48 protein-coding genes and 1 pseudogene (1 of these 49 running past the window's edge) are annotated in these 57,671 nt (G+C 74.3%); 29 read left to right on the top strand and 20 right to left on the bottom strand.

Annotation, left to right across the window (positions count from 1 at the left end):
• From ACFVVL_RS20850 to msrB, 4 genes are all read left to right on the top strand, one after another.
• On the top strand, window positions 1-7 hold the 3' end of the coding sequence (locus ACFVVL_RS20850; protein ID WP_380288577.1) for a pyrimidine reductase family protein. The gene continues 761 nt to the left of window position 1, outside the view; the window shows 7 of its 768 coding nt (coding positions 762-768); its start codon lies off the left edge, out of view; it ends in the stop codon at window positions 5-7.
• A gap of 142 nt (window positions 8-149) precedes the next feature.
• Window positions 150-611, top strand: a complete 462-nt coding sequence (locus ACFVVL_RS20845) for an indole-3-glycerol phosphate synthase (protein ID WP_380288579.1) — start codon at window positions 150-152, stop codon at window positions 609-611.
• 123 nt (window positions 612-734) lie between these two features.
• Window positions 735-2,117: a UDP-N-acetylmuramate--L-alanine ligase gene (gene murC / locus ACFVVL_RS20840; protein ID WP_387677533.1), complete on the top strand. Its 1,383-nt coding sequence runs from the start codon at window positions 735-737 to the stop codon at window positions 2,115-2,117.
• Between the two features lie 21 nt (window positions 2,118-2,138).
• Window positions 2,139-2,543, top strand: a complete 405-nt coding sequence (gene msrB, locus ACFVVL_RS20835; protein WP_380288581.1) for a peptide-methionine (R)-S-oxide reductase MsrB — start codon at window positions 2,139-2,141, stop codon at window positions 2,541-2,543.
• Window positions 2,544-2,596: 53 nt separating this feature from the next.
• On the opposite strand, the gene ACFVVL_RS20830 is transcribed toward msrB, so the two are convergent.
• The 8 genes from ACFVVL_RS20830 to ACFVVL_RS20795 form a co-directional block, all read right to left on the bottom strand.
• Window positions 2,597-3,835, bottom strand: coding sequence for a cytochrome P450 (locus tag ACFVVL_RS20830; RefSeq protein WP_387677277.1), 1,239 nt, complete (start codon window positions 3,833-3,835; stop codon window positions 2,597-2,599).
• Entirely contained in the window at window positions 3,832-4,467 is a 636-nt protein-coding gene (locus ACFVVL_RS20825) for an ATP/GTP-binding protein (RefSeq protein WP_380288585.1), read from the bottom strand. Before ACFVVL_RS20825 ends, ACFVVL_RS20830 begins: the two co-directional genes overlap by 4 nt.
• Window positions 4,445-4,807, bottom strand: a complete 363-nt coding sequence (locus ACFVVL_RS20820; RefSeq protein ID WP_380288587.1) for a DUF742 domain-containing protein — start codon at window positions 4,805-4,807, stop codon at window positions 4,445-4,447. The genes ACFVVL_RS20825 and ACFVVL_RS20820 overlap by 23 nt, the downstream gene beginning before the upstream one ends.
• Window positions 4,804-5,256, bottom strand: coding sequence for a roadblock/LC7 domain-containing protein (locus ACFVVL_RS20815; RefSeq protein ID WP_380288589.1), 453 nt, complete (start codon window positions 5,254-5,256; stop codon window positions 4,804-4,806). The genes ACFVVL_RS20820 and ACFVVL_RS20815 overlap by 4 nt, the downstream gene beginning before the upstream one ends.
• An 11-nt stretch (window positions 5,257-5,267) precedes the next feature.
• The gene (locus ACFVVL_RS20810; protein WP_387677272.1) at window positions 5,268-7,202 is read right to left on the bottom strand and encodes an ATP-binding protein; all 1,935 of its coding nucleotides are present in this window, start codon (window positions 7,200-7,202) and stop codon (window positions 5,268-5,270) included.
• Between the two features lie 74 nt (window positions 7,203-7,276).
• Window positions 7,277-8,284, bottom strand: a complete 1,008-nt coding sequence (locus ACFVVL_RS20805) for an MBL fold metallo-hydrolase (RefSeq protein WP_387677269.1) — start codon at window positions 8,282-8,284, stop codon at window positions 7,277-7,279.
• Between the two features lie 141 nt (window positions 8,285-8,425).
• Window positions 8,426-9,172, bottom strand: coding sequence for a hypothetical protein (locus ACFVVL_RS20800; protein ID WP_380296481.1), 747 nt, complete (start codon window positions 9,170-9,172; stop codon window positions 8,426-8,428).
• A gap of 153 nt (window positions 9,173-9,325) precedes the next feature.
• A complete protein-coding gene (locus tag ACFVVL_RS20795; protein WP_387677265.1) occupies window positions 9,326-10,267 on the bottom strand; it encodes a GNAT family N-acetyltransferase in 942 nt (313 codons plus the stop codon).
• A gap of 267 nt (window positions 10,268-10,534) precedes the next feature.
• Between ACFVVL_RS20795 and ACFVVL_RS20790 the strand changes: the two are divergent.
• The 3 genes and pseudogenes from ACFVVL_RS20790 (at window position 10,535) to ACFVVL_RS20780 (ending at window position 13,972) form a co-directional block, all read left to right on the top strand.
• Window positions 10,535-11,913, top strand: a pseudogene (locus ACFVVL_RS20790) (DUF692 domain-containing protein).
• A 116-nt stretch (window positions 11,914-12,029) separates the two neighbouring features.
• A complete protein-coding gene (locus ACFVVL_RS20785; RefSeq protein WP_387677263.1) occupies window positions 12,030-13,109 on the top strand; it encodes a TIGR04222 domain-containing membrane protein in 1,080 nt (359 codons plus the stop codon).
• Window positions 13,110-13,195: 86 nt separating this feature from the next.
• Entirely contained in the window at window positions 13,196-13,972 is a 777-nt protein-coding gene (locus ACFVVL_RS20780; RefSeq protein WP_380296486.1) for a TIGR04222 domain-containing membrane protein, read from the top strand.
• Window positions 13,973-14,045: 73 nt separating this feature from the next.
• Here the strand turns inward: ACFVVL_RS20780 and hemQ are convergent, their stop codons facing one another.
• From hemQ to ACFVVL_RS20765, 3 genes are read right to left on the bottom strand one after another with little or no spacing between them, the layout of a single operon-like run.
• A complete protein-coding gene (gene hemQ, locus ACFVVL_RS20775; protein WP_380296488.1) occupies window positions 14,046-14,771 on the bottom strand; it encodes a hydrogen peroxide-dependent heme synthase in 726 nt (241 codons plus the stop codon).
• A complete protein-coding gene (gene hemG / locus ACFVVL_RS20770) occupies window positions 14,768-16,204 on the bottom strand; it encodes a protoporphyrinogen oxidase (protein ID WP_387677259.1) in 1,437 nt (478 codons plus the stop codon). The genes hemQ and hemG overlap by 4 nt, the downstream gene beginning before the upstream one ends.
• A 34-nt stretch (window positions 16,205-16,238) precedes the next feature.
• Entirely contained in the window at window positions 16,239-16,391 is a 153-nt protein-coding gene (locus ACFVVL_RS20765; RefSeq protein WP_387677256.1) for a hypothetical protein, read from the bottom strand.
• Between the two features lie 116 nt (window positions 16,392-16,507).
• On the opposite strand from ACFVVL_RS20765, the gene ACFVVL_RS20760 reads away from it, so the two are divergent.
• Both ACFVVL_RS20760 and ACFVVL_RS20755 read left to right on the top strand, forming a co-directional pair.
• Complete coding sequence (locus ACFVVL_RS20760; RefSeq protein WP_380296494.1) at window positions 16,508-16,948, top strand: DUF523 domain-containing protein; 441 nt, start codon at window positions 16,508-16,510, stop codon at window positions 16,946-16,948.
• A gap of 136 nt (window positions 16,949-17,084) precedes the next feature.
• Complete coding sequence (locus ACFVVL_RS20755) at window positions 17,085-18,164, top strand: DUF4349 domain-containing protein (protein ID WP_387677253.1); 1,080 nt, start codon at window positions 17,085-17,087, stop codon at window positions 18,162-18,164.
• 70 nt (window positions 18,165-18,234) lie between these two features.
• Here the strand turns inward: ACFVVL_RS20755 and hemE are convergent, their stop codons facing one another.
• Entirely contained in the window at window positions 18,235-19,248 is a 1,014-nt protein-coding gene (gene hemE, locus ACFVVL_RS20750) for a uroporphyrinogen decarboxylase (RefSeq protein WP_380296500.1), read from the bottom strand.
• Window positions 19,249-19,507: 259 nt separating this feature from the next.
• On the opposite strand from hemE, the gene ACFVVL_RS20745 reads away from it, so the two are divergent.
• The 5 genes from ACFVVL_RS20745 (at window position 19,508) to ACFVVL_RS20725 (ending at window position 26,212) form a co-directional block, all read left to right on the top strand.
• On the top strand, window positions 19,508-20,170 hold the full coding sequence (locus ACFVVL_RS20745) for a DUF3000 domain-containing protein (RefSeq protein WP_380296497.1): 663 nt from the start codon (window positions 19,508-19,510) through the stop codon (window positions 20,168-20,170).
• A 317-nt stretch (window positions 20,171-20,487) separates the two neighbouring features.
• The gene (locus ACFVVL_RS20740; protein ID WP_387677250.1) at window positions 20,488-21,204 is read left to right on the top strand and encodes a LuxR C-terminal-related transcriptional regulator; all 717 of its coding nucleotides are present in this window, start codon (window positions 20,488-20,490) and stop codon (window positions 21,202-21,204) included.
• Between the two features lie 162 nt (window positions 21,205-21,366).
• Window positions 21,367-22,611: an HRDC domain-containing protein gene (locus ACFVVL_RS20735; protein ID WP_380296499.1), complete on the top strand. Its 1,245-nt coding sequence runs from the start codon at window positions 21,367-21,369 to the stop codon at window positions 22,609-22,611.
• 251 nt (window positions 22,612-22,862) lie between these two features.
• Window positions 22,863-24,080 (top strand): thiolase family protein, encoded by a 1,218-nt coding sequence (locus ACFVVL_RS20730; protein WP_380296852.1) that lies wholly within the window; start codon window positions 22,863-22,865, stop codon window positions 24,078-24,080.
• A gap of 2 nt (window positions 24,081-24,082) precedes the next feature.
• Entirely contained in the window at window positions 24,083-26,212 is a 2,130-nt protein-coding gene (locus ACFVVL_RS20725) for a 3-hydroxyacyl-CoA dehydrogenase NAD-binding domain-containing protein (protein WP_387677246.1), read from the top strand.
• Window positions 26,213-26,301: 89 nt separating this feature from the next.
• Here the strand turns inward: ACFVVL_RS20725 and ACFVVL_RS20720 are convergent, their stop codons facing one another.
• The 3 genes from ACFVVL_RS20720 to ACFVVL_RS20710 all read right to left on the bottom strand — a co-directional run bounded on the left by ACFVVL_RS20720 (window position 26,302) and on the right by ACFVVL_RS20710 (window position 31,269).
• Window positions 26,302-27,843, bottom strand: a complete 1,542-nt coding sequence (locus tag ACFVVL_RS20720) for an ArnT family glycosyltransferase (protein WP_380296848.1) — start codon at window positions 27,841-27,843, stop codon at window positions 26,302-26,304.
• A gap of 120 nt (window positions 27,844-27,963) precedes the next feature.
• Complete coding sequence (dxs, locus tag ACFVVL_RS20715; RefSeq protein ID WP_387677242.1) at window positions 27,964-29,868, bottom strand: 1-deoxy-D-xylulose-5-phosphate synthase; 1,905 nt, start codon at window positions 29,866-29,868, stop codon at window positions 27,964-27,966.
• A 216-nt stretch (window positions 29,869-30,084) separates the two neighbouring features.
• Window positions 30,085-31,269 (bottom strand): ROK family protein, encoded by a 1,185-nt coding sequence (locus tag ACFVVL_RS20710; RefSeq protein ID WP_380296844.1) that lies wholly within the window; start codon window positions 31,267-31,269, stop codon window positions 30,085-30,087.
• 410 nt (window positions 31,270-31,679) lie between these two features.
• On the opposite strand from ACFVVL_RS20710, the gene ACFVVL_RS20705 reads away from it, so the two are divergent.
• Together ACFVVL_RS20705 and pepN are read left to right on the top strand one after the other, a co-directional pair.
• On the top strand, window positions 31,680-33,479 hold the full coding sequence (locus ACFVVL_RS20705) for a PQQ-binding-like beta-propeller repeat protein (RefSeq protein WP_387677239.1): 1,800 nt from the start codon (window positions 31,680-31,682) through the stop codon (window positions 33,477-33,479).
• 136 nt (window positions 33,480-33,615) lie between these two features.
• Entirely contained in the window at window positions 33,616-36,195 is a 2,580-nt protein-coding gene (pepN, locus tag ACFVVL_RS20700) for an aminopeptidase N (protein ID WP_387677236.1), read from the top strand.
• Window positions 36,196-36,315: 120 nt separating this feature from the next.
• Here pepN and ACFVVL_RS20695 read toward each other — a convergent pair whose 3' ends face one another.
• Window positions 36,316-36,549: a hypothetical protein gene (locus ACFVVL_RS20695; RefSeq protein WP_350549418.1), complete on the bottom strand. Its 234-nt coding sequence runs from the start codon at window positions 36,547-36,549 to the stop codon at window positions 36,316-36,318.
• Window positions 36,550-36,569: 20 nt separating this feature from the next.
• Window positions 36,570-38,714, bottom strand: a complete 2,145-nt coding sequence (gene malQ, locus ACFVVL_RS20690) for a 4-alpha-glucanotransferase (protein ID WP_387677530.1) — start codon at window positions 38,712-38,714, stop codon at window positions 36,570-36,572.
• A gap of 313 nt (window positions 38,715-39,027) precedes the next feature.
• Here malQ and ACFVVL_RS20685 point away from each other — a divergent pair, with 313 nt between their 5' ends.
• Window positions 39,028-43,116: a beta-N-acetylglucosaminidase domain-containing protein gene (locus tag ACFVVL_RS20685; RefSeq protein WP_387677233.1), complete on the top strand. Its 4,089-nt coding sequence runs from the start codon at window positions 39,028-39,030 to the stop codon at window positions 43,114-43,116.
• Window positions 43,117-43,227: 111 nt separating this feature from the next.
• Here ACFVVL_RS20685 and ACFVVL_RS20680 read toward each other — a convergent pair whose 3' ends face one another.
• On the bottom strand, window positions 43,228-43,872 hold the full coding sequence (locus ACFVVL_RS20680; RefSeq protein WP_380297107.1) for an HNH endonuclease: 645 nt from the start codon (window positions 43,870-43,872) through the stop codon (window positions 43,228-43,230).
• 435 nt (window positions 43,873-44,307) lie between these two features.
• Between ACFVVL_RS20680 and ACFVVL_RS20675 the strand changes: the two genes are divergently transcribed.
• The 9 genes from ACFVVL_RS20675 to ACFVVL_RS20635 all read left to right on the top strand — a co-directional run bounded on the left by ACFVVL_RS20675 (window position 44,308) and on the right by ACFVVL_RS20635 (window position 54,039).
• A complete protein-coding gene (locus tag ACFVVL_RS20675) occupies window positions 44,308-45,525 on the top strand; it encodes a mechanosensitive ion channel family protein (protein WP_387677230.1) in 1,218 nt (405 codons plus the stop codon).
• A gap of 252 nt (window positions 45,526-45,777) precedes the next feature.
• Window positions 45,778-46,968 (top strand): ROK family protein, encoded by a 1,191-nt coding sequence (locus tag ACFVVL_RS20670; protein ID WP_387677227.1) that lies wholly within the window; start codon window positions 45,778-45,780, stop codon window positions 46,966-46,968.
• A gap of 148 nt (window positions 46,969-47,116) precedes the next feature.
• The gene (locus tag ACFVVL_RS20665) at window positions 47,117-48,427 is read left to right on the top strand and encodes an ABC transporter substrate-binding protein (RefSeq protein WP_380298140.1); all 1,311 of its coding nucleotides are present in this window, start codon (window positions 47,117-47,119) and stop codon (window positions 48,425-48,427) included.
• Window positions 48,428-48,468: 41 nt separating this feature from the next.
• Complete coding sequence (locus ACFVVL_RS20660; protein WP_380298139.1) at window positions 48,469-49,467, top strand: carbohydrate ABC transporter permease; 999 nt, start codon at window positions 48,469-48,471, stop codon at window positions 49,465-49,467.
• Window positions 49,468-49,488: 21 nt separating this feature from the next.
• The gene (locus ACFVVL_RS20655; protein ID WP_387677223.1) at window positions 49,489-50,400 is read left to right on the top strand and encodes a carbohydrate ABC transporter permease; all 912 of its coding nucleotides are present in this window, start codon (window positions 49,489-49,491) and stop codon (window positions 50,398-50,400) included.
• Window positions 50,400-51,695 (top strand): 6-phospho-beta-glucosidase, encoded by a 1,296-nt coding sequence (locus ACFVVL_RS20650; RefSeq protein WP_380422912.1) that lies wholly within the window; start codon window positions 50,400-50,402, stop codon window positions 51,693-51,695. The genes ACFVVL_RS20655 and ACFVVL_RS20650 overlap by 1 nt, the downstream gene beginning before the upstream one ends.
• A gap of 142 nt (window positions 51,696-51,837) precedes the next feature.
• Window positions 51,838-52,857, top strand: a complete 1,020-nt coding sequence (locus ACFVVL_RS20645) for an N-acetylglucosamine kinase (protein ID WP_380287558.1) — start codon at window positions 51,838-51,840, stop codon at window positions 52,855-52,857.
• Window positions 52,858-52,975: 118 nt separating this feature from the next.
• Window positions 52,976-53,512, top strand: coding sequence for a hypothetical protein (locus ACFVVL_RS20640; protein ID WP_387677219.1), 537 nt, complete (start codon window positions 52,976-52,978; stop codon window positions 53,510-53,512).
• Between the two features lie 92 nt (window positions 53,513-53,604).
• On the top strand, window positions 53,605-54,039 hold the full coding sequence (locus ACFVVL_RS20635; protein WP_380287560.1) for a YybH family protein: 435 nt from the start codon (window positions 53,605-53,607) through the stop codon (window positions 54,037-54,039).
• Window positions 54,040-54,128: 89 nt separating this feature from the next.
• Here the strand turns inward: ACFVVL_RS20635 and ACFVVL_RS20630 are convergent, their stop codons facing one another.
• Both ACFVVL_RS20630 and ACFVVL_RS20625 read right to left on the bottom strand, forming a co-directional pair.
• Window positions 54,129-54,536 carry a RidA family protein gene (locus ACFVVL_RS20630; RefSeq protein ID WP_387677216.1) on the bottom strand — a complete coding sequence of 136 codons (408 nt, stop codon included), beginning with the start codon at window positions 54,534-54,536 and terminating at the stop codon, window positions 54,129-54,131.
• A gap of 85 nt (window positions 54,537-54,621) precedes the next feature.
• Window positions 54,622-55,188 carry a DUF4291 domain-containing protein gene (locus tag ACFVVL_RS20625; protein ID WP_387677213.1) on the bottom strand — a complete coding sequence of 189 codons (567 nt, stop codon included), beginning with the start codon at window positions 55,186-55,188 and terminating at the stop codon, window positions 54,622-54,624.
• Between the two features lie 222 nt (window positions 55,189-55,410).
• Between ACFVVL_RS20625 and ACFVVL_RS20620 the strand changes: the two genes are divergently transcribed.
• From ACFVVL_RS20620 to ACFVVL_RS20610, 3 genes are read left to right on the top strand one after another with little or no spacing between them, the layout of a single operon-like run.
• On the top strand, window positions 55,411-55,854 hold the full coding sequence (locus tag ACFVVL_RS20620) for a hypothetical protein (protein ID WP_387677211.1): 444 nt from the start codon (window positions 55,411-55,413) through the stop codon (window positions 55,852-55,854).
• Between the two features lie 2 nt (window positions 55,855-55,856).
• A complete protein-coding gene (locus tag ACFVVL_RS20615; protein WP_387677208.1) occupies window positions 55,857-56,696 on the top strand; it encodes a hypothetical protein in 840 nt (279 codons plus the stop codon).
• 20 nt (window positions 56,697-56,716) lie between these two features.
• Window positions 56,717-57,628, top strand: a complete 912-nt coding sequence (locus ACFVVL_RS20610) for a transporter substrate-binding domain-containing protein (RefSeq protein ID WP_387677205.1) — start codon at window positions 56,717-56,719, stop codon at window positions 57,626-57,628.
• The last annotated feature ends 43 nt before the right edge of the window (window positions 57,629-57,671 follow it).

The raw sequence follows: 57,671 nt of genomic DNA, 5'->3' as shown, positions 1-57,671 counted from the left end.
CCCCTGACCTGCGGAACGTGATCCCGCTCCCACTCCGGGCGTCCCCCCGCGTGGCCCGTGTGCCGGGTGGGGAGCGTGCGGAAAGCTTCCGCCGGGCAGTATGGGAAGCGAAGCCGGAGCCCGGGGGCCGGCGACTGGAAGGGACTCACGTGTTCAAGACGGTACTGATGATCGAGAAGGCGCTCTCCGACGCGGACGTGGAGCTCGTCACCACGCTCCACAGTGAGGAGAAGGTGTCCTTCGTCGTCCTGATGCAGCCGCGCGGCAAGCAGGACGAGCTGCTGCGGGCGCTGGACGACGTCGCCCTCGGCCACCTGGACAAGGTGGTGCGCGAGCACGACGAGTCCGAGAGCGGGCCGACGCTCGCCACCGAGTCGCTGGAGCACAGCCTGCGCCACCTGCGGCAGGCCGGGGCCGAGGCGGTCGGCGAGCTGGTCGAGGAGAAGCCGCTGGACCGGCTGCGCGCCGTGGTCGAGGAGCACCAGGCCGACGAGGTGGTGGTGCTCACCTCCCCGCACTTCGTGGAGGAGTTCTTCCACCGCGACTGGGCCTCCCAGGCCCGCCACAAGGTGGGTGTCCCGGTGCTGCGGCTGTTCGCCAGCGACTCCTGAGGAGGGCCCGACGTGGTGCAGAATCGTCCTTGCGGTCCGGCCGCGAGGACGATGCGCACGTCGTCCGCCCTCCCCTGATCCCCGCCCGTACGGAGCCCCGCCTTGAACGACGCCGCGCACGACCTGCACGCCCCGCACTTCATCGGCATCGGCGGCGCCGGGATGTCCGGTCTGGCGAAGATCCTCGCGGTGCGCGGGGCCAGCGTCTCCGGCAGTGACGCCAAGGAGTCCGAGACCGTCCGCGCGCTGCGCGCCCTCGGGGCCAGCGTGCACATCGGGCACGCCGCCGAGCACGTGCCGGACGGCGCGAGCAGCATCGTCGTCTCCAGCGCCATCCGCGCCGACAACCCGGAGCTGGCCGCCGCCCGCGAGCGCGGCATCCCGGTGGTGCACCGCTCCGACGCGCTCGCCGCGCTGATGGGCAGGCGCCGGGCGCTGGCCGTGGCCGGCACCCACGGCAAGACCACCACCACCAGCATGCTCGCGGTCGCCCTCGGCGAGCTGGGCCTGGAGCCGTCCTACGCGATCGGCGGCGACCTCGACGCGCCGGGCTCCAACGCCCACCACGGCGCCGGCGAGATCTTCGTCGCCGAGGCCGACGAGAGCGACCGCAGCTTCCACAAGTACGCGCCCGAGGTGGCGATCGTGCTCAACGTGGAGCTGGACCACCACGCCAACTACGCCTCGATCGACGAGATCCACGAGTCCTTCGAGACCTTCGTCGGCCGGATCGTGCCCGGCGGCACCCTGGTCGTCTCCGCCGACCACGACGGCGCCCGCGAGCTGACCGCCCGGGTGGCTGGCCGCGACGGACTGAACGTGGTCACCGTCGGCGCCGCCGAGGACGCCGACCTGCGCGTCCTGTCGGTCGTCCCGCGCGGCATGACCAGCGAGGTCACCGTGCTGCTGGACGGCGAGGAGCTGACCTTCACCGTCTCGGTGCCCGGCCGGCACTACGCCCACAACGCGGTCGCCGCGCTGGCCGCCGGCGTGGCGCTGGGCGTCCCCGCCGCCGACCTGGCCAAGGCGCTCGGCGCCTACACCGGGGTGCGCCGCCGGCTCCAGCTCAAGGGCGAGGCGGGCGGCGTCCAGGTGATCGACTCCTACGCCCACCACCCGACCGAGATGACCGCCGACCTGGAGGCGATCCGGGAGGCCACCGGGGGGCGGGTCCTGGTCGTCTTCCAGCCGCACCTGTTCAGCCGCACCCAGCAGCTCGCCGAGGAGATGGGCGCCGCGCTGGCGCTGGCCGACGCCTCCGTGGTGCTCGACATCTACCCGGCCCGCGAGGACCCGATCCCCGGGGTGACCAGCGAGCTGATCATCGACGCGGCCCGCCGCGCCGGTGCCGAGGTCACCGCCGAGCACGACTTCGCCGCCGCCCCCGCGGTGCTGGCCGGCCTGGCCCGTCCGGGCGACCTGCTGCTCACCATGGGCGCCGGTGACGTCACCAACCTGGGCCCGGAAATCCTCGGGCACCTCGCGAACGTTGCCACCAACGTCTGAGTCCCCCGACCGGGAGCCGTCATGAGCTACGAGATCGAGAAGACCGACGCCGAGTGGCGCGCCCAGCTCACCCCGGAGGAGTACCACGTCCTCCGGGAGGCCGGGACCGAGCGCCCGTTCGTCGGCGAGTACACCGACACCAAGACCGTCGGCGTCTACGCCTGCCGGGCCTGCGGCACCGAACTGTTCAGCTCGGAGACCAAGTTCGACAGCCACTGCGGCTGGCCGTCCTACTACGCGCCGCTGGCCGGGGACCGCGTCCAGTACATCGAGGACACCTCGCTCGGCATGCGCCGGGTCGAGGTCCGCTGCGCCCGCTGCGGAGGCCACCTGGGCCACGTCTTCGAGGGCGAGGGCTACGGCACGCCGACCGACCAGCGCTACTGCATCAACTCGATCTCGCTCACGCTGAGGCCGGCGGAGTGACGAGGAGCGCGTGAGCGGCCCGGGCACCCGAGCAGGGGTGCCCGGGCCTTCGGCTATCCGGGGACCGGGGTGAAGCGGACCGGGAGGCGGACCAGGGCGCGGTGGAAGGGGCCGGGGCGCCAGTGCAGGGCGTCGGCGGGCTCGGCGAGGTCGAGGTCGCCGATCCGGCTGGTCAGCTGCTCGATCGCGGTGATCGCGATCAGCAGGGCCGGGTCCCGGGCCGGGCAGGCGTGCGGGCCGGCCGCCCAGGCCAGGTGGGCGGACTCGCCGCTGCGCACGCCGGCGGTGTCCGCGCCGTCGGCGGGCGGGGCGGCCTGGGAGTTGGCGGCCGCGTAGGAGACCAGGACCAGCGAGCCCGCCGGGATCGCGCGGCCGTGGAAGGTGACGTCGACCCGCGGGTAGTGGGCGGAGAGGTTGGCGAGCGGCGGCTCGTGCCAGAGCACCTCGTCGATCGCCTGATGCGCCGTCATCGCCCCGCCGAACAGCGAGCCGGCGTAGCGGGCGTCGGTGAGCAGGCGCAGCAGGGCGTTGCCGATGAGGTTGGTGGTCGGCTCGTTGCCGGCGATCATGGTCAGGGTGATCTGCCGGACCACCTCGTCGTTGTCCAGCCCCGCCGGGTGGGTGAGGAACCACGAGGTCAGGTCGTGCCGGGGGCGCTCGCGGCGCTCGGCGACCATGGCGGTGACCACCTCGACGAGGTCCGTGTACGCGGCCACTGCCTGCCGGGTGGACTCGATCGAGCCGACGATGCCGGCCACCAGGCGTTCCCGGTGCTCCTCGGGCACGCCGAAGCCGGTGGTGAGGACGTGGACGGGCAGCCGGCGGGCGTAGTCGGCGATGAGGTCGGCGGAGCCGCTCCGCGCGAAGGCGTCGATCAGCCGGTGGGCGACCTCGGCGACCCGGCGCTGCAGCTGGTGCGGCTCCAGCAGCGCCAGGCCGTCGGTGATCACCTGCCGGTAGCGGGCGTGCGTGGCGCCGTCGCTGAACAGGGCGGTCGGCCGGTAGCCGAGCACCGGCAGCAGCGGGGAGTCCGCCGGGACGGTCCGCTGCCAGGCGCGGGAGTCCTTGGAGAAGGTGTCGGTGTCGCGCAGCAGGTCGAGGGCGGCCTGGTAGTCGGTGACCAGCAGGGCCGCGACGCCGGGGGCGATCTCCACCTCGGCGACCGGGCCCTGGCGGCGCAGCCGCTCGTAGACGGCCTGCGGGTCGGCGGCGAAGGCGGGCCCGTGCAGGGCGGCCGGGGGGTGCGCGGTCGGGGGGTGTGCGGTCGAGGGGTGTGCGGGGGTGGTGGTCATGGCAGCTCCGGGGCGGAGGCGGGGAGGCCGTGCAGGACGTGCTCGGTGAGCGCGATCAGGGCGTCCAGGCTGGAGCCGCGCTCCCGGGCGTCGCAGAGCACCAGCGGGGTGCTCGGGTGCAGGTCGAGGTGGCTGCGCAGGACGGCGGCCGGGTGGACCGGCGAGTCGGGGAAGCGGTTGACCGCGACCGCGTAGGGCAGTCCCTGTTCCTCGACCATGTCCATGATCTCGAAGGAGTCGGCGAGCCGGCGGGTGTCCGCCAGTACGAGGGCGCCGATGGCGCCGCGCGCGATGTCCTGCCAGAGCGGGAAGAACCGCCGCTGGCCGGGGGTGCCGAACATGTAGAGCACCACCTCGCCGGGCAGGGTGAGCCGGCCGAAGTCGACGGCGACCGTGGTGGTGGTCTTGCCGGGCAGCCCGGCGACGTCGTCGACGGGCGCGCCGGTCTCGGTCATCGCCTCCTCGGTGTGCAGGGTCGGGATCTCCGAGAGGGTCCGGATGAAGGTGGTCTTGCCGACCCCGAACGGGCCGGCGACCACCAGCTTCATCAGGGTCTGTTCGGGGTCGGGCAGGTAGCCCACCCGGTCCGGCCGCCCCGGACCGGGCGGATTACCGGAGAGTGCGGAGTCCAACGAGGAGCCTCTCGACGAGGGAGCGGTCGGTCTGCTGGGCGCGGGGGATCGGCGCGCGGGCGCGCAGGCAGCCCGCCTCGACCAGATCGGCCGCGAGGAAGACCGTGGCGCTGACCGGCAGCCGCAGGTGCGCGGCGGCCTCCACCACGGTGAGCGCGCCGGGTCGTAAGAGGTCCCAGAGCCGGCGGTGCTCCGCCTCCAGCTCGGCGAGCGCGGACGGCTGCCCGTCACCGGTCACGAACAGCACGGTGAGCCGTTCGAAGCCGTCGCCGCCCGGGCGGGTCCGGCCGCCGGTGGCCAGGTAGGCGGGCACCATCCGCCTGCGGGGGGTGGCGGTCATGACCGGGCGGGGGCGTCCTGCCGCCTGGCCGGGCTCGCCAGTGCCCGGCCCAGCGCGGCGACCTGGACCTGCATCTGGTAGGCGACGTTGCCGAGCTGGGCGTCGGGGGTGGTGAACACCGCGAGCGAGGTGTTCTCGCCGGCCGGGACGACGACCGCGAAGCCCAGCTCGGACTCGACGACGGTCTGCGCCAGCCGGGGCTGCTCGGCGTCGGTGAAGGCGGTGGTGAACGCCCGGGCGGCGGCGTGCACGGTGGCGGTCATCGCGGCGACCCGCTCGGCCGAGGCGCGGGCGAGGCCGTCCGAGGCGGCCTCCACCAGGCCGTCGCCGGTGGCGACCACCGCGTGCACCACGCCCGGCAGTTCCAGGAGCGGGGTCAGCACCCAGGCGATCCCGTCGGTCTCGGACGGGCTGGGCGTGGTGCTGGTGGGGCTGGGCGTGCTGCTCACAGCGCGGCTCCTCAGGGGGTCTGGGTGGTGCGGCGGCCGGACGCGTCCGCGGGGCCGGCGCCGGTGCGGGCGGCGTCGGGGCGGGGCGGGGCCGCCCGGTCGGCGCCGGTGGGACCGGTCGCCGCGGGGGACGGGGGGCGGGGGCTGGGGGTGGTGCCGGCCTCGTGACCGGCCTCGTGACCGGCCGGCGTGCCGGCGGGGGCGCCGGGCTCGGTGCCGCCGTCGCCGCCGGTGCGGGCGCCGGTGGCCTCCGCGACGGCGACCCGGCCGGAGTCGGTGCCGTGCTGGAGCGCCTGCCAGCGGGCGGCGGCCTGCTCGGGCGTCCGCACCGGCCGGACGGCGGACGCGCCCGGGGCTCCGGCCGGGGTGGCCCGGGGTGACGCGGTCGGCGCCAGCGGCCGGCGACGGCGGCGGCTGGGCAGCCCGGTGCCGTCGTCCGGCGCTCCGGGGCCGTCGGGGACGGCGCGCACCGGCGGGACGGCGTGCACCGTCGGCTCCCCGGACGGGCCCGGGGTGCCCGGCGCGTCCGTCGGGTCCGGCGTGTCCGTCGGGTCCGGCGCGTCCGGCACCGGCGGTACGACCCGGATGGCCGGGGCGCCGTCGCGGCCGCGGCCACCCGCCGGGCCCGGGCCGGGCGCGGAGGCGGCGCGCAGCGGCAGCGGGGTGAGCACCGAGAGCGGCTGCTCCTCGTCCACCACGGTCAGCAGCCCGGCCGGGATGCGGACCAGCGCGCGCATGCCCCCGTACGGGGACGGCTCGACGTGACAGGAGAAGCCGTACTGCCGGGCCAGCTTGCCGACCACCGCGAACCCGGTCTTGGGCGGGTTGCCCAGCTCGGTGAGCAGGACCTCGGGCGGGCCGGCCAGCAGCCTCCGGGCCCGGCGCAGCTGGTCCTCCTCCATGCCGATGCCGCTGTCGTCGACGATCACCAGCGCGCCCCGGCCGCCCTGCTGGACGGTGACCGGGACGTCCGTCTCCGGGTGCGAGTACGCGGTGGCGTTGGCGAGCAGTTCGGCGACGGCGATGGCCACCGGTTCGGCGGCCCGGGCGACCACGGCGAGGCGGTCCTCGCGCAGGTGGTTGGCCACCTTGATGCGGGCGTAGCCGGGCACCCGGGAGAGCGCGCCGACCACCACCTCGGCGAGCGGCGAGTCGGTGCGCGCCAGGCCCGGCCAGGCCTCGCAGAGCACGGCGACGGTCTGGATGCGGCGCAGCGCGACCTCGTTGCGGAAGTCGACCTCCAGCAGCCGCGGGTCGTCGTTGTCGTGCTGGAGCTGCTGGACCAGGCTCTGGATCTGGTAGAGCAGGGTCTGGATCTTGGAGGTGGCGCCGCGCATCGCGGAGCGGGCGGCGGCGTCGACCCGCTCCCGTTCGTCGGTGACGGCGGCGGAGGCGGCGTCCAGGACGGCCTGCAGGGCCTGTACGGCGTCCGGGCCCGCGGCGGTGGCGTCCAGCGGTCCGGCGATCGGGGCGTTGGGGTGGCTCAGGCGCAGGGCGGCGGCGGCCACCCGTTCGGTGGCGAGGTGGCCGATCTCGGCCAGCAGGGCGGCGGTGCGCCGCTCGGCCCCGGCGGCGCGCCGCCCCTCCCCGGCCGCCCGTTCCGCCGCCTCGGCGGCCGCCCGCTCGGACTCGGCGGCCCGGCGGGCGTCCTCGGCGGCCTGCTCCTGCGCCCGGTGGGCGCGGTCCTCGGCGGCGAGCGCGCGGTCGGCCGAGCCGCGTTCCCGTCCGGCCGCGGCGTGCGCCTCGTCCTCGGCCTCGCGCGCCTGCTGCTCGGCCCGGCCGGCCCGGCCCTCGGCGGCCCGGGCGCGTTCGTCGGCCAGGGCGGCGGCGGCCTCGGCGGCGGTGGCCCGGGCGAGCGCGCCGGAGCGGGCCCGGGCCAGCCACCCGGCCGCGGCGAGCGCGGCCAGCGCGATCAGCGCCAGGGCCGGGACCAGCAGCTGCGTCATCGACGTCCTCGGAGTTTCCTTGTACGAAGAGCGGATCAGGGGGCGGTGCGGAAGAAGCGGCGGTACGGGTGGGCTCAGCCGGCGGACGGGCGGGACCCGGGTCGGTCGGCGTCCTCGTCCAGCTCCCGGGCGACCAAGGCCACCTGGCCCATCGCCTCCAGGACGTTCGGCACCTCGGAGCCGTCCAGGTGCCGGTACTCGGCGGCGACGGTGAGCACCAGCCGCTCGGGCAGGCCGAGTTCGGGGTAGCGCTGCTCGGCGATGATCCGGCGGGCCGCGTCCAGGGCGGGCAGGCCGGCCCGGTGCAGGGCGTGCGCGCGCTCGCGGACGTACCCGAGGTAGGCGATGTGCTCCCGGACGCCCGCCCGGTCGAGCACCGGGCCGTGGCCGGGCACGATGATCTCGGCGCCGGTGGCCAGGACGCTCTCGCAGGCGGCGATGACGTTCTCCAGCGGGCCGGCCCAGTGCGAGGGGTGGTCGCCGGGCTGGGCGGCGGTCGAGCCGAAGATCACGTCGCCGGTGAAGACCGTGCGCTGGTGCGGGAGGTGGACGATGAGGTCGCCGCCGGTGTGGGCCGAGGGCAGGCCGGTGATCTGCACCGGGTAGGCGCCCACCCGCAGCTCCAGCTCGCCGTGGAAGACGGTGTCCGGGTGGACCGGCTCGGTCCGCGACCAGTCGAACTGCCCGAAGTGGCGGCGGAGGTAGCCGCCGAGCGGGGAGTCCGGGTCGCTGCCGACGACCAGGCCGTGGGTCTGCTGGGGCGTCGGCTCCCAGTGGATGTGCTCCAGTGCCTCGCGGGTGGCGATCACCTCGGCGTCCGGCAGCACGCCGGCGCCCCAGAGGTGGTCGCCGTTGGCGTGGGTGACGACGATCCGGTCGACGGTGACGCCGTCGGCCAGCCGGGCGCGGCTCTCGGCGAGGAACTCGGCGGCCAGGGAGGGGTCGTAGGGCGTGTCGATCCACAGGGCCGTCCGCGGGCCGGCGAGCAGCCCGCAGTTGGCCAGGCCCCATCCCCGCTTCGGCGGGAGCCAGACGTACAGGTCCTCGGCAATCGCGCTCACGTTCGCGCGGTGGATCGTCATGGGCGCGATTATGCCGATGATGTGACAGTCATGGAGCAAAAGCGTTGCACTTCCGGCCACTTCCTGCCCGGGAGTCTCCCGGACTGTCCCGTTTGCTCCCTTCCTCGGGGGCCGGATCGTGCCCCCTCGCGCGCCGGCCTCCTAGGGTGACGGCAGGATGCGGCAGACCTCGACGGTCACGTCCACGGTGTCCAGGCCGATCACCCGGCCCTCGACCGCGACGAACCCCTTCTCCCCCGAGCGGAACAGCGCGGCCAGCGGGGACTGCCGTCCGGCGGCCGCCAGCGCCTCCACCGCCATCGCCGAGCCGAACGCGAACACCCCGCAGAGCACCACGCAGGGCGCCTGCCGGGAGGTGCGGGTGACGAACACGAAGCCGTGGTCGCGGACGAGTTCGTCGGCCGCGTTGTACTGCGCCTCGAAGGCCATGCCGCCCCAGCGGGCCCGGGCCGCCTGCGGGTGCTCCAGCCGGAAGTCCGGGAAACCGGCCGCCAGGACGCCCGCCGAGTAGGCGTTGACGCCCGGCCCGCCGATCGAGAAGGTCGGCATCCGCGGGTCCTGCGCTCCGGCGGTGACCAGTTCTATGGTCGCCTTGCGGTTGATCTTCCGCAGCAGGTCGGTGAGCTGGGCGATGGCCCGCGCCTCGGCCATCGGCATGAAGAGCACGTTGCGCGGCCCCCGGCTGGTGAGCCGGCAGCCGTCCTTGGCGTAGGCGAACTCGGCCACCTCGATGCTCGGGGTGACGATCTGCACCCGGCCGTACGGCCCGAGCAGCACCCGCAGGAAGCCGTAGCGCAGGAAGAGGCGGGTGCGGGCGAGCGAGCGGGCGGCGAGAAAGCCGATCACGGCCGGGACGAACCCGATCAGGATCTGGAGCAGGATCTCCACGGCGTCCCCCGTGCGAAGACTCGGGCACGAACAGTCTGCGCGAAGGTGATGCCCCGTGGGACGACGGGAACTCCCGTCCCCGCATCCCTTCCGGCGCGCACGCCCGTCAACGCTCCCGGTTCACCCGTCCGGCGGAGTGACTCCCCCGCTCCGTCACTGCGGCGGACGGGCCCGGCCGTCCAGGCGCTTGATGAACTTCCGCTCGCTCGCGCAGCGCTCGTACCCCAGCCAGGCGTTGATCGCGAGCATCGGCGCGTTCCCGGCGTCGTTGGAGGTGTAGGCGTGGCGCAGCCCGGCGGCCCGGGCGCGGCGCAGCGACTCCAGCTTGGCGAGCTTGGCCAGCCCCCGCCCGCGGTACTCCCGGCGGCAGGCGGTGAACGCCGACCAGTAGCGGTCCGCGCCGTCCGTGGTGGCGGAGCTGAACGCGGCCGGCACACCGTCCACCACCGCGACCACGGTCAGCTCGCGGTCGAGGTCCGGACGGTTCCACTCCCCCGCCAGCCACTCGTCGTACTCGGCGGCGTCCATCACGACCTCGCCCGGCTCGTCCCGGGCCGCGTCCGCGTCGATCTCGAAGAGCGGGTACGGGTCGGCCGCGAAGCCGCTCGCCGGGCGCAGCTCGACGCCGGCCGGCAGCGGCGGGGCCACGGGCAGCGGCACGGTGAGGTCGCGGCCCGCGAAGTGGGCGGTCCGCCCGGGGGTGAAGCCGCGGGCGGCGGCGAAGGCGAGCGAGCCGGGTTCGTCGTCCACCCAGCTGTGCAGTTCGGTGACGCCGTGCCCGGCCAGGTGCCGTTCGGCGGCGGCCAGCAGGGCGGTGAACGCCCCGCGCCGCCGGTGGCCGGGCAGCACGCTGCCGTTGGCGTGGCCGATGCCGACGGCGCTGGTGCCGACGACCACCCCGCAGCGCACCGCGCCGACCACCCGGCCGTCCAGCTCGGCGACGAGGACGCGGTAGTGGGCGCCCTTCGCCTGCCGGGCCGCGCGCCAGGCGAACATCTCCGGTGTCTGCACCAGGTGCTCGCGCCCGGCGCGGTGGGCCGCCGCGACGGCGTCGGCGTCCTCGGGGCGGAAGTCACGAATCGTCAAAGAGGTCATAGGGGCGTCACAGTAGCCCCACGGACGGCCCGCTCGCCCCCGGTTTTTCCCGCCGGACCGGGCCCCACCTGCGGTGATGCCGCAGGCGCCCGGTGCGGATCGCTCATTGACGCGACGCCAAGCTCAAGTAATGCTCTGAGATGACCGGTCCAGGCTTGGCAGCCGCGGCGCCCGGGGAGATGCTCACCAGCACAGCCCGGCGGCCCCGGCGACGAGGCCCGGCCGACCGACGGCCTTCCCACCCGGCCCTCCGAAGGGGGCGCACCGATGACTTCCCCCGCCCTGCACGACGCACCGCACGCACCCGCACCCGCACCGCACGCACCCGCACCGCACGCGCCCGCACCGACGACGGGCACCGCCCCCGGCACCGGGGCCGCGCGCCGGCTCGGCCTCGGTCTCGGCTGGCGCAGCGAGATCGACACCGTGGTCGAACGGCAGCCCGGCCTGGACTGGGTCGAGGTGGTCGCCGAGAACGTCTGCGCCGGCCACCTCCCGGAATCCCTGCGGATCCTGCTCGACCGCGGCCTCACCGTGGTCCCGCACGGCGTCGCCCTCGGCCTCGGCGGCGCCGACCGGCCCGACCCGGCCCGCCTCGCCCGGCTCGCCGGGACCGCCGCCGCGCTCGGCTCCCCGCTGGTCACCGAGCACCTGGCGTTCGTCCGGGCCGGCGGCCTGGAGGCCGGCCACCTGCTGCCGGTGCCGCGCTCGCGCGACGCCCTGCGGGTGATCGCCGAGAACGTCCGGATCGCCCAGGACCAGCTGCCGGTGCCGCTCGCCCTGGAGAACGTCGCCGCCCAGCTGGCCTGGCCGGACGACGAGCTGACCGAGGGGCAGTTCCTCGCCGAACTGGTCGAACGGACCGGTGTGCGGCTGCTGATCGACGTCGCCAACCTGCACACCAACCGGGTCAACCTCGGCCTCGACCCGGCCGCCGAACTGGACCGCCTGCCGCTGGAGGCGCTCGCCTACGTGCACGTCGCGGGCGGCACCATGGTCGACGGCGTCTGGCACGACACCCACGCCCACCCGGTCACCGAACCCGTGCTGGAGGTGCTGGCCGAGCTGTGCTCCCGGGTCGCCCCGCCCGGCGTGCTGCTGGAGCGCGACGCCGCGTTCCCGCCGCCCGCCGAACTGTCCGCCGAACTCGACGCCATCCGGCGGGTGCTGGACGGCGGCCGGGCACCCGACGGCGGTGCGCGATGACCGACGCCGCCGTCACCGCCCCGGACCGGGACACCGACGCCGCCCGCGCCCGGCTCGCCGCCCGGCAGACCGCGCTGCTCACCGCCCTGGTGGCCGGCGGCCCGGTGCCGCCCGGCTTCGACCCCGCGCAGGTGCGCGCGCAGGCCGCCGGCCTGGCCGCCAAGCGGCGCGACACCGCCGCCAAGGTCGCCCCGGACCTGCCCCGTCTGCTCGGCACCCGGTACGGCCCGCTGTTCCTCGCCTACGCCCGCAGCCACCCGCAGACCGGCGGCTACCACGCCGACGCCCGGGCCTTCGCCGCCTGGGCGCTCGCCGACGGCGAGGGCCTGGACGCCGCCGCCCGCCGGTCGCTGGCACGGTGGCTCGATCCGGCCCCGGAACGGCCGCCGGGCCCGCTCGCCCGGCTCGGGCGCGCCCTGCGGCCCGCCCGCGGGGCCTGAGGCCCCGCCCGCACCCGCGGGCCGGTCCGCCACCCGCACACCCGCACACCCCAGAACCGCCCGAACCGCGGCGCCGCACGCGCCGGAACCGCCTCTCACCACCGGGGGAACCGCCCATGTGGCACGACACCTACTACCTGATCCCCGGCGCCCTGCTGGCCGGCGCCGTCATCCAGGCGTCCCGGACCCGCCAGGACGCGCTGCGCGTCCCCAACCCCAAGGGGCTGCCCGGCCGCGGCATCCCGCTGCTCGACGCCGCCTTCCTCTCCGGAGGCCCCGGCCGGGTCTTCGACACCGCCCTGGTCCGGATGCACCGGGCCGGCCACGTCGTGGTCAGCCGCGCCCGCCTGGTCACCCTCACCACCGACAAGCCGCTCGACAAGGTGGAGCGCGAGATCGTCGACGCGATCGGCCCGACCCGCAACCGCGACCTCGGCTCGCTGCGCACCGCCGTGATGCGCTCGCCGGCCGTCCAGGCGATCGGCGACGAACTGGCCGGCCGGGGCCTGCTGCGCAACCCCGTCAAGCTGCGCCGGGCGCGCACCGCGCACCGGGCGATATGGCTCGCACTGCTGGTCTCGGCGGTCTTCACCGCCGCCGCCCACCTGCTCGCCTCCGACGAGCCGGGCCACGAGCGGCCCGCCCTGTGGATCCCGCTGGTGCTGCTCGGCGTCGGCCTGGCCTCCCTGCTCGCCACCCGGCCCCCCAAGGGCCGGATCACCCCGGCCGGACGCCGTCAGCTCGGGCTGGTGGACGACGGCAGGCCGTGGACGCCCCGCAACGGCGCCCGGAACGCCGACGCCGCCCTGCTCGGCGCGATCGCGCTCGGCGGGCTGGCCGCCGTCGGCGCCGCCGAGTTCGCCGACGAGGAGCTGCAGCAGGCGCTGCTCGCCTCGGCGGTCGCCGACCAGACCGGCCGGGTGACCGGCTACTCCGCGTCCTCCTCCGGCGCCGGCCAGACGGGCGGTTCCTCCGGCGGTTCCTGCAGCTCCGGTCCGACGGTCTGGTGCGGCTCCTCGGACTCCTCGGACTCCTCCGGTTCCTCGGGGTCCTCCGGCTCCGGCTGCGGCGGCAGCACCGGCTGCGGCGGCAGCTCCTCGGGCTCCGGGTCCAGCTGCTCCTCGGGGTCCTCCGGCTGCGGGTCGTCCTCGTCCTCCAGCTGCGGCTCCAGCTGCGGCGGAGGCTGCGGCTCCTGAGCAACGGGCCCACCGGACGTCACAGTTCGGTATCGCGCTCCGGGAAGACGTTCCGCGTGCGGCGCGGCCGGGACTACAACAACCCCATGTGGTTGCTCTTCCTGCTCCCGGCCTGCGTCGCCGCGGTGCTCTCCTGCATCCGGCTGGTCCGGATGACCGCCGCCGCCGACGCGTTCACCGGCCAGGAAGGCCACCGGCCGGCCGAGGCGGTCGGCATCGGGCTGTACGAGACGGCCTACCTGGCCGGCGGACCGGACCGGGTCGTCGAACTCGCCCTCGTCCTGATGGCCTCGCGGGGGCGGCTGCACCTCGCCCACACCGGCTGGACCACCGTCGTCGACCCGCGCGGGCGCAGCCGGCTGGAGCGCGCGGTGATCGCCACCGTCGGCCCGGAGGGCCAGTGCCGCACCGACGACCTGCGGGCGGCGATGGCCGCCCACCCCACCGTGCTGGAGATCGGCAGCCGGCTCTCGCTGGCCGGGCTGGCCACCCCGGCGGCCGTCCAGCGGCACACCGTGCTGGTGGTCCGCCAGGTCCGGCAGGCGCTGCTGCTCTCGCTGGTGCTGCTGGTCGTCGCGCTGGTCGTCGGCGGCCTGCTGGACGGTGACGTGCTGACCCCGCTGGCCTGGTTCTCGCTGCCGCTGGTGCTCACCTCGGGCACCCTGCTGATGGCCCGGATCGACGTCTACCCCTACACCCGCTGGGCCTCGCCGGTCGGCCAGGAGGTGCTGCGCGAGGTCCGCCCGCCGCGCCAGCACGGGCTGACCGACGACGAGGAGCGCGAGCTGCTCACCGCCGTCGCCATGAACGGCCCCGCCGCCCTCCCGGACGCCCGGCTGCGCGCGGCCCTGCGCCGCCACTGAACCGGGGAGGCGCCGAACCGGGCAGGGGCCCCGTCCGGTGTGGACGGGACCCCTGCGCGGGTGCGTCGTGCGCTCAGACCAGGCCGTTGAGCAGCTCGGCGACGGGCTTGCGGCGGCCGGTGAAGAACGGCACCTCCTCGCGGACGTGCAGCCGGGCGCGGGACGGGCGCAGGTCGCGCATCAGGTCCACGATCCGGTGCAGCTCGTCCGCCTCGAAGGCGAGCAGCCACTCGTAGTCGCCCAGCGCGAACGAGGCGACCGTGTTGGCCCGCACGTCCGGGTAGCCGCGCGCCATCTGGCCGTGCTCGGCGAGCATCGCGCGCCGCTCGGCGTCCGGCAGCAGGTACCACTCGTAGGAGCGGACGAACGGGTAGACGCAGACGTAGTCGCGCGGGCGCTCGTCGGCGAGGAACGCCGGGATGTGCGACTTGTTGAACTCCGCCGGGCGGTGCAGCGCCATGTTCGACCAGACCGGCTCCAGCAGCCGGCCCAGGCCGGTGCGGCGGAAGCGGTTGTACGCCTCCTGGAGGTCGTCGGAGTCCTCGGCGTGCCACCAGACCATGATGTCGGCGTCGGCGCGCAGGCCGGACACGTCGTAGGTGCCGCGCACCGTGACGTCCTTGGCGGCGAGCTGGGCGAACAGCTCGTCGACCTCCGCGGCCAGACCGGTGCGGTCCTCGGGCAGCGCGCCCTTGAGCTTGAACACCGACCACATGGTGTAGCGGATGACCTGGTTCAGGTCCCGCGCCTTCTTCTTCGCGGGCTGCTCGGCGGCCTGCTGCTCAACGGTCTCAGTCATGCGCCCATTGTCCTCTCCGTGACGTTCGCCCCGGTCAGCGGGGTCAGCACTCTGTCGAGCCCGGCGACGGCCGCCCGGGCGCTCGCGATGCACGCCGGGATGCCCACGCCGTCGTACGCCGCCCCGCACAGCGCCAGCGCGCCGGCCCGGTCCGCGGCCGCCCGGATCCGGGCGACCCGGTCCAGGTGGCCGACCGGGTACTGCGGCAGCCCGGCCCGCCAGCGGGTGACGGCGGTGTCGTAGGGGCGGGCGGTCAGTCCGATCGCCTCGCCGAGGTCGGCCAGCGACCGGGCGACGAGTTCCTCGTCCGCCAGCTCCAGCGGCTCGTCCTCGTGCAGCCGCCCCAGCGAGGTGCGCAGCACGAAGCTGTCCGGGGCCGAACGCTCCAGCCAGCCCCACTTGTTGGAGGAGAACGTCGAGGCCTTGATCCGGCGGCCGTCCACCGGCGGGACGAGGAAGCCGCTGCCGGCCGGGGGCTCGGGCAGGTCGGTGCGGCGGAAGGCCAGGGTGACCAGCGCCATCCCGGCGTACTGGACGCCGTCCAGCTCGGCGGCCGCGGCCGGCACGTCGGCGCGCAGCAGCCGGGCGGCGACGGGCGCGGGCACGGCGAGCACCACGGCGGCCGCGTGCAGCGTCCCGCCGTCGCCGGTGGTCACCCGCCAGCCGTCGGCGGTGCGGCGCAGCTCGCTCACCTCGGTGCGGGTGCGCAGTTCGACGCCCGCCCCGGCGCAGGCCTCGGCGACCGCCGTGGGCAGGGTGCCGAGGCCGCCGCGCAGGCCCTGGAAGACCGGGGTGCCGACGGTCTTCGGCCGGTTGGCCAGCTCGTGCACCCCGTCGATCAGCGAGCCGCCGCCCCGGGCCACCTCCAGCAGCGCGGGCACCGCGGCGCGCAGCGAGATCTCGTCGGCGTGCCCGGCGTAGACGCCGCCGAGCAGCGGTTCCACCAGGCGGTCCACCACCTCGCGGCCGAGCCGCTCGGCGACGAAGCGGCCGATCGCGACGTCGTCCCCGACCGCGTCCCCGGCCACCTCGTGCCGGGCCCGCTCCAGCCCCTCGGGGCTCAGCACCCCGGAGTCCGCCAGCGCGGCGAGGTCCCCGGGGACGCCCATGACCTGCCCGCGGGGCAGCGGACGCAGCCCGCCGCGGGTCCAGATCGCGGCCTTGGCGGTGGTCGGCGGCTCCAGTCGGTCCGCGAGCCCGACGGCCCGCGCCAGCTCGACCGCCTCCGGGCGCCGGGCCAGCATCGACTCGGCCCCGAGGTCCACCCGGACCCCGCCGACCTCCCCGCCCCGCAGCTTCCCGCCGAGCCGCTCCGACGCCTCCAGCAGCGTCACCCGCGCCCGGGCCGGCTCCCCCGCACCCCCGCCGAGCACGGCGGCAGCGGTCAGCCCCGCGATACCGCCCCCGATCACCACGACATGTGATTGCGCCATGCCTCGCAGTCTCGCAGGTCTTTACACCTTTGCCTCAATCCGCTGCACGCTTCGCCCCGGGGGCGGGGACGACGGCGCCGAGGCCGAGGCCGAGGCCGGGCGGGAACGGCACCGGCCGCTCCAGTCGGTTCCGGAAGATCCCGGCCGGGGCGCCGGCCGGCACGTCGGAGCACTGCGAGGACGTCATGAAGACCGACGCTGCGTCGAGCAGGCCGGGGGCCGCGGCGCCCGCGGCAGCCGATCGAGGTCATCGGCCACGGGAGCGACGCCGGCACGGGTGCGGGGCTCGCTAGGCTCGCCCCCATGGAGAAGGTGCTGGTGAGTGCGTGTCTGGCCGGGGTGCCGTGCCGGTACGACGGGCGGGCGAGGACGGCGCGGGCGGTCGAGGACCTGGTGGCCGAGGGGCGGGCGGTCGTGGTGTGTCCGGAGGGGGCGGGCGGGCTGCCGACGCCCCGGCCGGCGGCGGAGATCGTCGGCGGGGACGGGGCGGACGTGCTGGACGGCCGGGCCCGGGTGGTGGACGCGACCGGAACGGACTGCACGGAGGAGTTCACGGCCGGGGCCCGGGCGGCGCTGGCCGCGGCCGAGGCGTCGGGGGCGCGGCGGGCGCTGCTGACGGCCCGCAGTCCGTCGTGCGGATGCGGGCAGGTGTACGACGGGACCTTCGACGGCACGCTGCGGCCCGGCGACGGCGTGACGGCGGCGCTGCTGCGGCGCGCGGGGATCGTGGTCGACACCCTCTGACGCCTTGTCCGGTCCGCAGCCGAGCCGTGATCAAGCCGCGACGTCCCGGGCGGATCCGATCCGGGCCGCTTCCCGTCGAATGGTCTGAGCCTCCCGAACGGGAGCGCCGGACAGTCGACAAGGGGAGGGCCGGACGGTGGGACGAGCACGGCGAAGAGCAGGGGCGCTGGCGGCGGTGGCCGTGACGGCGGCACTGGTCGCGGGGTGCAGCGCCGACAGTGACCGCGGCAGTGCCAAGGACATGTCGGCGGCCGCCCCGGCCCGGGCCGCCGGCGGGGAGGCGGTCAAGGGGGACGCCGTGCCGGGCGCACCCCAGACGGCCGCGCTGGGCGCACCCCAGACGGCCGCCCCGGCGGCGGCCGGGCCCGCGACGGCCCCCACGGTGGACGCCCGGCAGATCGCGTACTCGGCGCAGCTGACGGTGCGGACGGCGGAGGTGGACGCGGCGCTGGCGCGGGCCCGCGCGCTGGCGACCGCCGCGGGCGGCTACGTGGCGAGCGAGACGGTGAGCGGCGGACCGGGCGACGGACCGGGCGCGGCCAAGTCCTCCGGTACCGGGCAGGGCGGGCAGATCACGGTGAAGGTGCCGTCGGCGGCGTTCCAGCAGACGCTGGACCAGCTGGCCGGGCTCGGTGAGGTGATCTCCCGGCGCAGCCAGGCGGACGACCTCACCCAGCAGGTCGCGGACGTCAACAGCCGGATGCAGAGCCAGCAGGCGAGCGTGGACCGGGTGCGGGCGCTGATGGCGCAGGCGAAGACGCTGGCCGAGATCGTCAGCCTGGAGAGCGAGCTGAGCCGCCGGGAGGCGGACCTGGAGTCGCTGCAGAAGCAGGTGAAGGAGCTGTCGGCGCGGACCTCGCTGTCCACCGTCACCCTGGACGTGCGGAAGAAGGAGGACACCCCGCCCGACGCCCCGGCCCCGGAGGAGGACGACGACGGCTTCTGGGCGTCGGTCGGCTCGGCGCTGGGCGGCGGCTGGCACGTGCTGTTCCTGATCACGCGCGGGCTCGTCGTGGCGGTGGCCGCGGTGCTGCCGTTCCTGCTGGTGGTGGCGGCGCTGGCGGCGCTCGCGTGGGCGGTGCGCCGGCGGTGGTCGCGGGCGGCGCGGTCCGCCGGGAAGCCGGCCGTCCCGGCGACGGGCGAGCAGGACGGGCCGGACGGGACGGACCGGTGGGACGAGCAGGACGGGCCGGACGAGGAGCAGCCCACGCCCTGACCGCCGGGAGGGACGACGGCGGCGGCGGGCCCCTCCGGTTCCCCGGACGGGCCGCCGCCGTCGCGGCGGATCAGCGGGCGCTGGTCTCGTGCACGAAGGCGACCAGGCGGGAGAGCGCGTCCGGGTCCATGCTGGGCAGCACGCCGTGGCCGAGGTTGAAGATGTGGCCGCTGGTGCCGAGCGCCTGGGCGGCGTGCAGCACCTCGCGGGCCTTGGTCTCGACGGCGTGGGTCGGTGCGAACAGCACCGCCGGGTCGAGGTTGCCCTGAAGGCCCTTGCCGGGGCCGACCCGCTCGGCGGCGACGTTCAGCGGCACCCGCCAGTCGACGCCGACCACGTCCGCGCCGGCCTGGCCCATCAGGCCGAGCAGCTCACCGGTGCCGACACCGAAGTGGATCCGCGGCACGCCGTAGTCGGCCACCGCGTCGAACACCTTGGTGCTGGCCGGCATGACCGAGCGGCGGTAGTCGTCCGGGGCCAGCGAGCCGACCCAGGAGTCGAACAGCTGGACCGCGGAGGCGCCGGCCTCGATCTGCACCTTCAGGAAGGCGGAGGTGATGTCGGCGAGCCGGTCGACCAGGGCGGCCCACAGCTCGGGGGCGCCGTACATCATGGCCTTGGTGTTCTCGTGGTTCTTGGACGGGCCGCCCTCGACCAGGTAGCTCGCCAGTGTGTAGGGGGCACCGGCGAAGCCGATCAGCGGGGTGCTGCCGAGCTCGTCGACGAGCAGGCCGACGGCCTCGGTGATGTAGGGGACGTCGTCCGGCTCCAGCGGGCGCAGCCGCTTGAGGTCCTCGGCGGTGCGGATCGGGTCGGCGATGACCGGGCCGATGCCGGGCTTGATGTCGACGTCGATGCCGATCGCCTTGAGCGGCACCACGATGTCGCTGAAGAAGATCGCCGCGTCCACCTTGTGCCGGCGCACCGGCTGGAGGGTGATCTCCTTGACCAGCTCGGGCCGCATGCAGGACTCCAGCATGGGGATGCCCTCGCGGACCTTCAGGTACTCGGGCAGCGAGCGGCCGGCCTGCCGCATGAACCACACCGGGGTGTGCGGTACCGGCTCGTGCCGGCAGGCGCGCAGGAACGCCGAGTCGTACGCGGCGCCGCGGCGCGCGTCGGGCTGCTGACCGGGGGTGGCACCGGTCGGGGGGACTGCCGGGGTGGCTGCCGTGGTGTCTGCCGTCGTCTCGCTCACGCTCCAAATCTTCGCACGCGGCCCGGACCCGTCCGTCCCGGTGGCCTCGTCGGTTCCTCCAAGATCTGGCCGGATTGCCGCCCCGGCGCGCCGCGCGGGAAGAAGTTGCGGCGATTACCCGCGTTTTCGACCTAGTCTTCGGGTCATGGCAGCGGTCGGAGGGCACCCCGCACAGGGTGGCGGAGCAGGTGGCGGAACGGGTCGGGAGGCGGCGCCGAGCGAGTTCCGGGCTGCCGTGGAGGCGCTCTCCGAGGCCCGGCTGCGTCCCGAGGTCGTCCTCTCCCCCGCCCCGGCGCCCCGCCGGCTGGCGCCGCACGCCTTCGCGCTGACCGCCGCCGTCGAGGTGGACGGGGAGGAGCTGGCCGACGGCCGGCTGGTGCTGCTGCACGACCCGGACGGGCAGGAGGCCTGGAACGGGGACTTCCGGGTGGTCACCATGACCCGGGCCGAGCTGGAGCCGGAGATGGCCGGCGACCCGATGCTGTCCGAGGTCGGCTGGGCCTGGCTGCTGGACGCGCTGCAGGCGCACGGCGCCGGGTACGCGGAGCCGTCCGGCACGGTGACGCTGTGCGCCTCGCAGTACTTCGGCGGGCTGGCGGACCGGGCGTCGAGCACCGAGATCGAGATCCGGGCGTCCTGGACGCCGGCCGACGGCCGCTTCGAGCGGCACCTCGCGGCCTGGGGGGACCTGCTCTGCATCAGCGCGGGCCTGCCGCCGGCCGCGCCGTCCCCGCACTCCCCGGCGGACGTCACGTCACTCGGTGGAGTGGTCCCGATGCCCGCGCGGCGACGCCCCCGTTCGCACTGAGGAGTGGCGCCCGCCGGATCGTCACCGGTGCGCGCCGTGCCACCCCCAAGGCTGACAGAGTGTGACTTCGGTGCGGCTCTCCGTCAATAATGCGCTCGGAACTGACCGGTTTGCGTCGAGTCTGATCGATTTTGTGCGATTTCCAGGCATGTCTCATCAGTCATCTGCGCGATTTGTCCGTATTGTGACTCACTAGATCGTGATCTTTCGCTAAAGCCGGGCACAGATGCTGCCGAAGCAGACTGTGACCCTTTCCGAACGCGGAACACTCCGACCGCCCCCTCGGGGTTCCGTCCGCCACTCCCGCAGGAGGCCTGGTGTCGGTCCTTCTTGAGCACCCCGCAAACGTGGTCGCCTACCGCCCGACCAAGCCCACCGCCATGGTGGTCATCGCCGATCCCCGCGTCCGAAACACCGTCACCCGTCACCTCTGGGCGCTCGGCGTCCGGGACGTGATCGAGGTGTCCTCGATCGCCGAGGCCCGTCCCCGGGTCTCCACCCCGCGCGACATCTGCGTCGCCGACGTCCACCTCCCCGACGGCTCCGGACTGACCATCCTCGCCGAGACCCGCGCCGCCGGCTGGCCCAACGGGCTGGCGCTCTCCGCCGCCGACGACATCGGCGCGGTGCGCAGCGCCCTCGCCGGCGGGGTGAAGGGCTACGTGGTCACCGGTACCCGCACCAATGTCGCCATGCCGGGCCGCCCCGGACTGCCGCTCGGCGCCGCCGGGCTGGCCGGACGGATGCGCCGGCCCGGGATGCCGGGCATGCCGGGCGCGCACGGGACGCCGGGCGCTCCCGGGGCGCACGGCGCGCCGGGTGCCCAGCAGGCCGCCTACCGCGAGCTGTCCGGGCGCGAGGTGGAGGTGCTGCGACTGGTGGCCGAGGGCCAGTCGAACAAGGCGATCGGCGTGGCGATGGGCCTGTCGGCGCTCACCGTGAAGAGCCACCTCGCCCGGATCGCCCGCAAGCTCGGCACCGGCGACCGCGCCGGGATGGTCGCCGTCGCGCTGCGCACCGGCATCATCCACTGACCCCTGCCGTCGCGGCGGCCCTGGAGGAACGTTTCCTCCGGGGCCGCCGTGACGTGCTGCCGTCAGGGCGCGCTCCACCCCGGAGCCGGCCGGCGCTCCCCTTCATCGGTCTGACCAGTCCGACAACACTCCCGGTCGCGGGGACCGTCGTACCCTTGGGGGGTGACCGACGCCGTAGCAGCCATCCCAGAAGAAGCAGCCCCGGTCCCGCTCCTCGAACCGAAGGAGGGGATCCCTCCGGTCGTGGCGGACGAGCAGGCGCTGGCCGCCACCATCGCCGCCTTCGCCGCGGGGACCGGACCGGTCGCCGTCGACGCCGAGCGGGCCTCCGGCTACCGCTACGGCCAGCGGGCGTACCTCATCCAGCTGCGCCGCGCGGGCGCCGGTACCGCGCTGATCGACCCGATCGCCTGCCCCGACCTCGGCGAGCTGGGCGCGGCCCTCGCGGACACCGAGTGGGTGGTGCACGCCGCCACCCAGGACCTGCCGTGTCTGGCCGAGGTGGGCATGAGACCCCAGCGCCTGTTCGACACCGAGCTGGCCGGCCGGATCGCCGGCTTCGCCCGGGTCGGCCTCGGACCGATGACCGAGAGCGTGCTCGGGCTGAGCCTGGCCAAGGAGCACTCCGCGGTCGACTGGTCCACCCGCCCGCTGCCCGAGCCGTGGCTGCGCTACGCCGCTCTGGACGTCGAGGTGCTGGTCGAGCTGCGCAACGCACTCGAACAGGAGCTGGACGCCCAGGGCAAGCTCGGCTGGGCCCTGGAGGAGTTCGCGGCGATCGCCGCGGCCCCCCGCCCGGCCCCGCGGACCGACCCGTGGCGCCGCACCTCGCAGCTGCACAAGGTCCGCCGGCGCCGCCAGCTGGCCGTGGTGCGCGAGCTGTGGCTGACCCGCGACCGGACGGCGCAGGAGCGGGACGTCTCGCCGGGCCGGGTGCTGTCGGACGCCGCGATCGTCAACGCCGCGCTGGCCATGCCGCTGAACATCGCCGCACTGCAGGCCGTCCAGGGCTTCGGGCCGCGGGTGCACCGGCGCCAGCTGGAGCAGTGGCTGGCCGCGGTCCAGCGCGGGCGGGAGGTGCCGGAGAACCAGCTGCCGCCGGCCGCCGCGCCGCACGACGGCCCGCCGCCGCCGCGCGCCTGGGCCGAGAAGGACCCGGTGGCGGCCGCCCGGCTGAGCGGGGCGCGTGCCGCGGTGAGCGAGCTGGCCGAGCGCCACCACCTGCCGGCCGAGAACCTGATCACCCCGGACCTGGTCCGCCGGGTCTCCTGGGAGCCGCCGGCCGACGCCTCCGCGGCCAACGTGGCCGCGGCGCTGCGCCGGCTGGGCGCCCGCCAGTGGCAGGTGGACCTGGTCGCCCCGGCGGTGGCCACTGCCTTCGCCGAGGCGGCGGTCCCGCAGGACTAGAACCCGGGAGCACAGTCGAGGGGATGCCGCCCGCAGGGGCGGCATCCCCTTTTCGTCGTGTTGCGCGCCGTGTTCGCCGCGCGGACGCCCGACGTGTCGGGGGACACACTGCCGGAAGCACCGAACGGGCCTGGGCAGGTTGGTTACCGACGGGTAGCATGGCCGACAAGCAGCGCCGCCCACGTTCCCTCGTGCGGTGGTGAGCGGCAGCCTGCCCACCTGAACCGTTGGTCCCTGGGAGGAGAGCCCCCGTGCCTCGTACCGCGAGGGACGTCGTCTTCGTCGATGGCGTCCGCACCCCGTTCGGCAAGGCCGGCCCGAAGGGCATCTACCACGAGACGCGCGCCGACGACCTGGTCGTCAAGTGCATCCGGGAGCTCGTGCGCCGCAACCCGAACCTGCCCGTCGAGCGCATCGACGAGGTCGCCATCGCGGCCACCACGCAGATCGGCGACCAGGGTCTGACCATCGGCCGCACCGCCGCGCTGCTGTCCGGCCTGCCGAAGTCCGTCCCCGGCTACGCGATCGACCGCATGTGCGCCGGCGCGCTGACCGCCGTGACCACCACCGCCGGCGGCATCGCCTTCGGCGCGTACGACGTGGTCGTGGCCGGCGGCGTCGAGCACATGGGCCGCCACCCGATGGGCGAGGGCGTCGACCCGAACCCGCGCTTCGTCTCCGAGAAGCTCGTCGACGAGTCCGCCCTGTTCATGGGCATGACCGCGGAGAACCTGCACGACCGGTTCCCGCACCTGACCAAGGAGCGCTGCGACGCCTACGCCGTGCGCTCGCAGGAGAAGGCCGCCAAGGCGTACGCCAACGGCGACATCCAGCCCGGCCTGGTGCCGGTCTCGGTCCGCAACACCAACCCCGAGGTCGGCGAGACCGGCTGGGGCCTGGCCACCGTGGACGAGCCGATGCGCCCGGGCACCACGATGGAGAACCTGGCGGGGCTCAAGACCCCGTTCCGCCCCCACGGCAACATCACCGCGGGCAACTCGGCCGGTCTCAACGACGGCGCCACCGCCTCGCTGCTGGCCGCCGAGGACGTGGCCGAGGAGCTCGGCCTGCCGGTCCGGATGCGCCTGGTCTCCTACGCCTTCGCGGGCGTCGAGCCCGAGGTGATGGGCATCGGCCCGGTGCCGGCCACCGAGAAGGCGCTGGCCAAGGCCGGCCTCACCATCGACGACATCGGCGCGTTCGAGGTCAACGAGGCCTTCGCCGTCCAGGTGCTGGCGTTCCTGGACCACTACGGCATCGCGGACGACGACGAGCGGGTCAACCCGTACGGCGGCGCGATCGCCTTCGGCCACCCGCTGGCCTCCTCCGGCGTGCGCCTGATGAACCAGCTGGCCCGCCGCTTCGAGCAGCGCCCGGACGTCCGCTACGGCCTCACCACGATGTGCATCGGCTTCGGCATGGGCGGCACCGTCATCTGGGAGAACCCGCACTTCGAGGGTGGTAAGTGAGCATGAGCACCACGACTGAGCTGCTGACCCGCGGCGCCGAGCTCTTCCCCGGCGAGGTCGTCACCACCGCGCACGTGCGCCACCTGGACCTGCCGCTGCAGGCCGGCCGGCTGGCCCTGATCACCCTGGACAACGGCTTCGACCACACCAAGCCGACCACCTTCGGCCCGGGCTCGCTGCTCAAGCTGAACGAGGCGCTGGACCAGGTCGAGGCGGAGGCCGCCGAGGGCGCCATCGTCGGTGCCGCGATCACCGGCAAGCCGTTCATCTTCGCCGTCGGCGCCGACCTCAAGGGCGTCGAGCTGCTCAAGGAGCACGCGGACGCGCTGGCCATCGGCAAGGGCGGCCACGAGGTCTTCAAGCGGATCGCCGCGCTGCCCGTCCCGACCTTCGCGTTCTACAACGGCGCGGCGATGGGCGGCGGCGTCGAGGTCGGCCTGCACTGCGACTACCGCACGGTGTCGGCGGGCGTCCCGGCGTTCTCGCTGCCCGAGGTCTTCCTCGGCCTCGTCCCCGGCTGGGGCGGCTGCAGCATCCTGCCGAACCTGATCGGCCCGGCGAAGGCCGTCAAGGTGATCATCGAGAACTCGATGGCGCAGAACAAGCAGCTCAAGGGCAAGGACGTGTTCGAGCTGGGGATCGCCGACGCGATCTTCGAGCCGGCCGACTTCCTGGAGCAGTCGCTGCTCTGGGCCGCCCGCGTCCTCACGGGCGAGGTGGCCGTCGAGCGCGAGGCGATCGACCGCGGCAAGGCCTGGGACGACGCCGTCGCCTGGGGCCGGCTGGTCGCCGACGCCAAGGTGCACGGGGCGGCCCCGGCCGCCTACCGGGCGCTGGACATCATCGCCCGGGTCAAGGACGAGGACCTCCAGGCCGGCTTCGACGCCGAGGACGCGGCCCTGGCCGACCTCATCATGGGCGGCGAGCTGCGCAGCGGCATCTACGCCTTCAACCTGGTGCAGCGCCGGGCCAAGCGCCCGGTCGGCGCGCCGGACAAGTCGCTGGCCCGCCCGGTCACCAAGGTCGGCGTCGTCGGCGCCGGTCTGATGGCCTCCCAGCTGGCGCTGCTGTTCGCCCGCCGCCTGGAGGTGCCGGTGGTCCTCACCGACATCGACCAGGAGCGCGTCGACAAGGGCGTGGGCTACGTCCACGCCGAGATCGACAAGCTGCTGGAGAAGGGCCGGATCGGCAAGGACAAGTCCAACCGCCTCAAGGGCCTGGTCTCCGGCTCGCTCGACAAGGCCGCGGCCTTCGGCGACGCCGACTTCGTGATCGAGGCCGTCTTCGAGGAGATGGGCGTCAAGCAGGCCGTCTTCGCGGACCTGGAGAACGTGGTCTCGCCGACCTGCGTGCTGGCGACCAACACCTCCTCGCTGTCGGTCACCGAGATGGCCTCGAAGCTGAAGCACCCGGAGCGGGTCGTCGGCTTCCACTTCTTCAACCCGGTCGCGATCCTGCCGCTGCTGGAGATCGTCCGCGGCGAGCGGACCGACGACGTCTCGCTGGCCACCGCCTTCGGCGTCTCCAGGAAGCTGAAGAAGACCTCGGTGCTGGTCAAGGACGCCCCGGCGTTCGTGGTCAACCGGATCCTGACCCGCTTCATGGGCGAGATCCAGGACATCATCGACGAGGGCACCCCGATCGCCACCGTCGAGAAGGGCGTCGAGCCGCTCGGCCTGCCGATGTCCCCGATCGTGCTGCTGGAGCTGGTCGGCCCGGCCATCGCCCTGCACGTCTCGGAGACCCTGCACGGCGCGTTCCCGGAGCGGTTCACCGTCTCCGAGAACCTCGGCAAGGTGGTCAAGGCCGGCAAGCGCGGCTTCTACACCTGGGTGGACGGCCAGCAGGTCCTCGACCCCGAGGTGCTGGAGCTGCTCTCCTTCGGCGACACCGTGCTGACCGAGGAGCAGGTCCTCGGCCGCGCCCTGGAGGCCGTCGCGCAGGAGATCGGCCTGATGCTGGAGGAGGGTGTCGTCGCCGAGGCGCAGGACATCGACCTCTGCATGATCACCGGCGCCGGCTGGCCCTTCCACCTGGGCGGGATCACCCCGTACCTGGACCGTGAGGGCGTCTCGGAGCGGGTGAACGGCAAGCGCTTCCTCGCCCCGGGCGTGGCCTCGGTGCCCGCCTAGCGGTGACGCCGAAGGGCCCCGGTGACCAGCACGGTCACCGGGGCCCTTCGCGTTCCCGCTCCTCCCGGGGGCGTTCCCCGGGGTCCGGCTCAGCGCTTGAGGCGGTAGACGACGGTGTCGGCGAAGACGCCGACCATCTCGTAGTGGGTCTCCAGCAGGTTCTCGATCTTCGGGATCATGCCGGGCTGGTACGGCGCGAGGCCGGAGTCGTCGACGACGACCTCGGGCAGGCTCTTGGCGATCTCCTGGTCGAAGGTCTGCCAGGCGTTGGTCATCGAGAACTGCTCGCCGACGTTGGGGCTGCCGTCCTTGCCGCCGCTGTAGTTGGTCAGGAAGCCCGCGGTGAGGTACCGGGTGGCGGGCTTGCGGTCGGCGAGCCAGTACAGCTCCGGGTGCATGCCCCAGACCAGCACGGTGTCCTTGGGGGTGGTCTGCGCGGCGACCGCGGTGGCGACCTCGGTGGTGCGGTCCAGCCGCTCCCCCGGCCAGGCCAGCGCCAGGCCCCAGAAGACGGTGGCGGCGGCCGCGGTGTACAGCAGCACGGGCTTCCAGCGGACGGCCGAGGTGGCGATCGCGCCGGTGCCCAGCAGCACCAGCGGGGGCATCAGCTGGAGGTAGTAGTGGCCGAAGAAGTGGAAGCCCATGCTGACCGCGACCACCGAGGAGAGCAGCCACATCCACAGGTCGGTGGTGGAGCCGTGCTCCTCCCCCGCGACCGGCAGCGGACGGTGCCGGTGCTTCAGCCAGAGCCGGCGGCCGACCGGCAGCAGGAAGCCGAGGCCGGCCGCGACCAGGATCGCCGAGTTGCCGAGCGCCCGGCCGGCCATCTGCAGCCAGGCGCCGCCGACACTGGCGTAGTCGCCGCTGCCGGTGACCACCCAGAACAGGAAGCCCTTCGGTTTGGTGAGGATCACCGCGACCAGCGCTATCGGCAGGGTGAAGCCGAAACCGATCTTGAGCAGGGCGGGGATCCAGCGCACGCCGCGCCGCCGGGCGTCCTGGAAGAGCATCCAGAGCACCGGCAGCAGCACCGCGCCGCCGGTCTGCTTGGTCAGCGAGCAGAGCGCCACCGCGATGCCGGCGGCCAGCCAGCGCCGGCGCTCGGCGTAGCGGAAGGCGGCCACCATGGCGGGCAGCATGAAGACCTCGAAGGTCGCCGCCTGGGTGTCCTCCGGGGAGAGCCCGATGGAGACCAGCAGGTAGAGCAGGCCCGCGCCGACCCCGGCCCGGTCGCCCCAGCGGCCGCGGGCGAGCGAGGCCAGCAGGATCGCGGTGACCAGGTGGGCGGCCACCGCCAGGGTGCGCAGCGGCCAGAGCGAGGCGGAGCCGAACACCGCGAAGCAGGCCTGGTACAGCCAGGGCAGCAACGGCGGCTTGCGGTCCACCACGGTGTCGTAGAGCACGCCGCCGTCGGCGAGCATCCGGGCCTGGGTGGCCAGGAAGCCCTCGTCGGGGCTCCAGACCGGGCGGAGGAAGGACGGCAGGTGGGTCAGCAGGGCCACCAGGGCCAGCAGCGGCACCAGCCGCGTCCAGTAACCGGTCTTCACGCGCTCCCAGCCGTCGGCCGGGGGTACCCCCAGGGGCAGGCGCTCGGCGAGCGCGGTCAGGCGTTCTCGGATGGGGGTCGGCACGGATGACAACCTACCGGGCGGGATCGGCGCGGGCAGCGCCGGTCCCGCCTTTGGTGCGATTATCAGCCCCAAGTGGTACCGAGCTGTCGCAAACGGCCCGCTCGGGGCGACGGGGGCCGGTCAGGCCTGGACGGCCACGTCGAGCCGGGAGACCAGCGCGGTCACCTGGCGGGCGATGTCCGGGGCGGTCAGGCCGATCTCGGCGAGGATCTCCGGCCGCGAGGCGTGGTCCAGGAACTCCTGCGGGATGCCGAAGTCGCGCAGCGGCAGGTCCACGTCCGCGTCGCGCAGCGCCTGGGCGACCGCCGAGCCGACGCCGCCGACCCGCCCGTTGTCCTCGACCGTGACGACCACCCGGTGCTCGGCGGCCAGGCCCGGCAGCGCCGGGTCGACCGGCTTGACCCAGCGCGGGTCCACCACGGTCGAGCTGATGCCCTGGGCGGCCAGCAGGTCGGCCACCTCCAGGCACATCGGGGCGAGCGCGCCGACCGAGACGATCAGCACATCGGCCCGGCGGCCCTCCTCGGCGTCCGGGTCGACGCGCAGCAGGTCCATGCCGCCGACCGTGCCGACCGCCGGGACGGCCGGGCCGACGGTGCCCTTGGAGTAGCGGACCACGGTCGGCGCGTCCTTGACCTCGACGGCCTCGCGCAGCTGGGCGCGCAGCTGGTCGGCGTCGCGCGGGGCGGCGAGCCGCAGGCCGGGGACGACCTGGAGGATCGACATGTCCCACATGCCGTTGTGCGAGGCGCCGTCGTCGCCGGTGACACCGGCCCGGTCCAGGGTGAACGTGACGCCCAGCTTGTGCAGGGCGACGTCCATCAGCACCTGGTCGAAGGCCCGGTTGAGGAAGGTCGCGTAGACCGCGAAGACCGGGTGCAGACCGTTGGTGGCCAGGCCGGCGGCGCTGGTGACGGCGTGCTGCTCGGCGATGCCGACGTCGAAGATGCGGTCCGGGAAGGCCTCGGCGAACGGCGCCAGGCCCACCGGGTGGAGCATCGCGGCGGTGATGCCGACGATGTCCTCGCGCTCGTGGCCGAGGGCGACCATCTCCTCGGCGAAGACCGAGGTCCAGCTCCGGCCGCCGGCGTTCTTGATCGGCAGGCCGGTCTCCGGGTGGATCTTGCCGACGGCGTGGAAGCGGTCCTCGTCGTTGTTCTCGGCGGCGTGGTAGCCGCGGCCCTTCTCGGTCAGGCAGTGCACGATGACCGGGCCGCCGAAGCCGCGCGCCTTGGTGAGCGCGGACTCCAGGGCGGTGAGGTCGTGGCCGTCGATCGGGCCGATGTACTTGAGGCCGAGGTCCTCGAACATGCCCTGCGGGGCGATGAAGTCCTTCAGGCCCTTCTTGGCGCCGTGCAGGGTCTCGAAGAGCTGCTGGCCGACCACGGGGGTGCGCTGGAGGGCGTCCTTGCCCCAGGACAGGAAGCGCTCGTAGCCCTGGGTGGTGCGCAGGGTGGCGAGGTGGTTGGCCAGGCCGCCGATGGTGGGCGAGTAGGAGCGCTCGTTGTCGTTGACGACGATGACGACCGGGCGGTCCTTGGCGTCGGCGATGTTGTTGAGCGCCTCCCAGGCCATGCCGCCGGTGAGGGCGCCGTCGCCGATCACGGCCACCACCGGGTCGTTCTTCCCCAGCAGCTGGTTGGCCTTGGCCAGGCCGTCGGCGTAGGAGAGCACGGTGGAGGCGTGCGAGTTCTCGATCACGTCGTGTTCGGACTCGGCGCGCGACGGGTAGCCGGACAGGCCGCCCCTGCTGCGCAGCCCGGAGAAGTCCTGGCGGCCGGTGAGCAGCTTGTGGACGTAGCTCTGGTGGCCGGTGTCGAACAGGACGCGGTCGCGCGGGGAGTCGAAGACCCGGTGCAGCGCGATGGTGAGCTCCACCACGCCGAGGTTCGGGCCGAGGTGGCCGCCCGTCTTGGAGACCTCGGTCACCAGGAAGGTCCGGATCTCCTCGGCCAGGGTGGCCAGCTGTCCGGGCGTGAGCCGGTCGAGATCGCGCGGTCCCCGAATGCGGGTCAGCAGGGCCACCCGTTCCTCCTCGTTCAGTGTTCGCGGACCGCGGGGGCCCGACGGGCGTCGCCGCCCGGTGTCGACCGGTCGAGTCTAATGTCCGCCTACCGGACACCGGGCGGGGTGTCCGGTACCGACGGCCGGTACGCGCCAACCACCTCGACGGTCACTCCTTCGGGTGGAGGGGGGAGACCGGCGTGTCGGTGCGCCCGGCGGCGGGGCGGGCGGCGGCGTTCAGGGGCGGGCCACGGCGAGCGCGCTGGAGTCGCCCGCCTCGCTCATCACCAGCGCCAGCGCGCCCAGGACCTCGGCACGGCCGCCCAGGGTACCGGGGACCACCGACAGCTGGCGGGCGGCGCTGGGGATCGCGTAGCGGGCCACCGAGTCGCGGATCGGCGCGAGCACCAGCTCCCCGGCCTCGGCGAGGTCGCCGCCGAGGATCACCCGGCGCGGGTTGAGCAGGTTGCACAGGGTGGCCACGCCGGTGCCGATCTGCCGGCCGGCGTCGGCGATCACCCGGCGGCAGCCGAGGTCGCCCTCGTGGGCCAGCTCCACCACCCGGGGCAGGGTGAGCCCGGTGCCGAGGGTGGGGGTGAGCAGGTTCAGCAGGTAGCGGGAGCCGACGAAGGTCTCCAGGCAGCCGCGGTTGCCGCAGCGGCAGACCGGGCCGGCCTCGTCCAGGGTGATGTGGCCGATCTCGCCCGCGGTGCCGCCCGGCCCCCGGTAGATCTGCCCGTTGACCACCAGGCCGGCGCCGACACCGCTGGCCACCTTGATGTAGGCGAGGTCGTTCAGGCCCCGGCCGGCACCCCAGACCAGCTCGCCGAGCGCGCCGAGGTTGGCGTCGTTGTCGACGTGCACCGGCAGGCCGAGCCGCTCGGCCAGCTCGCGGCCGGGGGCGATGCCGGTCCAGCCCGGCAGGATCGCGGTGGAGCCCAGCGCGCCGGTCTCCACGTCGATCGGGCCGGGGACGCCCAGGCCCACGCCGATCACCTTGTCGGAGCGGAAACCGGCCTCCGCGAGCAGCCGCTCCACCAGGGCCTCGGCCCGGTCGAAGCCCTGCGCGGCGGAGACGTCGACGTCCATCGGGGCGCTCTCCTCGGCGAGCACCCGGTGGGCGAGGTTGCCGACGGCGACCCGCAGATGGGTGTGGCCGAAATCGATCCCCACCACGATGCCCGCGTCGCCGCTGAGCGAGACGCTGCGGGCGCGCCGGCCGCCGGCGGAGGTGTCGGCGACCTCGACGGTGCCGCTCTCCTTCAGTTCCCGGACGATGTTGGACACGGTGGCCGCCGAGAGGCCGGTACCGCGGGCGATCTCGGCCTGGGTCAGCGACCCGGCCATCCGCACCGCGCGGAGCACCCGCTCCAGGTTGGCCCGGTGCAGTGAGGACTGCGAGCCCGGAGTGTCCGTCGACATGATCCACCCTCCCAAAGGGCGCCGGGGACCCCTCCGCCGGGACGTCCCCCTTCACAACCTGAAGCCTAGGCCCTCCCCGAACGTGAAGGCACGGGAGAGGGAAGGCGACGGGACGGTGCACGGGCCCGGGTGCCGGGGAACGGGGGGAGGGACCGGGCGCCGGGCCGGTGCGGGCGGCCCGGGTGCTGACATCGCCCCAGGTCGGCACGGGGGCGGCCGGGGCCCCGGGTTCCGGCGGGCGTCCGAAAACCGTCCCCCCGTACGATGGTGCCCAATCTCACCCGTCCCGCCGGTCACGGATGTGCACCGATACCGGGACGCTTCCAGACATGACGGGGCAACAGATGGCAGGGGATCACCCGATGCCGGGAGCTGGCGAAGCTCCCGGCGGCGGTCCGGACAACCGGGGCGTGTCGTTCGGACGCACGCCGGGCGGCGTCGACCCGGCGGCCGTGGCGGACCAGCAGACACAGCTCGACGGGGCGGCGGTCCCCGGCCAGGCCGCACCGCCGGCCCCGGCCGCTCCGCCCGCCGCGCCACCGGCCCCGCCGGCCGCGGCCGCGGGCGGCTACGCCTACGCGCCCACCGCCCCCGCCTTCCCCGCACAGGGACCGGCACCGGCCCCGCCGGTCGGCCCGTACGACCCGGCGCCCGGCCAGCCGCAGTTCGGCGCCCCGGCCCCGGGCCAGCAGCCCTACGGCTACGCCGCCCCGCCGCCCGCCGACGGCGGCGCGCCCGGGTACGGCTACCCGCAGCAGGGCGGCTACGGCTACCCGGGCGCCCCGGTGCCCGCGCCGCCCAAGCAGCGCAACCCCGTGATGGTCTGGGGCGGCATCATCGGCGGCGTGCTGGCGATCGCCATCGTCGCCGCGCTGGTCGTGCTGTTCACCGACGACAAGAAGGAGAAGGACGACCCGCCGGCCGCCTCCGGAGGCACCACCGGCCAGGTCACCGGCGGCGGCGGGACCTCGCCGGACGTCAGCACCAGCCCGGGCAGCACGCCGTCGGCCGGCGGCACCACCGGCGGCACGGGCGGCGGTGGCGGCGGCAAGGCCGGCGCCTACAACCTGGCCTGGGCGGCCGACAAGCCGGCCAGCTCGGTCAGCGGCACCACCCGGCTGCTCGCCATCTGGGGCGCCGAGAAGGTCGCGGTGCGCGCCGACACCACCGGCATCCGCGCCGTCAACACCTCCGACGGCAAGGAGGCCTGGACCATCCCGGTGCCCTCCGGCGCCAAGGAGTTCTGCACCGCCTCGTACAACGCCAACTCCAAGCACATCGCCGCCATCTCGCTGAACACCGGTGACAGCGACTGCTCCACCATCGCCGCCGTCGACCTCACCACCGGCAAGCTGTCGTGGAGCGCCAAGGTCGGGCAGAACAAGATGGTCTCCCCCACCCTGAGCATCACCGACAAGGTCATCGGCATCGGCTCCAACACCGCCGCCGCGGTGAACGTCGCCGACGGCTCCGCGGTCTGGGCCTTCCAGCCGCGCGAGAAGGACTGCAGCGTCTACGGCACCGCGGCCGGCTCGCAGATCGTGGTCACCGACCGCTGCTACGGCCTCAACACCACCGTCAAGTCGCAGCTGGTGATCCTGGAGACGGAGACCGGCAAGGTCGCCTCGCCCGCGCCGATCACCCTGTCCGGCAGCATCGAGCGGGTCGACAAGGTCCTCTCCGACCAGCCCCTGGTGCTGTCGATGTCCAGCGGCGCCAACGGCGACTACGTGCTGCCGTTCGACAAGACCAACAAGCCGGGCACCCAGATGCCCGTCAAGGAGCCCGGCTACGACAGCCTGCGGCTCAGCGGCCTGGCCGACGCCTTCACCCAGAGCGTGGTCAGCGGCACCACCCTGTACGTGCAGACCAACCCGACCAAGCCGGCGATCAACGCCTACGACCTGACCACCGGCAAGCGGCTCTGGTCGACCGACGGCAAGGCCAAGGACGGCCTGCGGCTGGTCTCCGGCACCGACAAGGACGGCAAGGTCCGGGCCATCCTGGACATGGGCTACGGCAACGACGCCAAGCTGGTGACCCTCGCCGCCGCCGACGGCGCGGTCGCCGAGCTCGGCAACCTCACCGTCAACTCGACCTTCAGCATCGGCCTGAGCGGAAACGAGTTCGTACTGAACTCGGACGGGGCGCTGTACGGGTTCTCCCGCGGCACCTTCGACTCCCCCGTGTTCAAGTACGTCAAGAAGTGACGACGCCGCGGGCGGGACGGCAGAGGGCCCACGGGCCCCTGCCGTCCCGCCCGCTTCGTATCCGGGCACATTCCGGCGGGACCGGCGGGCGGACATGGCAGGATGCCAGCATCAGCCTGACGAAGGAGTCCAGCGAGTGCCCGGCACCAACCTGACCCGCGAGGAGGCCCGCACCCGGGCCGACCTCCTGCACGTGGACGCGTACGACATCGAGCTCGACCTGAGCTCGGCCCGAGAGGGGGGCACGTTCCGGTCCACCACCGTGGTCCGGTTCACCGCCACCACCCCGGGCGCGGCCACCTTCATCGACCTGGTCGCCCCGAGCGTCGAGGAGATCGTCCTCAACGGCGAGCGGCTCGACAACGCCGGCTTCGCCGACAGCCGGATCGCGCTGCCGGGCCTCGCCGCCGAGAACGAGCTGCGCGTCGTCGCCACCTGCGCGTACACCAACACCGGCGAGGGCCTGCACCGGTTCGTCGACCCGGTCGACGGCGAGACCTACCTCTACACCCAGTTCGAGGTGCCGGACGCCCGCCGGGTCTTCGCCAACTTCGAGCAGCCCGACCTGAAGGCCGCGTTCACCTTCACCGTGACCGCGCCCGCCGGCTGGAGCGTGGTCTCCAACTCGCCCACCCCCGAGCCGGAGGGCGAGGGCGACACCCGGGTCTGGCGCTTCGCCCCGACCGGCCGGATCTCCTCGTACATCACCGCGCTCGTCGCGGGCCCGTACGTCGGGGTCTTCGACGCCTACGAGAACGGCGAGCAGAAGGTGCCGCTGGGCATCTACTGCCGGCCCTCGCTGCGCGAGTTCCTGGACGCCGAGGCGATCTTCGAGGTCACCAAGCAGGGCTTCGACTACTTCCAGGAGAAGTTCGACTTCCCCTACCCGTTCCCCAAGTACGACCAGCTCTTCGTCCCGGAGTTCAACGCCGGCGCGATGGAGAACGCGGGCGCCGTCACCCTGCGCGACCAGTACGTGTTCCGGTCCAAGGTGACCGACGCCGCGTACGAGGCCCGCGCCGCGACGATCCTGCACGAGCTCGCCCACATGTGGTTCGGCAACCTCGTCACCATGGAGTGGTGGAACGACCTCTGGCTGAACGAGTCGTTCGCCACCTACGCCGAGGCGGTCTGCCAGGCCGAGTCACCCGACTCGCAGTGGCCCAACTCCTGGACCACCTTCGCCAACCAGATGAAGACCTGGGCGTACCGGCAGGACCAGCTGCCGTCCACCCACCCGATCATGGCCGACATCAACGACCTGGAGGACGTCCAGGTCAACTTCGACGGCATCACCTACGCCAAGGGCGCCTCGGTGCTCAAGCAGCTGGTGGCCTACGTCGGCCAGGACGCCTTCTTCGAGGGCGTGCGCGCCTACTTCAAGCGGCACGCCTGGGGCAACACCCGCCTCGGCGACCTGCTGGGCGCGCTGGAGGAGGCCAGCGGCCGGGACCTCAAGGCCTGGTCCGCCGCCTGGCTGGAGACCGCCGGCATCAACGTGCTGCGGCCCGCGCTGACCCTGAACACCGACGGCGAGATCGAGTCCTTCGCCGTGCTCCAGGACGCCCCGGCGCTGCCGGCCGGTGCCAAGGGCGAGGCCGTGCTGCGCCCGCACCGGATCGCCGTCGGCCTGTACGAGCTGACCGACGGCGCGCTGGTGCGCACCGAGCGGATCGAGCTGGACGTCGACGGCCCGCGCACCGAGGTGCCGCAGCTGGTCGGCCGGCACCGCCCGGCCGTGATCCTGCTGAACGACGACGACCTGTCCTACGCCAAGGTCCGCCTCGACGAGGACTCGCTGGCCGTGGTCACCGAGCACCTCGGCGCCTTCACCGACGCGCTGCCGCGCGCGCTGTGCTGGGCCTCCGCCTGGGACATGACCCGCGACGGCGAGCTGGCCGCCCGCGACTACCTGACGCTCGCCCTCTCCGGCCTGCCGCGCGAGAGCGACATCGGCGTCGTCCAGTCGGTGCACCGCCAGGTCAAGCTGGCGCTCGACGCCTACGCCGACCCGGCCTGGCGCGAGCAGGGCCTGGCCCGCTGGGCCGAGGCCGCCGAGGAGGCGCTGCGCGCCGCCGAGCCGGGCAGCGACCACCAGCTCGCCTGGGCCCGGGCCCTGGCCGGCGTCGCCCGCACCGACGGTCAGCTCGGCCTGCTCGCCGGGCTGCTGGACGGCACCCAGGAGATCCCCGGCCTGGCCGTGGACACCGAGCTGCGCTGGACCCTGCTGGGCCGGCTCGCCGCGACCGGCCGGGCCGACGAGCCCGAGATCGCGGCCGAGCTGGAGCGCGACAACACCGCGGCCGGCCAGGAGCACGCGGCCGGCTGCCGGGCGGCCCGCCCGACCGTCGAGGCCAAGGCGTCCGCCTGGACGTCCGTGGTGGAGTCGGACGAGCTGACCAACTACGTGCAGGCGGCGGTGATCGGCGGCTTCCAGCAGGCCGACCAGCGCGCGCTGCTCGCGCCGTACGCGGAGAAGTACTTCGCCGCGGTGAAGGGCATCTGGGAGACCCGCAGCCACGAGATCTCGCAGCAGATCATCGTCGGGCTCTACCCGTCGCTGCTGGTCGAGCAGGCCACCCTGGACGCCACCGACGCCTGGCTGGCCTCGGCCGAGCCGGCGCCGGCGCTGCGGCGGCAGGTCGTCGAGGCGCGGGCCGGTGTGGAGCGGGCGCTGAAGGCGCAGGCCGCCGACCGGGCCGCCGCGGAGCGCTGACGCGGCCGTCCCCTCCCCCTTCCGTGCGGAGGGGGGAGGGGACGCGGACACGCGCGAGGGGGCGCCGGACCGGGTCCGGCGCCCCCTCGGGGTCTGTGCGTGGAGGACGAAGCGGCTCGGCTACTTCTTCTTGTCCTTGCCGCCGCCGAGCGGCAGCGCCGCCAGGCCGCCGATGATCACGAAGGCCGCGATCGGCAGCAGCACGTAGAGCCCGAGGGTCTCGGCGACGCTCAGGCCGGAACCCGGGTCGTCGCCGTCGTCCCGGGTGAGGGCCATGGCGGGCGACGACAGCAGCATCATCAGCGTGACCGTTGCGGTGACCGCGCCGGCTCGCAAAGCGTTCCTCTTGTCCACGGTGCCAACTTACCCGTCACTTACGCCGGGCCGCTCGGCGGGGTCGGCCTTTCGGGAGGGCCGTCACCGGCGGTGCCCGGCCGGACGCCCACGGAGCCCAGCAGGCCGGCGAGGGTCCGGGCGTCCGGGGCCGCGGCCAGCGCGTCCAGGGTGACCGGGCGCCCCGAGCCGTCGGCGACCGGCAGGCGCCAGTTCGGGTACTGGTCCCAGGTGCCCGGGAGGTTCTGCGGACGCGGGTCGCCGACCACGTCGGGCAGCCAGACGCCGATCAGCCCGGCGGGGGTGGCGGCCAGGAACCGGTGCAGCGCGAGGGCCGACAGCGGCTCGTCCGCGCCCAACAGTCCCAGCCGGACCAGCTCGGCCCGCCAGTCGGCCAGCTCGGCGGCGGCCTGCGCCTGCTCCTCGCCCAGCGGACGGGCCAGCAGGCCCAGCCGGTGGCGCAGCTCCACGTGCTCGCCGGAGAGCCGGGCGGCGGTGGACGGCAGGTCGTGCGTGGTCAGGGTGGCGAGGCTGCCCGCGCGCCACCGCCCGGGCGGCAGGATCCCGCCCCCGGCCTGCCAGTCGCGTTCGAACCAGAGCACCGAGGTGCCGAGCACGCCGCGCGCCGCCAGCTCCTCGCGCACGCCCGGCTCGACGGTGCCGAGGTCCTCGCCGATCACCGCGGCGCCGGCCCGGTGCGCCTCCAGGGCGAGCACGGCGAGCATCGCCTCGGCGTCGTAGCGCACGTAGACGCCCTCGGTCGGGGCGTGTCCGGCGGGCACCCACCAGAGCCGGAACAGGCCCATCACGTGGTCGATCCGCAGCGCGCCGGCGTGCCGGGCGGCGGAGCGGATCAGCTCGGCGAAGGGCGCGTAGCCGGCCTCGGCCAGCGCGTCCGGGCGCCAGGGCGGCAGGCCCCAGTCCTGGCCGCGCGCGTTGAAGGCGTCCGGCGGCGCGCCGACTGAGATGCCGGCGGCCAGCACGTCCTGGAGCGCCCAGGCGTCGGCGCCGTCCGGGTGGACGCCGACCGCGAGGTCGTGCACCAGGCCGACCGGCATCCCGGCGGTGCGGGCGGCCCGCTGGGCGCGGTCGAGCTGGCGGTCGGTCTGCCAGGCCAGCCAGCGGTGGAAGTCCACCCGGCCGGCCAGCTCGGCGGCCGCGCGCCGCACGTGCGGGGAGCCGGGGTGGCGCAGGCCCTTCGGCCAGCGGTGGTGGTCGGCGCCGTGCCGCTCGGCCAGGGCGTTCCAGAGCGCGTACCGCTCCAGCCACTCGCCCTCGCGGGCCCGGTAGGCGTCGAAGGCGGCGGTGCGGACGGCGCCGTGCTCCTCCGCGTACCGGCGGTACCCGGTGTGCAGCAGTTCCAGGGCACGGCGCTTGAGGGCCCAGACCTCGTCGCGGTCGATCAGGCCGTCGTGCTCCAGCACCTCGGAGCGCAGCCGGGCGGCGCGGGTCAGCAGTTCGTCCGCCTCGGCGCGGGCCGGGCCGGTGAGGTAGGCGTACTCGGGGACCTCCTCGACCCGCAGGTGGACCGGGTCGGCGAAGCGGCGGGAGGACGGGCGGTAGGGGGACGGGTCGGAGGGGACGGCGGGCAGCCCGGCGTGCAGCGGGTTGATCTGCAGGAAGGCGGCGCCCAGCGAGCCGGCCCAGGTGGCGAGGTCGGCGAGGTCGGCGAGGTCGCCCATGCCCCAGGAGCGGTCGGAGAGCACGGAGTAGAGCTGGGCGAGGAAGCCCCAGCCGCGGCCGGGGAGGGCGGGCAGGCGTTCGGGGGCGACGATCAGGTGGGCGGTGGCGGTGCGGTCCGCGGCGTCGGCGTGCAGGGTGTGCCGGCCGGGCGGCAGGTCGGCGGGCAGCCAGTGGGCGTGGCCGCGCGGCAGCTCCCAGCGGCCGCCCTGCTCCAGGGCGACGGCGAGCCGGGTGCCGGCGGGGAGGTCGAGCGCGGTGCGGCGGCCGGCCCGGGCCACGACGGTCGGGGGCAGCAGCCGGGCCCGCCGCTCGTCCCGGTGGCGGGCGAGCGCGGCGCGGGCGGCGTCGGGGGTGGCGGCGTCCACGCCGAGCGCGGCGAGCACGGCGACCAGCGTGCGGGCTCCGGCCGGCACTCCCCCGGGGCCGCAGCGGGTGTCCACCCCGTGGGCCTGCGCCAGCGCCACCAGTTCGGGCGGGGGCGGCGGCGCGTCCTGCGCGGGCACGTCCGGTCCGTCGGCTCCGTCACGGTCGAGATAAGCGGCCACTCGCGGCTCCTGCGATGTCTCGGCAACGCCCAGTCAGGACAGCCACAGTCCTACCCGGGTGACGCCCCGGCGACCCGGCGGACACACCCCGCCGAAGGGGTGGGAGAGGGGCGGAAAGAAGTGTTCGGGAGGGCGGAGAGCCTCCGTTAAAGAGGCCTTAAGTCCGGCGTAAATCGGACAAAATCGGCATACCCGTCGACGGCGTTGACACCGGGAAACGTAGCTGGTGGGCTTTGCCGCGATGTGGTTCCGGCCTGGCGAGGAGGCTCCTGTGCAAGCCCGAGTGTCCGAGGTGGCCGGGCGGCGGCTCCGTCAGCAGCTGGAGCAGAGCCCGTCGCTGCGCGAGGTGCTGCAGCACCCCGCGGCCCTCGCGGCACGGCGGGCCACCGCGCGGACGTGCCGTCAGCTGGTGCCCCGCACGGCGGACCGGCTGATCGCGGACCTCAAGGGCACCGAACCGCTGCTGCACTCCGTGCGCGCCGAGCGCGCGCTGGCCGCCCGCCCGGGCGCGCCCAGCCGGCGCACCCTCCAGATGGCGGCCACCCTGTCGGCGGCGGCCGTGGTCGGCGGTCTGCTGGTGAGCGGCCCGGCCGCGTACGCGCGGGTGCCCGGGTACTCCCCCGGGGCGGACGTGGTGAGCACCGCGAGCGGCGCCCCGCAGACCCCGCTGGGCAGTGTCAGCGACCCCCGGGTCTTCCCCCGCCCGCAGGAGCAGAGCGTGGCCGGCCGGCCGGTCACCGTGCCGGGCGCCGTCACCCTGGTCACCGCGCCGACCGCGGACCACGGCGCCGTCGCCGCGGTGCGCGAGGTCCTGGGCATCGCCGGGGCGAGCGCCGTGACCTCGGTGCCGGAGCCGCCCGCCCCGGTCGCCGGCTCCCTGGTGGTGTACGTCGGCGGCCCCACCGAGGGCGCGGGCGGCCCCACCGACCGGGTCCTGCGCGAGCTCACCGTCGCGGCCGGCGGCAGGGACAGCGCGGCACCGACCACGGCCGGCATGCCGGCCGGCGGCTACGTGCTGGCGGCCGGCCAGCTGCCGGTGGCCGGCGGCGGCAGCTACGGCGCGGTGGTGCTGGCCGGCGCCGATCCGACCGGCACCTTCTACGCGGCGCAGTCGCTGCGCCAGCTGCTGGCGGCCGTCCCCGCCGACCAGGGCCAGGCGCCCGGCGCGGCCGGCCTCGGCCTGCCGGGGATCACCCTGCGCGACTGGCCGTCCGGCGCCCCGGTGCGCGGCACCGCCGAGGCCTTCTACGGCACCCCGTGGAGCCAGCAGCAGCGGCTGGACCAGCTGGACTTCCTCGGCCGCTCCAAGCAGAACTTCTACCTCTACGCCCCGGGCGACGACCCGTACCGCACCGCCCGCTGGCGGGACGCCTACCCGCAGGCGAAGGCCGACGACCTGCGCGCGCTGGCCGCCCGCGCCGGGCGCAACCACGTCACCCTCGGCTACGCGATCGACCCCGGCCAGTCGTTCTGCTACAGCTCCGGCAAGGACGCGGACGCGCTGGTCGCCAAGCTGGACGGGCTGCGCAGGCTCGGCTTCACCGCGTTCCAGCTGCAGTTCCTGGACGTCTCCTACGACGAGTGGCACTGCTCCGACGACCGGGCCAGGTACGGCACCGGCCCGGCCGCCGCCGCCCGGGCGCAGGGCGAGCTGGCCACCAAGGTGCAGGAGCGGCTGATCGCCGGGGACCCTGCTCTGGCGCCGCTGTCGGTCGTCCCCACCGAGTACCACCAGCAGGGCTCCACCCCGTACCGCGGGGCGCTGGCCGACGCGCTGCCGCCGGCCGTACAGGTGGCCTGGAGCGGGGTCGGGGTGATCCCGGAACGGATCACCGGCAAGCAGACCGGCGACACCGCGGAGCTGTACCGCCACCCGCTGGTCACGATGGACAACTACCCGGTCAACGACTCCACCCCGGACCGGCTCTTCCTGGGCGCCTACACCGGCCGCGACAGCGAGGTGGCGACCCGTTCGGCCGTCCTGCTGACCGGTGCGATGCAGCAGCCGGTCGCCTCCCGGATCGCGCTCGGCACGGCCGGGGACTTCGCCTGGAACCCGGTCGGCTACAAGCCGGAGGACTCCTGGCGGGCGGCGCTGCGCTCGCTGGCGGGCCCGACCGGCGCGACGGCCACGCCCACCGGGGAGACCCTGGCCGCGGTCACCGCGCTGGCCGGCAACAACGTGTCCTCGCCGCTGGCCACGCAGGAGTCCGGCTACCTCCAGCCGCTGCTGGAGCGGTTCTGGGCGACCGCCGAGCCGACCGCGGGCACCGCGCCCGACCTGGCGAAGCTGATCGAGGCGGCCGCCCCGCTGCGGGAGGCGTTCACCGCGATGGCGGACGCCCAGCAGACCCTGGCCGCGGCCCCGGCGACCGCCCAGCTGGCCGCCGAGGCGGCGCCCTGGCTGGCGCCGCTGCGCGACTACGGCCTCGGCGGGAAGGCCGCCCTGGACATGCTGCTGGCGCAGCGCGGCGGGGACGGCGGCGCCGCCTGGAAGGCCCGGGTGGAGCTGAACAAGCTGCGCGAGCAGCTCGGCCAGAGCCCGGCGACGGTCGGCGCGGGCGTGCTCGGCCCGTTCCTGGAGCGGGCGCTGCGGGCCGCCGACACCTGGGCCGGGGTGCAGGGCGGCGGCATCACCCCGACCACCACGATGGGCACCGCGCACGACCACCTGCCGGCGCTGATGGCCGACGGCGTCGCCGACACGTTCTACTGGAGCTCGGCGCCGCCGCAGGCCGGCGACTCGGTCGGCCTGGACCTCGGCGGCGGGCGCCCGGTCGGCAGCGTGACGGTGCTGATGGGCTCCTGGGGCAGCGGGCCGGACGGCGCGAGCGCCGTGGACGACTACATCCGCGACGGCGTGCTGGAGTACACCACCGGCGAGGGCGGCTGGAAGAAGCTGGCCCCGGTGAAGAACCAGAAGTCGGTCTCCGCGCAGCTGCCCGCCGGGGCGGTCGTCCGGGCGGTGCGGCTGCGGGCCACCGCCGCGCAGAAGACCGCGGTCGCGGTGCGCGAGTTCTCGGTGACCGCGCCGGACGAGCTGCCGGCCAGCGTCTCCGGCGGCCCGGCCGCGCTGCCCGGCTCCTCGGCCGCCGCGGTGCTGGACGGCAACCCGGACACCGCCTACCGGGCGGCCACCGCGCCGACCGCCTCGGACGAGCCGCTCACCGTCGAGCTGGGCGCCGCCCGGCCGCTGGACCGGCTCACCATCCTCACCGACCCGGGCGTGCGGGCCTCGGCCACCGTCTCGGTGCGGCACCCGGACGGCTCCTGGACGGAGATCGGCACCGTGCAGCCGGGTTGGAACGAGCTGTCGGCCGGCGGACTGCCCGCCGACGCGTTCCGGCTGGCCTGGAAGCCCGGCGGGGAGCCGCCGGTGGTCAACCAGGTGATCCCCTGGTACGCGGACGCCCCGGCGGCCCGGCTGAGCCTGGCCGACGCCTCGGTGGACGCGGTGATCGGGGAGGCCGCGCCGGTGCAGGCCCGGGCGACCGTCGAGGCGGGGCGTCCCGAGGGCGTGACCGGGGAGCTGCGCACCGAGGTGCCGGCGGTCGCCAAGGGGCTGACCGTGGCACCGGTGACCGGGGTGAGCGTGCCGCGCGGCGGGAAGGTCGGCGTGCCGCTGCTGGTCACCGCCGGGCCGGAGACGCCGTCCGGGACGTACCAGGTGCCGGTGCTGTTCGTGGCCGGGCCGACCACCGTCCGCCAGGTGCTCCAGGTGCACGTGGTGCCGCCGACCGGCGGGCCGGACCTGGCGATCACCGCGGAGGCCACCTCCTCGGCCGACGAGACCCCGAACTTCCCGGCCTCCGCGGTGGCCGACCAGGACCCGAAGAGCCGCTGGTCCTCGCCGCCGGCCGACGACGCCTGGGTGCAGCTGGAGCTGCCGCAGGCCACCCACCTGGGCTCGGCGGTGCTGCACTGGCAGGCCGCGTACGCCGCGTCGTACAAGATCCAGGCCTCGGCGGACGGCCGTTCCTGGACCACGGTCGCGACGGTGGAGGACGGCTCGGGCGGCAACGAGACGGTGCGCTTCGACGCGCCGGCCGCGAAGTTCCTGCGGATGCAGGGCGTGGCCCGGGGCACCAAGTACGGCTACTCGCTCTGGGGCATCGAGCTGTACGCGGCCGCGGCGGCGGACGGGACGCTGCCGCCGTCGCCGACCGTGCCGGTCACCCCGCCCGTGACCCCGCCGGTCACCGCGCCGACCGCTCCCCCGGTGACCCCGCCCACCGGCACGCCGGGCGGAGGCCAGGCCGGCGGCCCGGCGCCGACCACCCCGCCGCCCGCGCCGACGCCCTCCGGCACCCCGGCCGGACCGACGCCGCTGCCCTCCGGCACGCCGTCGAAGCAGCCGTAGCCCCGGGAAGGGGCCCAGACGGCGGGCCGCCGCGCTCCCCGGCTGCGGGGTGCGCGGCGGCCCATGAGGCGTACCGGGTGATGTGACGGGCAAGCCCTTGTGGTTCGGGGGTCAGGCGGAGAGCGCCTCGGGCTGTTCTCCGCGGCGGGCGGGGGCGGGGTGCGCGGGGTGCGTGCGGCCGAGCGGCACCGGGTGGGCGGCGTCGGTATGGTCGTGGTGTTCGTACTCGCCCCACTGCGGGGCGCGCAGCTGGTCACCGCCGCCGTACGGCTCCAGGTAGGGCCGCCAGCGCGGGTCCTTGATGCCGGTGCCGATGATCCGCCAGGCCAGTCCGGTGGGCGGGGCCGGTGGTCGCTTCATCCGCCAGCCGAGTTCGGTGAGGTGGCGGTCGGCCTTGGTGTGGTTGCAGCGGCGGCAGGCCGCCACCACGTTGTCCCACCGGTGCTGGCCTCCCCGGCTGCGCGGGATGACGTGGTCGACGCTGGTGGCGGCGGCCCCGCAGTAGACGCAACGGCCGTGGTCGCGGGCGAACAGCGCCCGGCGGGTGAGCGGGACGGGCCCGCAGAACGGGACCCGCACGAAGCGGGTCAGTCGGACGACGGAGGGCGCCGGGAGGGCGCTGGTGGCGCTGTGCAGAGTGACACCCGAGTCCTCCAGGCTGACCGCCTTGTGGTTGAGGACGAGGATGAGTGCGCGGCGCATCGATACGACGCCGAGTGGCTCGTACGACGCGTTGAGGACCAGGACATGCGGCACGGATGCCTCCTTGGACGCCTGCGGCGCGTGGCTCGCGCCGGGACGAGCGGTTGGATCGCGCAACGGGTGCGTGATCTCCCCCAGTGTCGCCTTACGCCTTCGTGCGGCGCCACCACTCCTGTGTAACGGACCTGACGTGAACTCCGGGTGTGGCTTCTGTCATACCCGGTATGCCCGGGGGAAGGGCGGGTTGCACTCCGGTGCCCCGGCGGGGTACCGCTGGGCCGGTCGGAGCAGTGCGGCAAGCGGCGCTCGGGGGCCCGGACGGGGCGTTCGCACCGGTCCGCGCGCCCTCCGAACGGCCGATCGGCGTGTCAGGGTGCGAGCCCGGCACGGCTTAAGGTAGTGCGGACGGTCCGCAGGCCAGGGGCGTGCCACCCGGGCGTGCCCCGCGTCGACGGGCCGTGCCACGACCCCAGCAGGAAGGTCCCGCACGTGTTCCGGTCCGGTGCCGCCGGCCTCCTCGCCGAAGCGTCCGCCACGACGCCGGCCTCGACGCCCGCCCCGTCCCCGACTCCCACGGCCCCGGAGTTGCCCGACCTCAGAATCCCGACCAGCGCCCAGGAAGTGTCCGACACCACCCGGCAGGCCGCCGGCTGGTTCGACGAGCACTGGCAGGACTGGCTCGCCGGCGGGATCCGGATCGTCTTCATCATCGTGCTGGCGCTGGTGCTGCGGGCGATGGTGCGCAAGGTGATCACCCAGCTGATAACGCGGATGATCCGGCCGGGCGAGAGCGAGGACGAGCCGAGCCGCCTCGGCGGCCTGCTGGCCAACACCGGGGTGGTCAACCCCGAGCGGCGCCAGCAGCGCGCGGAGGCGATCGGCTCGGTGCTGCGCAGCGTCGCGTCGTTCACGATCCTCGGCACGGCGGCGCTGATGGTGCTGTCGGCGCTCGGGATGAACCTGGCGCCGCTGCTGGCGAGCGCCGGTGTGGCCGGTGTGGCGATCGGTTTCGGCGCCCGCAACCTGGTCACCGACTTCCTCTCCGGGGTCTTCATGATCATGGAGGACCAGTACGGCGTCGGCGACGAGATCGACACCGGGGTGGCCACCGGCACGGTGCTGGAGGTCGGCCTGCGGGTGACCAAGCTGCGCGGCGCGGGCGGTGAGATCTGGTACATCCGCAACGGCGAGGTGAAGCGGATCGCCAACATGAGCCAGGGCTGGTCGACGGCCTCGGTGGACGTCCAGGTCGGCTACAAGGAGGACCTGGAGCGGGTCGAGGCGCTGATCGCGGAGACCGCCGAGGCGATGGCCAAGGAGGCGCCGTACGACGAGCTCGTCTGGGCGCCGTTCAAGATCCTGGGCGTGGAGTCGGTCGCGGCGGACTCCGTGGTGCTGCGGATCGAGGCGCGCACCGCCCCGGGCAAGTCGCTGAGCGTGGCCCGGGCGCTGCGCCAGCGGGTCAAGCGGGTGCTGGACGAGGCCGGGATCAAGGTCAAGGAGGAGGTCGCGCCGGTGGCCGCGGGCACGGGCGCCGGCACCACCGCCGCCGCCATGGCGCTGACCACCGCCACGGTCCCGCCCCCCGCGACCGACGCGGCCCCGCCGTCCGCCCTGTCCGACCCCACCTCCGCGGGCTACAAGGCCGCCACCCCGATACCGGCCCCGGTCCGCCCCGCCGACGACACCACCACCAAGGCGCCCTGACGTTCTCCCCCGGGCCCCGTCTCCGAGCCACTCGGAGACGGGGCCTTCCCCTTGCCCGACGCCACGCCCGTCACCGGGGACCGGGGGCGGGGGCGGGCTGGTAACGAGTCGGCATCCTCCGGTGGAAGGGCCATTGACACCCCGCTGACGGGGCCCGTACGGTCCTGTCCCAAGCGACTGGAAAGTTTCCTAACAGTTCGCCACCCGGCCCGCCCCGGCACTGCCGGCCGCCCTGAGGAGGAGGATCTTCGCGTGACCAGAAGCACCGCCAAGGCCCCCCTCGCCGGCACGCCCAGTCTGCTGCGCGCCATCAACGACCGTGCCGCCCTCGAACTCCTGCTGGAGAACGGGCCGCTCTCCCGCACGCAGATCGGCACCCTGACCGGCCTCTCCAAGCCCACCGCCTCCCAGCTGCTGGCCCGCCTGGAGGCGGCCGGGCTGGTGCTGCCGGTGGGCACCACGGCCGGCGGCCCGGGCCCCAACGCGCAGCTGTACCAGGTGAACCCGGCCGCCGGGCACGTCGCCGGACTGGACGTCACCAACAGCCACGTCAGGGTCGCGGTCGCCGACATCACCGGCTCCACGCTCGCCGAGCACGTCGTCCCCACCAAGGGCTGGGCGGCCGCCGAAACGGTTCCGCGGGTCGCCGGGGCGGTCGCCGAGACGGTCCGCGCCGCCGGGCTCGCCGAGGGCGCCCTGCACACCGTGGTGATCGGCGTCGGCGGCGCGCCCGACCCGGTCACCGGCAAGCTGCGCTACGCCTCCCACCTGCCCGGCTGGCACGCGCCGCGGCTGGCCGGGAACCTCGCCGCGGCGATCGGCGCGCCGGTGACCATCGAGAACGACGTGAACCTCGCCGCCGTCGCCGAGCAGTCCTCCGGCTCGGCCCGCGGGTTCGAGGACTTCGTGCTGCTCTGGGCCGGGGAGGGCATCGGCGCGGCGATCGTGATCGCCGGCCGGCTGCACCGCGGCTTCACCGGCGGCGCCGGGGAGGTCGGCTACATGCCGGTGCCCGGCGCACCGGTGGTCAAGGACGTCCGCCGCCGCAACTCCGGCGGGTTCCAGGAGTTGGTCGGCGCCCCCGCCGTCCGGGCCCTGGCCAGGGAGCACGGGCTCGGCGCGCCGACCGCCGAGGAGTCGGTCGCCAGGGCGCTGGCCACCCCGGGCGCGGGCGACGCGTTCCTCGCCGAGCTCGCCGCCCGGCTGGCCGTCGGGCTGGCCGTGATCGTCGCCGTCGTCGACCCCCGGCTGGTGGTGGTCTCCGGCGGGGTGCCGAACGCGGGCGGCGAACGGCTGCGGGCCCTGATCGCCGAGGAGCTGGCCCGGATCGCGGCCGCCCGGCCGGAGGTGCGCGGCAGCGCGCTGACCGGCTCCCCCGTTCTGCTCGGCGCGCTGCAACGCGCGCTGGCGGCCGCCCGCGAGGCGGTCTTCTCCACCCACTGACGCTCCGCCGCACTCCCCTGCACCCACCTCTCCCCCATCCCCAACGCGGGACCCGAGGCAATGACGCCTGCCCGCGCAGCCCCAGGAGGACCTCGAAGTGCACTCCACCACCTCCCGTTCCCGCAGAGGCCGCCGGACCATCGCCGCCGTGACCGGCAGCGCCGTCCTCGCCCTGCTCGCCACCGCCTGCACCGGCAGCAGTGACGGCTCCGGCAGCGACGACTCCGCCAGTGGCAAGGACGTCACCATCACCTTCTGGCACGGCTGGAGCCAGGACAGCGAGGTGAAGGCGATCAACGACAACGTCGCCGCCTTCGAGAAGGCCCACCCCAACATCCACGTCAAGGCCGTCGGCAACATCGCCGACGACAAGGTCAACCAGTCGCTGCGGGCCGGCGGCGACGACGCCCCCGACGTGGTCTCCTCGTTCACCACCAACAACGTCGGCATGTTCTGTTCGACCAAGGCCTTCGTCGACCTCAAGCCGCTGCTGGCCAAGGACAACATCGACGCCGCCAAGACCTTCCCGGCCGCGATGCTCGACTACACGCAGTTCCAGGGCAACCAGTGCTCGCTGCCGCTGCTCGGCGACGCCTTCGGCCTCTACTACAACAAGAAGGCCTTCGCCGCCGCCGGCATCACCAACCCGCCGAAGACCTTCAGCGAGTTCGCCGACGCCGCCAAGAAGCTCACCATCGCCGAGGGCGACAGCTACAAGCAGCTCGGCTTCATGCCGCTCTACCACGGCTACGAGTCGACCACCGAGCACCTCCTCGGCCAGTACGGCCCCACCTACTTCGACTCCGCCGGCAAGTCCACCCTCGCCACCGACCCGAAGGTCGCCGCGATGCTGAACTGGCAGAAGGGCCTGGTCGACCAGCTCGGCGGCTACGACAAGCTGGAGAAGTACCGCTCCACCTTCGGCGAGGAGTTCAGCGCCAAGAACCCGTTCCACACCGGCCAGGTCGCGATGGCCATCGACGGCGAGTGGCGCACCGCCTCGCTCGCCACCGACAAGCCGGACTTCGAGTGGGCCACCGCGCCGTTCCCGGTGCCGGACGACCAGAAGGACACCTACGGCCGCGGCTACCAGACCGGCACCATCGTCGGCATCGCCAGCACCAGCAAGAAGCAGGCGGCCGCCTGGGAGTTCGTCAAGTTCCTGACCACCGACACCGACGCGGTCGTCTCCTTCGCCAACGCGATCCACAACGTGCCGAGCACCCTCGCCGCGCTGGAGTCGCCGAAGCTGATCGCCGACGAGAACTTCAAGACCTTCGTGAACATCGCGAAGCACGCGAGCTCCGGCACCACCCCGCCGGTCGTCAACGGCGGCGGCTACATCGTCTCCCTGCAGAACCTCGGCTACGACTACGAGTCGGGCAAGCAGGGCGACCTCGCGGCCGGTCTCGCCGCCACCGCCAAGGAGATCGACGCCGCCATCGCCCAGGCCAAGTAGCGCCCGCCACCCCGCGCGTCCGGCCCGTCCACGGAGCTCCCATGTCACTCGCGTCCGCCACCCGCAAGGGGGCCGGAGCGACCGCCCCGGCGGCGCCTCCCGTGCAGCAGCAGCTGCGCCGGAAGCGCCGCCGGGCGGCGGCCCGCAACCTGGCCTTCCTCTCCCCCTGGCTGATCGGCTTCAGCGTCTTCTTCCTGTACCCGCTGATCTCGACCGTCTACTTCTCGTTCACCAAGTACAACGGCTTCGGCTCGCCCACCTTCAACGGCCTGAAGAACTGGGACTACGTCTTCAACGACCTCCCGGCGTTCTGGCAGGGCCTGCGCAACACCCTGTGGCTGGTCGTCATCATGGTGAGCCTGCGGGTGGCGTTCGGCCTCGGCATCGGGATGCTGATCACCAAGATCAAGAGCGGCGTGGGCTTCTTCCGCACCGCCTTCTACCTGCCGTACCTCGCCCCGCCGGTGGCCGCCACCGTCGCCTTCGCCTTCCTGCTCAACCCCGGCACCGGCCCGGTCAACCACTTCCTCGGCGAGATCGGGCTGCCGCAGCCCGGCTGGTTCGCCGACCCGGAGTGGTCCAAGCCCGCGCTCACCCTGCTGGCCATGTGGGGCGTCGGCGACCTGATGGTCATCTTCATGGCGTCCCTGCTGGACGTCCCGCGCGAGCAGTACGAGGCCGCCGAGCTCGACGGGGCCGGACCGTTCCAGCGGTTCCGGTACGTCACCCTGCCGAACATCTCGCCGATCATCATGTTCGCGGTGGTCACCGGGGTCATCCAGACCATGCAGTACTACACGCAGGCGATCGTCGCCGGGAAGGTCGCCGGCGGCATCGCGGGCAACTCCGGCCAGCAGTTCGAGCCCGGCTACCCGTCCGGCTCCACCTGGACCCTGCCGCAGATGGTCTACAACCTCGGCTTCCAGCGCTTCAACTACGGTGCGGCGTGCGTCGTCGCCCTCGTGCTGTTCGTCATCTCGATGGCCGTCACCTCGGTGCTGCTGCGCCGCCGGTCCGGCTTCATGGCCAGCGACGACTAGCGGACCGGTGAGGACACGATCATGACTCTCAGCCCGACCCTCCCCGCCGAGGCGCCCGGCCGCGGCACCGCCCGCGGCCCCGCCACCGCCGCCGCCCGCACCGCCCGCCGGCGCGCGCTGCTCAACTGGGTGGCCGTCCACTCGCTGGCCGTCGCGGCCGGCCTGTTCTTCCTGCTGCCGTTCGTCTTCGCCTTCCTGACCTCGGTGATGTCGGACAGCCAGGCGCTCACCACCGACTACTGGCCCACGTCCTGGCACTGGGGCAACTACAGCAAGGTCTGGAACGCCCCCGGCTTCCTCACCTGGTGGCGCAACACCCTGCTGTACGCGGGCCTCGGCACCGTGCTGACCATCGTCTCCAGCCTGCCGGTCGCCTACGCGCTCGCCAAGTTCCGCTTCCGCGGCCGCAATCTGGCGCTGATGGCGGTCATCGCGATGATGATGCTGCCGCCGCAGGTCACCGTCATCCCGATGTACCTGTTCTGGGCCAAGCAGATGGGCCTGGGCGGCTCGCTCTGGCCGCTGATCATCCCGATGGCCTTCGGCGACGCCTTCTCGATCTTCCTGCTGCGGCAGTTCCTGATGACCATCCCCAAGGAGTACATCGAGGCGGCCCGGATCGACGGCTGCGGCGACCTGCGCACCCTGCTGCGGGTGGTGCTGCCGATGGCCAAGCCCGCCATCGCCGCCGTCGCGCTGTTCCAGTTCTTCTACTGCTGGAACGACTACTTCGGCCCGCAGATCTACGCCAGCAACAACCACGACGCCTGGACCCTCTCCTACGGCCTGGAGTCCTTCAAGGGCGCCCACCACACCAACTGGAACCTCACCATGGCCGCCACCCTCCTCGTGATGGCCCCGGTGATCATCCTCTTCTTCTTCGCACAGAAGGCCTTCATCGAAGGCGTGACACTGACAGGGGTCAAGGGCTGATGTCCGCACTCAAGCTGGCCATCGTGGGCGGCGGTTCGACGTACACCCCGGAGCTGATCGACGGCTTCGCCCGGCTGCGCGACACCCTGCCGATCGGCGAACTCGTCCTGGTGGACCCGGCCGCCGAGCGGCTGGAGCTGATCGGCGGCCTCGCCCGGCGGATCTTCGCCAAGCAGGGCCACGGCGCGGTGGTCACCACGACCACCGACGTCGCGGCCGGCGTCGCCGACGCCGACGCGGTGCTGCTGCAGCTGCGCGTCGGCGGGCAGGCGGCCCGCAACGAGGACGAGACCTGGCCGCTGGAGTGCGGCTGCGTCGGCCAGGAGACCACCGGCGCCGGCGGCCTCGCCAAGGCGCTGCGCACCGTCCCGGTGGTGCTCGACATCGCCGAGACGGTCCGGCGCGCCAACCCCGACGCCTGGATCGTGGACTTCACCAACCCGGTCGGCATCGTCACCCGGGCCCTCCAGGACGCCGGCCACAAGGCCGTCGGCCTGTGCAACGTCGCGATCGGCTTCCAGCGGCGCTTCGCCAAGCACCTGGGCGTCGACCCGGAGCTGGTCCGGCTCGACCACGTCGGCCTCAACCACCTCACCTGGGAGCGCGGGGTCACCCTGCTCGACGCCCCCGGCGCGGCCGGCGGGCGCGAGGTGCTCCCCGAGCTGCTCTCCGGCTTCGGCAAGGAGATCGCGGAGGACCTGCACCTGCCGCAGCGGGTGATCGAGCGGCTCGGCGTCGTGCCGTCCTACTACCTGCGGTACTTCTACCAGCACGACCTGGTCGTCGAGGAGCTGAAGTCCAAGGGCTCGCGGGCCGCCGAGGTCGCCGCGATCGAGCGGCAGCTGCTGGAGCTCTACGCCGACCCGGCGCTCGACACCAAGCCGGAGCTGCTCGCCAAGCGCGGCGGCGCGTTCTACTCCGAGGCGGCGGTGCAGCTCATCGCGGCGCTGCTCGGCACCGGCGGCGGCACCTCCGTGCAGGTGGTCAACACCCGCAACGACGGCGTGCTGCCGTTCCTGCCGGACGACGCCGTGATCGAGGTGCCGGCCGAGGTGGACGCGGCGGGCGTGCGTCCGCTGCCGCAGCGTCCGCTGGAGCCGCTGTACGCGGGCCTGGTCGCCGCCGTCACCGCGTACGAGCACCTCGCCCTGGACGCCGCCCTGCGCGGCGGCCGCGACCGGGTCTTCGACGCGCTGCTCGCCCATCCGCTGGTCGGTCAGATCGAACTCGCCGACCAGCTGACGGACCGGCTGCTCGCCCACAACCGCGAGCACCTCCCCTGGGCGCGCGGCTGACCCCGGGCCCGACCCGCCCGTCCCCCGGTCTCCGGCCCGCGCTCCGTGGGGGAGCGCGGGCCGGATCGCGGGCGGAGACACCCCACCCCCGGCCGGGAAAGACCCCCGGCCGGGCCACGTACGACGAGCCGCGGGAACCCCAATGACCCACCAGCCCGAACCGCACCTGCCCGGCGTCCTCGCCATCGACGCCGGCAACTCCAAGACCGATGTCGCCCTCATCGGCGCCGACGGCACCGTCCTCGGCTCGGCCCGGGGCGGCGGCTTCGTCCCGGCGGCCGTCGGCGCCGCCACCGCCGTCGACGGCCTCGCCCCGCTGGTCGAGGAGGCCGCCGCGGCCGCCGGCGTCACCGGCTGGAGCGGCCCGCTGACCGGCCACGTCAGCGCCTGCCTGGCCAACGCCGACCTGCCGGTCGAGGAGGAGGCGCTGCGCGTCGCCCTGGAGTCCCACCCCTGGGGCGCCAGCAACACCGTCGTCAACGACACCTTCGGCCTGCTGCGGGCCGGCACCGACGGCCCGCGCGGCGTCGCCGTCGTCTGCGGCGCCGGCATCAACTGCGTCGGCCTGCTGCCCGACGGCCGCACCGCCCGGTTCCCGGCCCTCGGCAACCTCACCGGCGACTGGGGCGGCGGCTGGGGCCTGGCCGGCGCCAGCATGTGGCACGCCGTGCGGGCCGAGGACGGGCGCGGCGGGCCGACCGGCCTGGCCGCCGCCATCGCCGAGCACTTCGGCCTGCCCACCACCGGCGCCGTCGCCGAGGCCGTCCACCTCGGGCACCTGCCGTCCGCGCGGCTGCACGAGATCGTCCGGGTGCTCTTCGCCGTCGCCGGGACCGGGGACGCCACGGCGCTGTCGCTGATCGACCGGCAGGCCGACGAGATCACCCGGCTCGCCGTGGTCGCCCTGCGGCGCCTGGAGCTGCTGGAGACGCCCACCCCGCTGGTGCTCGGCGGCGGGGTGCTCGCCTCCCGGCAGCCGCTGCTGATCGACAACCTGACGGCCCGGCTGGCGGCGGAGGCACCGCTCGCCGAGCCCCGCGTCGTGGTCGCCCCGCCGGTCCTCGGCGCGGCCCTGCTCGGGCTGGACCACCTGGCGGCCGGGCCGGAGGCCCAGGAGCGGGTGCGCCGGGCCTACGACCCGGCGCACCCGGTCGCGGCGTAGCGCCGCGTCCTCGCCCCGCCTCCGCCCCCGCCGGGTCCGCACGCCCGGCGGGGGCGGTCCTCCGGATCCCCGGTGCAGGAGCTGTCTCGTCCGGCCGGGTTCCTGGGAGACTCGGCCCATGACCGCGCCCCGTCGCCTGCTCCTCGCCGCACTGCTCTGTTGCGCCGCCACCAGCGGGCTCGCCGCCTGCACCCCGATCGACGAGGACCCGACACTGGCGATGGCCTCGGACGACATCGAGGACCCCGAGGACGGCGAGGACACCGAGGACGAGGAGTTCTGGGACTCCCCCGGGGCCGATGCCCCGCCCGGTCTCGACGCCGCCTCCCCCACCCCCTGCGCCGCCCCGGCCGGCCACCGCACCGTGCGGGTCCTGGCCGTCGTCGGCGGCCGGCTGACCGTCCGCCCCGCCTGCGCCCCCGACGCCGCACCCGCCGTCCATCCGCTCGCCGCGCACGCCACCGCCACCCTGGTCGACCTCCCCCACGACGAGCCCGCCAAGGAGGTCCAGCTCCCCGTCCTGCTGGACCACCTGGACACCTGTCTGGACGGCGGCGAACCCGAGCTCCCGTACGCCTGCTACGGCGACACCTACGACGTGGTGCTGGACGCCCGCGGGCGGATCACCCGGATCCGGGAGCTGCGCGGTCCGTGACCGGGCTTGACCTCAACCGCGGTTGAGGTTGTCGGATGGTCTCCGGCGGTGGTCACCACCGCGGAACGCCGATGCGGGGAGAGGTGCTGGTCGTGGCTGACGGGGTGCTGGTGGCGGGGGACGTGCCGGTGGCGGTGCGGGAGGCGGTGACCGGGGTGGTCGCGGCGCTGGAGGACGCGTTCAACCGCAAGGACGCGCAGGCGCTCGGCGCGCAGTTCGGCGAGCAGGCGTCCTGGACCAACGCGGCCGGCCGGCGGCTGGACGGGCGGGAGGCGATCACCGCGTTCAGCGGGCCGGCGATGCGGGAGTTCCTCAAGGACGCCCACGCCCGCTACGAGGTGGTGAAGCTGCTGGCGGTCGCGGACGGCGTGGTCGCCGTCAACGTGGCCCAGACGCCCACCGACGCCGGGGGCCGCCCGGTGGCGGGCCCGCACGGCCGGGCGCTCTACGTGCTCGCCCGGCAGGCGGACGGGTGGAAGATCGTGGCCGGTCAGAACAACGCGGTCGATGCCCAGTCCGCAGCGTAGGTCCTGACCGGTCCCGGACCGGGGCCGCCTCCCGATCCCGTGATCGTGCCGGGGAGGCGGCCCCCTTTCGTCGTCCGCCGGCCCGGCCGTCAGGGGGCGGGGCGCACCGCGACGGCGTCGATCTCGACGAGCATCCCGGGCAGCGCCAGCGTGGCCACCCCGCTGAGGGTCTGGGCGGGCAGGCGCTCGCCCCAGGTGTAGCGCAGGGCCTTGTTGAGGATCTCCAGCTTCTCCTGGTCGTGGTCCTTGATGAACGAACCGAGCCGGACGACGTTCTCGAAGCCGAGGCCGACGGCGGTCAGCGCCCGCCGGAGGTTCTCCAGGGACAGTGCGACCTGGCCGGCGAAGTCCTCCACCGCCACCTGGCCGTCGGCGTCGGAGGCGTACTGCCCGGCGAGGTACACGGTCTCGCCGGCGGCGGAGACGACGTGGCTGTAGCCGAACGGCCTGGGGTCGTGCAGGTCGGCGGGGTTGGTGATGACGCGGTTGTCGCTCACGAGTGCGGTGCCTTCCGGTGCGGTGTCCACGGTCCGGCCGGGACAACGCCCGACGGACCGGCGGTCATCCCGCCCTGACGGCACATCACCCATTGGCACCAAGGCGCCGGGCGAGCGGGCGCGGCAGCGGGTAGGGGCGCTCCGGGGGCAGCAGCCGCTGCGCCTGGGCGGTGCGGCCCTGCTGGAGCAGCCCGGCGATCCGCCGCACCTGCGGGGTGAGGTCGGTGATCCCGGTGACCCACTCCTCGGCGAAGGTGCGGATCAGGGTGCGGCCCACGCCGACCTGGATGCTGTAGTGGTTGAGCGCGGTGCCGCGCAGCGAGCGCTCCGGGTCCCACTGGAGGTGCACCTCGGCGCGGGCGAGCAGCGCCGGGTCGCCGGTGGTCAGGACGGCCCGCCCGAGCGCCTCCTCCCAGCCCGCCCGGGTGATCCGCACCGCGAGGACGCGCTCCTGGCCGGGCTTGCGGGCCCAGTTGCTGCGGTGCATCAGCCAGCGGAACGAGGGCTTGATCCACGTCATCCGCCCGAAGGAGAACGGCGGGACGAACCGCCCGGCGGCGAGGGCCGCGTCGGCGACGGCGGGGGCGTACGCCTGGTAGACGACGACGGTGGCGGCGTCGAAGTCCGCCCGGATCGCGTACAGCTGTTCCATGGGGCCCGACTCTGCCACGGGCCCTCGGCCCGGTCGACCGGATTCCCCTCCACCCGCACGGCGGCCGCGCGGACCGCTCGTGATCCCAACCGCCCTTGAAAGATCATCATTTGACCGGTCATCAGCCGTGACGAGTGAGGTGCACGACGGTCCCGCTGTCGCTACCATCCCTTCCACACAGCTGACTGTGTGTGGCCGAGATGCCTTGGGGGGCCGGAAGCCATGTCCGAACTGCTGACCGACATCACCGCGATCGCTCCGTACTTCACCGTCGCCGCGACGACCTTCGGAACACAACTGGCCCAGGAGGCCGCCCAGCGCGTCGCCACCGGAACGGCGGACGCGGGCGAGGGGTTCTTCCGCCGGCTCTTCGGCCGCCGCTCCGGCGAGGTGCCCGGAGCACTGGTCCGGCACAACCTCCCCGAGGACCAGGTCGACCGGCTGTTGCTGGGCCTGAGCGAGGCCGACCGCGTCCGCCTGGCCGAGGCGCTCGCCACCTGGCTCGACGGCGGCGCGACGGACGGGCTCGCCCCGGAACGCCTCGTCGAGACCGTCCGGGCGGTGCACGTCGAACAGCCCGGCCCGGTCACGGTCACCACGAACGGCCCCAACTCGATCGCCGTCAACACGATCGGGAACGGCGCGACCTTCAACCTCGGTCACTGACGATGACCGAGCCTCCGGCTGACGACGACCCGGGCAACGACCACGACGACCGGTCGGCCGGCTCCCGGCGGGCGGGCCGGCCTCCGGGCGACGACCACTCCTCGCACAGCACCACCCACGGCGGCCAGTCGATCTCCACGCACCGGATCGGCAACCACGCCACGTTCGTCTGGAAGAGCTTCGACCTGTACGCCGCCGTGGCGCTGCTTCCGCTGCTGCTCGTCCTGGGCATCGCCGGCTACGCGGTCCTGGACTGGCCCGGCGGCCCGCAGGACCAGTACCTCTGGTTCTACCTCGCCATCGGCGTCGGCTTCGCCCTGGCGGTCTGGTGCGCCGTCGGCGGGATGACGACGGCCCTGCGGCGCTCGGGGGACCGGGCCCCGGCGGAGGCGGCCCCGGGCAGGCCGGTCAGGGCCTGGTGGTGGCTGCTGACGGCCACGATGGTGCTCCCGCTGATCGCCCTGGCCGGGCTGACGAACGTTCGGCGCAACGGGGAGGTCCCCGTGGGGATCGTCGTCCAGGACGGTGGCTCCGCGGCCGGAACCTGGAAGCTGCTGGTGCCTCCGGCCGCGCCCGGGAAGGCCCGCAACCGGCTGAGGCTCGAACTGGTCCTCGCGGACGCCAACCCGTCGCTCGGCTCCTGCATCCACCGGACGAAGGCCACCCTGCGGGTGAGCACCCCGGGTGTCACCCCGTCGGAAAAGTCGGTTCAGACCCGCTCGGAGGTGGTGTTCGACCTCGGCGGGCAGCACGGCGGGGTGGTCATCGACGTCGCGGTGCAGACCCCGCAGGGCTGTGGGATACGGGTGGCGAAGGCCGGCGGCACGCTCTTCAACCAGTGACGACAGAACGGGGGACGCACATGACGGAAACGGCGCGAGGAGCGGCGGCGGCCCGGGCCGCCGCCATGGCGGCTCTCCTGGCCGTCGCCGCCGGGGGATGCGGGGCGGATCCGACGCCTTCGCTGTTCGCCAACGCGAAGCAGGTCCGGGTCGGCGCGAAGAACGACCAGCCCGGAACCGGCTTCGAAGCACACGCCGGCGAGTTCAGCGGGCTGGACATCACGGTGACCACGGAACTCCTGAACGAGATCGGGGCCAAATCCCCGATCTTCGGCGGGGTCCTCTCCAAGAACCGGGCCATCGACCTCCACAGCAAGAAGTTCGACCTCGTGGCCGCGACCTTCTCGATCACCGACAACCGGATGCTCCCCCTCGGGACATCCACGGAGGCGGGGGGACTCGACTTCGTCGGCCCGTACGCGTCCACCCTCCAGGGCATGCTGGTGCGGGCGGCGGACAAGGACCGCTACCGCACCCTGGACGACCTCGTCGGCAAACGGGTGTGCGTCTGGGGCGGTACGACCTCCGCCGAACAACTCAAGGAGACCGGCAAGCAGTTCGACACGACCGTGCTGGACGACGCCGGGTACTGCGTCAAGGCCCTCAAGGAGAACAGGACCGACGCGGTCTCCACCGATCTGCTGATCCTGTACGGCTTCATGCAGGCGGACGCGTCGCTGACGGTCGTGCCGGAGCTCGCGTTCGGAAGAGGCAACGACTACGGCATCGCCCTGGCGAAGGGCCACCGCAAGGACTGCGAACGGCTTCGGGACGCGCTGAAGAAGTACGTGGCGGGCAACAACTGGACCCGCGACCTCAGGGACAACCTGAAGCTGGTCCCGCAGGCGATGGCCGACGAGGCCAGGCCGACGGCGACCGAGATCGACGCGCTCTCCTGCCGGGACCATCCGGACCCCGCGTACGCGAAGTGACGACCGCGCGAACCGGGGCGGGACGTCGGCCGGTCCGACGTCC

The sequence above is a fragment of the Kitasatospora sp. NPDC058115 genome (genome assembly GCF_042884635.1).
GTDB lineage: Bacteria > Actinomycetota > Actinomycetes > Streptomycetales > Streptomycetaceae > Kitasatospora.
This window is presented reverse-complemented; position numbering and strand designations above follow the sequence as displayed.

Excerpts from the sequence above, each read along its gene's own strand:
- ACFVVL_RS20725 (WP_387677246.1), top strand. The coding sequence starts at position 24,083 with ATGAGCACCACGACTGAGCTGCTGACCCGCGGCGCCGAGCTCTTCCCC.
- ACFVVL_RS20660 (WP_380298139.1), top strand. The coding sequence starts at position 48,469 with ATGTCACTCGCGTCCGCCACCCGCAAGGGGGCCGGAGCGACCGCCCCG.
- ACFVVL_RS20625 (WP_387677213.1), bottom strand. The coding sequence starts at position 55,188 with ATGGAACAGCTGTACGCGATCCGGGCGGACTTCGACGCCGCCACCGTC.
- ACFVVL_RS20805 (WP_387677269.1), bottom strand. The coding sequence starts at position 8,284 with ATGACGATCCACCGCGCGAACGTGAGCGCGATTGCCGAGGACCTGTAC.
- ACFVVL_RS20785 (WP_387677263.1), top strand. The coding sequence starts at position 12,030 with ATGTGGCACGACACCTACTACCTGATCCCCGGCGCCCTGCTGGCCGGC.
- ACFVVL_RS20830 (WP_387677277.1), bottom strand. The coding sequence starts at position 3,835 with ATGACCACCACCCCCGCACACCCCTCGACCGCACACCCCCCGACCGCG.
- ACFVVL_RS20650 (WP_380422912.1), top strand. The coding sequence starts at position 50,400 with ATGTCCGCACTCAAGCTGGCCATCGTGGGCGGCGGTTCGACGTACACC.
- ACFVVL_RS20645 (WP_380287558.1), top strand. The coding sequence starts at position 51,838 with ATGACCCACCAGCCCGAACCGCACCTGCCCGGCGTCCTCGCCATCGAC.
- hemQ (WP_380296488.1), bottom strand. The coding sequence starts at position 14,771 with ATGACTGAGACCGTTGAGCAGCAGGCCGCCGAGCAGCCCGCGAAGAAG.
- ACFVVL_RS20745 (WP_380296497.1), top strand. The coding sequence starts at position 19,508 with ATGGCAGCGGTCGGAGGGCACCCCGCACAGGGTGGCGGAGCAGGTGGC.
- ACFVVL_RS20615 (WP_387677208.1), top strand. The coding sequence starts at position 55,857 with ATGACCGAGCCTCCGGCTGACGACGACCCGGGCAACGACCACGACGAC.
- ACFVVL_RS20640 (WP_387677219.1), top strand. The coding sequence starts at position 52,976 with ATGACCGCGCCCCGTCGCCTGCTCCTCGCCGCACTGCTCTGTTGCGCC.
- hemG (WP_387677259.1), bottom strand. The coding sequence starts at position 16,204 with ATGGCGCAATCACATGTCGTGGTGATCGGGGGCGGTATCGCGGGGCTG.
- ACFVVL_RS20710 (WP_380296844.1), bottom strand. The coding sequence starts at position 31,269 with ATGTCGACGGACACTCCGGGCTCGCAGTCCTCACTGCACCGGGCCAAC.
- msrB (WP_380288581.1), top strand. The coding sequence starts at position 2,139 with ATGAGCTACGAGATCGAGAAGACCGACGCCGAGTGGCGCGCCCAGCTC.
- ACFVVL_RS20655 (WP_387677223.1), top strand. The coding sequence starts at position 49,489 with ATGACTCTCAGCCCGACCCTCCCCGCCGAGGCGCCCGGCCGCGGCACC.
- ACFVVL_RS20765 (WP_387677256.1), bottom strand. The coding sequence starts at position 16,391 with ATGACGTCCTCGCAGTGCTCCGACGTGCCGGCCGGCGCCCCGGCCGGG.
- ACFVVL_RS20620 (WP_387677211.1), top strand. The coding sequence starts at position 55,411 with ATGTCCGAACTGCTGACCGACATCACCGCGATCGCTCCGTACTTCACC.
- ACFVVL_RS20610 (WP_387677205.1), top strand. The coding sequence starts at position 56,717 with ATGACGGAAACGGCGCGAGGAGCGGCGGCGGCCCGGGCCGCCGCCATG.
- ACFVVL_RS20780 (WP_380296486.1), top strand. The coding sequence starts at position 13,196 with ATGTGGTTGCTCTTCCTGCTCCCGGCCTGCGTCGCCGCGGTGCTCTCC.
- ACFVVL_RS20795 (WP_387677265.1), bottom strand. The coding sequence starts at position 10,267 with ATGACCTCTTTGACGATTCGTGACTTCCGCCCCGAGGACGCCGACGCC.
- ACFVVL_RS20810 (WP_387677272.1), bottom strand. The coding sequence starts at position 7,202 with ATGACGCAGCTGCTGGTCCCGGCCCTGGCGCTGATCGCGCTGGCCGCG.
- ACFVVL_RS20760 (WP_380296494.1), top strand. The coding sequence starts at position 16,508 with ATGGAGAAGGTGCTGGTGAGTGCGTGTCTGGCCGGGGTGCCGTGCCGG.
- ACFVVL_RS20820 (WP_380288587.1), bottom strand. The coding sequence starts at position 4,807 with ATGACCGCCACCCCCCGCAGGCGGATGGTGCCCGCCTACCTGGCCACC.